Consider the following 57,671-nt stretch of genomic DNA (forward strand, 5'->3'; position numbering starts at 1 on the left):
CGGCCGATGGTGCCTACACCTTCACCCGGTAGCGGACTACAAGACGGCCCACATCCCGGTCGCCGCCTACAGCATGAGCGATGACGGTGGCACCCACTCCGGGTGACACTTCGACGCTGACGATCTCCGGCGCGCCGGTCGATGACGCCTTCGCCGATGACGACGAGATCGTTTCGATCGCCGAAGACACGCAGGCCGCCGGCAACGTGCTGGACGCCAGCCCGAACCCCACCGGCGACGGTGCCGTTGAGGTCACGACCTTCGCGGTGGACGCCAACGGTGATGGTACCGACGAGAGCTTCGATGCCGGCCAGACGGCCACCATTGCAGGCATCGGTGAGCTGACCATCGCGGCCGATGGTGCCTACACCTTCACCCCGGTCGCGGATCCCGACGGCGCGGTGCCGGTCGCGCGCGCCTGCAGCGTGAGTCGATGACGGTGGCACCACTACCGGTGACACTTCGGCGCTGACGATCTCCGTCACGCCGGTCAATGACGCCTTCGCCGATGACGACGAGATCGTTTCGATCGCCGAAGACACGCAGGCCACCGGCAACGTGCTGGACGCCAGCCCGAACCCCACCGGCGACGGTGCCGTTGAGGTCACGACCTTCGCGGTGGACGCCGACGGTGATGGTACCGACGAGAGCTTCAATGCCGGCCAGACGGCCACCAGTCGCAGGCATCGGTGAGCTGACCCGTCGCGGCCGATGGTGCCTACACCTTCACCCCGGTCGCGGATTACAACGGCCCGGTCCGGGTCGCCGCCTACAGCATGAGCGATGACGGTGGCACCACTACCGGTGACACTTCGACGCTGACGAGTCTCCGTCACGCCGGTCAATGACGCCTTCGCCGATGACGACGAGATCGTTTCGATCGCCGAAGACACGCAGGCCGCCGGCAACGTGCTGGACGCCAGCCCAGAACCCCACCGGCGACGGTGCCGTTGAGGTCACGACCTTCGCGGTGGACACCAACGGTGATGGTACCGACGAGAGCTTCAATGCCGGCCAGACGGCCACCATTGCAGGCATCGGTGAGCTGACCATCGCGGCCGATGGTGCCTACACCTTCACCCCGGTCGCGGATTACAACGGCCCAGTCCCGGTAGCCACCTACAGCATGAGCGATGACGGTGGCACCACTACCGGTGACACTTCGACGCTGACGATACTCCGTCACGCCGGTCGATGACGCCTTCGCCGATGACGACGAGATCGTTTCGATCACCGAAGACACGCAGGCCACCGGCAACGTGCTGAACGCCAGCCCGAACCCCACCGGCGACGGTGCCGTTGAGGTCACGACCTTCGCGGTGGACACCAACGGTGATGGTACCGACGAGAGCTTCAATGCCGGCCAGACGGCCACCATTCCAGGCATCGGTGAGCTGACCATCGCGGCCGATGGTGCCTACACCTTCACCCCGGTCGCGGATTACAACGGCCCGGTCCCGGTAGCCACCTACAGCATGAGCGATGACGGTGGCACCACTACCGGTGACACTTCGACGCTGACGATCTCCGTCACGCCGGTCAATGACGCCTTCGCCGATGACGACGAGATCGTTTCGATCGCCGAAGACACGCAGGCCACGGCAACGTGCTGGACGCCAGCCCGAACCCCACGGCGACGGTGCCGTTGAGGTCACGACCTTCGCGGTGGACACCAACGGTGATGGTACCGACGAGAGCTTCAATGCCGGCCAGACGGCCACCATTGCAGGCATCGGTGAGCTGACCATCGCGGCCGATGGTGCCTACACCTTCACCCCGGTCGCGGATTACAACGGCCCGGTCCCGGTAGCCACCTACAGCATGAGCGATGACGGTGGCACCACTACCGGTGACACTTCGACGCTGACGATCTCCGTACACGCCGGTCAATGACGCCTTCGCCGATGACGACGATCGTTTCGATCGCCGAAGACACGCAGGCCACCGGCAACGTGCTGGACGCCAGCCGAACCCACCGGCGACGGTGCCGTTCGAGGTCACGACCTTCGCGGTGGACACCAACGGTGATGGTACCGACGAGAGCTTCAATGCCGGCCAGACGGCCACCATTGCAGGCATCGGTGAGCTGACCATCGCGGCCGATGGTGCCTACACCTTCACCCCGGTCGCGGATTACAACGGCCCGGTCCCGGTAGCCACCTACAGCATGAGCGATGACGGTGGCACCACTACCGGTGACACTTCGACGCTGACGATCTCCGTCACGCCGGTCAATGACGCCTTCGCCGATGACGACGAGATCGTTTCGATCGCCGAAGACACGCAGGCCACCGGCAACGTGCTGGACGCCAGCCCGAACCCCACCGGCGACGGTGCCGTTGAGGTCACGACCTTCGCGGTGGACACCAACGGTGATGGTACCGACGAGCTTCAATGCCGGCCAGACGGCCACCATTGCAGGCATCGGTGAGCTGACCATCGCGGCCGATGGTGCCTACACCTTCACCCCGGTCGCGGATTACAACGGCCCGGTCCCGGTAGCCACCTACAGCATGAGCGATGACGGTGGCACCACTACCGGTGACACTTCGACGCTGACGATCTCCGTCACGCCGGTCAATGACGCCTTCGCCGATGACGACGAGATCGTTTCGATCGCCGAAGACACGCAGGCCACCGGCAACGTGCTGGACGCCAGCCCGAACCCCACCGGCGACGGTGCCGTTGAGGTCACGACCTTCGCGGTGGACACCAACGGTGATGGTACCGACGAGAGCTTCAATGCCCGGCCAGACGGCCACCATTGCAGGCATCGGTGAGCTGACCATCGCGGCCGATGGTGCCTACACCTTCACCCCGGTCGCGCGATTACGACGGCCCGGTCCCGGTAGCCACCTACAGCATGAGCGATGACGGTGGCACCACTACCGGTGACACTTCGACGCTGACGATCTCCGTCACGCCGGTCAATGACGCCTTCGCCGATGACGACGGATCGTTTCGATCGCCGAAGACACGCAGGCCACCGGCAACGTGCTGGACGCCAGCCCGAACCCCACCGGCGACGGTGCCGTTGAGGTCACGACCTTCGCGGTGGACACCAACGGTGATGGACCGACGAGAGCTTCAATGCCGGCCGGACGGCCACCATTGCAGGCATCGGTGAGCTGACCATCGCGGCCGATGGTGCCTACACCTTCACCCCGGTCGCGGATTACAACGGCCCGGTCCCGGTCAGCCGCCGTCACGGCGTGAGCGATGACGGTGGCACCACTACCGGTGACACTTCGACGCTGACGATCTCCGTCACGCCGGTCAATGACGCCTTCGCCGATGACGACGAGATCGTTTCGATCGCCGAAGACACGCAGGCCACCGGCAACGTGCTGGACGCCAGCCCGAACCCCACGGCGACGGTGCCGTTGAGGTCACGACCTTCGCGGTGGACACCAACGGTGATGGTACCGACGAGAGCTTCAATGCCGGCCAGACGGCCACCATTGCAGGCATCGGTGAGCTGACCATCGCGGCCGATGGTGCCTACACCTTCACCCCGGTCGCGGATTACAACGGCCCGGTCCCGGTAGCCACCTACAGCATGAGCGATGACGGTGGCACCACTACCGGTGACACTTCGACGCTGACGATCTCCGTCACGCCGGTCAATGACGCCTTCGCCGATGACGACGAGATCGTTTCGATCGCCGAAGACACGCAGGCCACCGGCAACGTGCTGGACGCCAGCCCGAACCCCACCGGCGACGGTGCCGTTGAGGTCACGACCTTCGCGGTGGACACCAACGGTGATGGTACCGACGAGAGCTTCAATGCCGGCCAGACGGCCACCATTGCAGGCATCGGTGAGCTGACCATCGCGGCCGATGGTGCCTACACCTTCACCCCGGTCGCGGATTACAACGGCCCGGTCCCGGTAGCCACCTACAGCATGAGCGATGACGGTGGCACCACTACCGGTGACACTTCGACGCTGACGATCTCCGTCACGCCGGTCAATGACGCCTTCGCCGATGACGACGAGATCGTTTCGATCGCCGAAGACACGCAGGCCACCGGCAACGTGCTGGACGCCAGCCCGAACCCCACCGGCGACGGTGCCGTTGAGGTCACGACCTTCGCGGTGGACACCAACGGTGATGGTACCGACGAGAGCTTCAATGCCGGCCAGACGGCCACCATTGCAGGCATCGGTGAGCTGACCATCGCGGCCGATGGTGCCTACACCTTCACCCCGGTCGCGGATTACAACGGCCCGGTCCCGGTAGCCACCTACAGCATGAGCGATGACGGTGGCACCACTACCGGTGACACTTCGACGCTGACGATCTCCGTCACGCCGGTCAATGACGCCTTCGCCGATGACGACGAGATCGTTTCGATCGCCGAAGACACGCAGGCCACCGGCAACGTGCTGGACGCCAGCCGAACCCCACCGGCGACGGTGCCGTTGAGGTCACGACCTTCGCGGTGGACACCAACGGTGATGGTACCGACGAGAGCTTCAATGCCGGCCAGACGGCCACCATTGCAGGCATCGGTGAGCTGACCATCGCGGCCGATGGTGCCTACACCTTCACCCCGGTCGCGGATTACCGACGGCCCGGGTCCCGGTAGCCACCTACAGCATGAGCGATGACGGTGGCACCACTACCGGTGACACTTCGACGCTGACGATCTCCGTCACGCCGGTCAATGACGCCTTCGCCGATGACGACGAGATCGTTTCGATCGCCGAAGACACGCAGGCCACCGGCAACGTGCTGGACGCCAGCCCGAACCCCACCGGCGACGGTGCCGTTGAGGTCACGACCTTCGCGGTGGACACCAACGGTGATGGTACCGACGAGAGCTTCAATGCCGGCCAGACGGCCACCATTGCAGGCATCGGTGAGCTGACCATCGCGGCCGATGGTGCCTACACCTTCACCCCGGTCGCGGATTACAACGGCCCGGTCCCGGTAGCCACCTACAGCATGAGCGATGACGGTGGCACCACTACCGGTGACACTTCGACGCTGACGATCTCCGTCACGCCGGTCAATGACGCCTTCGCCGATGACGACGAGATCGTTTCGATCGCCGAAGACACGCAGGCCACCGGCAACGTGCTGGACGCCAGCCCGAACCCCACCGGCGACGGTGCCGTTGAGGTCACGACCTTCGCGGTGGACACCAACGGTGATGGTACCGACGAGAGCTTCAATGCCGGCCAGACGGCCACCATTGCAGGCATCGGTGAGCTGACCATCGCGGCCGATGGTGCCTACACCTTCACCCCGGTCGCGGATTACAACGGCCCGGTCCCGGTAGCCACCTACAGCATGAGCGATGACGGTGGCACCACTACCGGTGACACTTCGACGCTGACGATCTCCGTCACGCCGGTCAATGACGCCTTCGCCGATGACGACGAGATCGTTTCGATCGCCGAAGACACGCAGGCCACCGGCAACGTGCTGGACGCCAGCCCGAACCCCACCGGCGACGGTGCCGTTGAGGTCACGACCTTCGCGGTGGACACCAACGGTGATGGTACCGACGAGAGCTTCAATGCCGGCCAGACGGCCACCATTGCAGGCATCGGTGAGCTGACCATCGCGGCCGATGGTGCCTACACCTTCACCCCGGTCGCGGATTACAACGGCCCGGTCCCGGTAGCCACCTACAGCATGAGCGATGACGGTGGCACCACTACCGGTGACACTTCGACGCTGACGATCTCCGTCACGCCGGTCAATGACGCCTTCGCCGATGACGACGAGATCGTTTCGATCGCCGAAGACACGCAGGCCACCGGCAACGTGCTGGACGCCAGCCCGAACCCCACCGGCGACGGTGCCGTTGAGGTCACGACCTTCGCGGTGGACACCAACGGTGATGGTACCGACGAGAGCTTCAATGCCGGCCAGACGGCCACCATTGCAGGCATCGGTGAGCTGACCATCGCGGCCGATGGTGCCTACACCTTCACCCCGGTCGCGGATTACAACGGCCCGGTCCCGGTAGCCACCTACAGCATGAGCGATGACGGTGGCACCACTACCGGTGACACTTCGACGCTGACGATCTCCGTCACGCCGGTCAATGACGCCTTCGCCGATGACGACGAGATCGTTTCGATCGCCGAAGACACGCAGGCCACCGGCAACGTGCTGGACGCCAGCCCGAACCCCACCGGCGACGGTGCCGTTGAGGTCACGACCTTCGCGGTGGACACCAACGGTGATGGTACCGACGAGAGCTTCAATGCCGGCCAGACGGCCACCATTGCAGGCATCGGTGAGCTGACCATCGCGGCCGATGGTGCCTACACCTTCACCCCGGTCGCGGATTACAACGGCCCGGTCCCGGTCGCCGCCTACAGCATGAGCGATGACGGTGGCACCACTACCGGTGACACTTCGACGCTGACGATCTCCGTCACGCCGGTCAATGACGCCTTCGCCGATGACGACGAGATCGTTTCGATCGCCGAAGACACGCAGGCCACCGGCAACGTGCTGGACGCCAGCCCGAACCCCACCGGCGACGGTGCCGTTGAGGTCACGACCTTCGCGGTGGACACCAACGGTGATGGTACCGACGAGAGCTTCAATGCCGGCCAGACGGCCACCATTGCAGGCATCGGTGAGCTGACCATCGCGGCCGATGGTGCCTACACCTTCACCCCGGTCGCGGATTACAACGGCCCGGTCCCGGTAGCCACCTACAGCATGAGCGATGACGGTGGCACCACTACCGGTGACACTTCGACGCTGACGATCTCCGTCACGCCGGTCAATGACGCCTTCGCCGATGACGACGAGATCGTTTCGATCGCCGAAGACACGCAGGCCACCGGCAACGTGCTGGACGCCAGCCCGAACCCCACCGGCGACGGTGCCGTTGAGGTCACGACCTTCGCGGTGGACACCAACGGTGATGGTACCGACGAGAGCTTCAATGCCGGCCAGACGGCCACCATTGCAGGCATCGGTGAGCTGACCATCGCGGCCGATGGTGCCTACACCTTCACCCCGGTCGCGGATTACAACGGCCCGGTCCCGGTAGCCACCTACAGCATGAGCGATGACGGTGGCACCACTACCGGTGACACTTCGACGCTGACGATCTCCGTCACGCCGGTCAATGACGCCTTCGCCGATGACGACGAGATCGTTTCGATCGCCGAAGACACGCAGGCCACCGGCAACGTGCTGGACGCCAGCCCGAACCCCACCGGCGACGGTGCCGTTGAGGTCACGACCTTCGCGGTGGACACCAACGGTGATGGTACCGACGAGAGCTTCAATGCCGGCCAGACGGCCACCATTGCAGGCATCGGTGAGCTGACCATCGCGGCCGATGGTGCCTACACCTTCACCCCGGTCGCGGATTACAACGGCCCGGTCCCGGTAGCCGCCTACAGCATGAGCGATGACGGTGGCACCACTACCGGTGACACTTCGACGCTGACGATCTCCGTCACGCCGGTCAATGACGCCTTCGCCGATGACGACGAGATCGTTTCGATCGCCGAAGACACGCAGGCCACCGGCAACGTGCTGGACGCCAGCCCGAACCCCACCGGCGACGGTGCCGTTGAGGTCACGACCTTCGCGGTGGACACCAACGGTGATGGTACCGACGAGAGCTTCAATGCCGGCCAGACGGCCACCATTGCAGGCATCGGTGAGCTGACCATCGCGGCCGATGGTGCCTACACCTTCACCCCGGTCGCGGATTACCGACGGCCCGGTCCCGGTAGCCACCTACAGCATGAGCGATGACGGTGGCACCACTACCGGTGACACTTCGACGCTGACGATCTCCGTCACGCCGGTCAATGACGCCTTCGCCGATGACGACGAGATCGTTTCGATCGCCGAAGACACGCAGGCCACCGGCAACGTGCTGGACGCCAGCCCGAACCCCACCGGCGACGGTGCCGTTGAGGTCACGACCTTCGCGGTGGACACCAACGGTGATGGTACCGACGAGAGCTTCAATGCCGGCCAGACGGCCACCATTGCAGGCATCGGTGAGCTGACCATCGCGGCCGATGGTGCCTACACCTTCACCCCGGTCGCGGATTACAACGGCCCGGTCCCGGTAGCCACCTACAGCATGAGCGATGACGGTGGCACCACTACCGGTGACACTTCGACGCTGACGATCTCCGTCACGCCGGTCAATGACGCCTTCGCCGATGACGACGAGATCGTTTCGATCGCCGAAGACACGCAGGCCACCGGCAACGTGCTGGACGCCAGCCCGAACCCCACCGGCGACGGTGCCGTTGAGGTCACGACCTTCGCGGTGGACGCCAACGGTGATGGTACCGACGAGAGCTTCAATGCCGGCCAGACGGCCACCATTGCAGGCATCGGTGAGCTGACCATCGCGGCCGATGGTGCCTACACCTTCACCCCGGTCGCGGATTACAACGGCCCGGTCCCGGTAGCCACCTACAGCATGAGCGATGACGGTGGCACCACTACCGGTGACACTTCGACGCTGACGATCTCCGTCACGCCGGTCAATGACGCCTTCGCCGATGACGACGAGATCGTTTCGATCGCCGAAGACACGCAGGCCACCGGCAACGTGCTGGACGCCAGCCCGAACCCCACCGGCGACGGTGCCGTTGAGGTCACGACCTTCGCGGTGGACACCAACGGTGATGGTACCGACGAGAGCTTCAATGCCGGCCAGACGGCCACCATTGCAGGCATCGGTGAGCTGACCATCGCGGCCGATGGTGCCTACACCTTCACCCCGGTCGCGGATTACCGACGGCCCGGTCCCAGGTAGCCACCTACAGCATGAGCGATGACGGTGGCACCACTACCGGTGACACTTCGACGCTGACGATCTCCGTCACGCCGGTCAATGACGCCTTCGCCGATGACGACGAGATCGTTTCGATCGCCGAAGACACGCAGGCCACCGGCAACGTGCTGGACGCCAGCCCGAACCCCACCGGCGACGGTGCCGTTGAGGTCACGACCTTCGCGGTGGACACCAACGGTGATGGTACCGACGAGAGCTTCAATGCCGGCCAGACGGCCACCATTGCAGGCATCGGTCGAGCTGACCATCGCGGCCGATGGTGCCTACACCTTCACCCCGGTCGCGGATTCCCGACGGCCCGGTCCCAGGTCGCCCGCCTACAGCATGAGCGATGACGGTGGCACCACTACCGGTGACACTTCGACGCTGACGATCTCCATCACGCCGGTCAATGACGCCTTCGCCGATGACGACGAGATCGTTTCGATCGCCGAAGACACGCAGGCCACCGGCAACGTGCTGGACGCCAGCCCGAACCCCACCGGCGACGGTGCCGTTGAGGTCACGACCTTCGCGGTGGACACCAACGGTGATGGTACCGACGAGAGCTTCAATGCCGGCCAGACGGCCACCATTGCAGGCATCGGTGAGCTGACCATCGCGGCCGATGGTGCCTACACCTTCACCCCGGTCGCGGATTACAACGGCCCGGTCCCGGTAGCCACCTACAGCATGAGCGATGACGGTGGCACCACTACCGGTGACACTTCGACGCTGACGATCTCCGTCACGCCGGTCAATGACGCCTTCGCCGATGACGACGAGATCGTTTCGATCGCCGAAGACACGCAGGCCACCGGCAACGTGCTGGACGCCAGCCCGAACCCCACCGGCGACGGTGCCGTTGAGGTCACGACCTTCGCGGTGGACACCAACGGTGATGGTACCGACGAGAGCTTCAATGCCGGCCAGACGGCCACCATTGCAGGCATCGGTGAGCTGACCATCGGCAGCGACGGTGCTTACACCTTTGAACCATCCACACACTACAGTGGGCCAGTGCCACTTGTTACCTACAGTATGAGCGATGACGGTGGCACCACCACCGGTGACATCTCGACGCTAGACATTAAAGTAATACCCGTCGCAGATACTCCTACAGCATCTATTTCGCTAGACAGCGCAACTATTGCGGTGGGCTCAAGAGTTGATGAGCAGATAAGCACAATCATCATCGGTGACGCGACCGGTGATAACAACATCAATGGATCGATAAACACTGACTACAGTGAAGACGAAAACGTCACCGTTGACTTTGGCAGTGATTATGCTGGGCAAACTGTTAGCCTCCAGCTTGATATAGAGATCAATGGCAGCTGGAACTACGACGGAGGTAGTAATAATGCTCAATATTTCGACGATTTCTGGGAGCTTTTGGTCGATGGCGTTGCTAAAGCGCGTTTCTTTTACAATGCTAACCTAAACGAGAACAGTGGCCAGAGTACAGCGAACTCTGACAACCTTCTCTCGGGTGGGGACAATATCCGCTTCGCGAGCCCTTCTACGACGAATAGCAATATTACCGAATTCAAGCATACCTACGATATTGACGTCGTGCTCGACTCCAATGGCAAGGCAGAGCTTGGCTTCGCCGCGCAGACAACCGAGTTTGGGCTCAACGGAGAGACAGCGACGATCACAGGCGTAGCCGTAACGAACCTCGAGACTTACACTTATAAGTTCGATGTGTCCGCGGCACTGGTTGACACTGATACCAGCGAGAGCCTTGCATTGCAGATCTCAGGTGTGCCGCAAGGGTCAGCCTTTGTAAGCCTTGTCAGCACAAACAACTTCACGCTGAGCGATCAAGGTGGCGGGACCTGGTTGCTTACAGGTGTGCAAAATGCCACGAGCCTAACCGATACGCTGACGCTAGTCGTCGCATCTGTGCCGGGGTCCCCGCCGCAGTTCGACCTGAGTGTGCAGTCCATTGCAACAGAGAGTGGCAATCAGGATGAAGCACAGAGCGCTATATCAATGCTGCAGATCAACGGTACTTCTGTAACCAGCGCTCCCATCGCCCTCGACTTGGACGACGACGGTCTAGAATACCTCTCCCTCGACGCAGGTGTGGTGTTCACGGATGAGAACTCTGGTGAGTCTGTGAACACGGCTTGGGTCGGTGCGGACGATGGCCTGCTGGTCATCGATGCCAATAACTCCGGCACCGTAGACGAATCGAAGGAGTACGTCTTCACCGAGTGGTCCGAGACAGCCGAGACAGACATGGAGGCGGTCAGGGAAGTCTTCGATACCAACAGCAACGGTATGCTTGATGCTGGTGATGAGGCCTGGAATCAGTTCGCGGTATGGCAGGATGCCAACTCGGATGGCAAGACCGATGAGGGTGAGTTGTTCTCTCTGGGCGAGCTGGGTGTTGAGAGCATCGCACTTGATTATGATGCGCTAAGTGAAGCGCGGACCGAAGCCGATGGCGATGTGATAGTGCACGGCCAATCCCAGGTGACCTGGTCGGATGGCAGCACGACCACTGCCGAGGACACCAGCTTCGCCATCAGCGCCGCGGAGGTGCTGTCGGATGGTGAGGATGAGCTTTTCCAGGAGGATGGCACTTCCTCACAGGTAACGGCTCAAGCCCCCTATCCTGGGGAGCAGGTCGATGCGCCAGCGAGTGTCGCGCCATCCTTCGAGGAGTTGGACACATCGAATAACTCCATCGAATGATAATGAAACGCTAGGCAGTCTATGCCTCGCCCCGCCCGGTTACCCGGGCGGGGCGTTTTGCTAAGCTGCCTGTATCAGTGTTCGGAGAGACTCATGTACATCAAACGCGACGATGACGGCCGCATCGAACTGGTCAGCCGGGACGAGACGCCGAAGTGCCGAGAGTACCTCTCGGTGGACTCCCCGGAGCTGCTGGCGTTTCTGATAGAGGACGAAAAGGGCAGGGGGCAGGCGCCTTTCCAGGCCTCGGATCTGGCCTTCGTGCGCGTGCTGGAGGACGTGATCGAGCTGCTGATGGACAAGGGCGTGATCAGCTTCACCGACCTGCCGGAGCCGGCCCAGCAGAAGGTGATGGAGCGTCAGTCGCTGCGTAGGCGGCTCAATGGCCTGCAACTGGTGTCCGGCAGTGACGAGGAGGGCGGGGTGATCTAGCCCTGTTGAGATAGACAATGACCATGACGTAACGGGCCGGCATTCAGAAAAATGCCAGACCGTCGCATTGTCAGATCAGCGGCTTGTCGTTCTGGCGTACGCCGGGGCCGGTGACGCCGTCCAGGCCGAGTTCAAAGAGCACCTTGGCTTCATCGAGGTTGTCGACGCCTTCGGCGATAGCCAGTATCCCCAGTGAGTGGCAGAGCGTGGCCATGCCGCGCAGGATGGTCTGCTGCTCGGGGCTCTGGTCGACGCCCTTGACCAGCGAGCTGTCGATCTTGAGGTAGGCCAGGCCGAGGTCCTGCAGGTCGGGGATGCGGGTGAACTCGGCGCCCACGTGCTCCAGGCCGATCCGGCAACCGAGCGGCTGCAGGGTATGGCAGAGGCTGCGGAAACCGGCGAGGTCGTGGATCGCCAGGGACGCCGGGATCTCGAGCCAGAGCTTCCCGGCGACATCGGGGCGTGACGTGAGTCGCGCCCGGAGCTCCATGACGAAGCGCGCATCCTGGATCGAGGCGGCCGAGAGGTTGATGCCCAGTGGCTTGCCGCGCTGGGTGATGTCGCGCACGGCTTCATCGATCACCGCCAGGTCGAGCTGGCTGTCGAGCTCAAGCCGCGAGACCCAGGGCATGAAGACCCCGGCGGGCTGCCACTCGCCTTTCAGGCGCAGCCGCGAGGGGCTCTCGAAGTGCAGAAGCCCGCCCTTGCCATCCAGCACCGGGTAGTGGGCCAGGTAGACGCCTTTCGCCACGGCCTCCTGAAGGGCCTGGCGCCACTGGGCATGGCTGGTGAAGAGGCTGCGGCGCTGCGGGCCCTGGGCGATGACCACGCTCCGGTCGCCGCGGGTCTCGGCGGTCGAGAGGGCGCCATCCAGGCTGGCCAGCAGCACGCTGCGCTGGTCCCCCTGGGCGTAGTCGATCAGTGCCGCGGGCAGGCCAACGGGTATCCCGCCCTGATCCGTGAGGGGGGCGAGATGCTTGCGGAGCTCATGACTCAGCGGTTCCCGGTCGTGGGCATCAGGCAGCAGGAGGGCGAAGTCGCTGCCATTGAGGCGGCCGACGATCCCGTCGCCGCGAACGTTGCCGAGCTGATCGAGGACGGTGGCCAGCCCATGCAGCAGCTTGTCGGTGTCGCGATGACCGAGACGCTCGTTGACCTCGGCCAGATCGGCAACGCGGACCAGGATGAGCGTTCCACTGGCCCGTGCATCCTGGCTCTCCAGGTGGATCTGAAGCTGGGCGATGAAGGCATCGCGCTTGAGCACGCCGGTCACGCTGTCGTGCTGCAGTCGCCGACGCAGGAGATCGAGCCGTTGGCTCTCTTCCCCGAGCATGCTCCCCACGGAGGCGGAGAGCTGGTTCATGGCCAGTACGACCTCGCGCAGCTCCTTCGTGCGAGGGGCAGGAAGGGTGGTGAAGCGACGCTCCCCGATATCCCGCGCCTGCTCGACCACCTGGCGAAGCGGGCGGCGGATGCTATTCACGATCAGCCAGCCCAGCAGAAGGCTAAGAACCCCGGCGAGAGCGAACCAAACTGTCAGGGCGAGGCTGCTCTGCCAGAGCGATCGGTAGGCATAGCCGTGGTGGCTCTCAAGAGTCAGGGTGGCGTATTGGCTCCAGCCGTCCTGGATCACTGCGCGACCGGGTGGAACATCGAGGTCGACCAGACTCACAAACCAGCCTGGCACATCGTCGATGTGGTCGTTGTCATTGCGTTGTAAGATGATTTCTCCCTCTGGGTCGCGCAATTCGATCAAGCGGTAATGGCCGGTGTCGTATTGGGCCGCCATGAGCAGCTCGATGGTTACCGGGTCCTTGTCCAGCTGGCTCATGGAAAGCGCCAGAGCATTGGCGTTGTCGGCGTTCTTGATGCGGACTTCCTGTTCGATGTAGTGGCGACTGGTGGTTACGCCGATGAACAGGCTGCCGATAAAGGCCAGCAACAGTAGCCCCACAATGGTCAGCCATATCTGCTTGATCAGTGACATATCGCTGCTCCCTCGGGGGTTATCCCCTTATTATCAATCATGTTAGATGAAGCCTTGTTGCTGCATACGGTTGATAGCGTTGCGCCAGCGTGAAAGCCGGGCGAGCGGGTCGGCACGCGACTGGGTGGACCCCCCGGCCCAGAGCCCGCTGCTGTTGAAGCTGAATACCGGATCGAGATCAGTGCGTTGCGCGGCCGGGGTGATCGAGGGCACCAGGTTATCGAGCACCAGTGGCTCGGCGGCGGGCGTTTCGTAATAGCCCAATACCATGTGAGCCTGGGTGATGCCGCTGCGGCCGATGCGCGCCTTGACGTAGATCATGCGCAATTTATCCCCCGGCACTCCCAGTTCCTTTAGAGTGATGTACTTGGCAATGGAGTAGTCCTCGCAGTCTCCCTGGCCTCGGCCCAGGGTCTCCAGCGGCGTCGCCCAGTAGTCCTCCTGGCCCCAGATATCGATATCGTCGAGCCAGCGGATGCGCCGATTGAAGAAGTCGTTGACCTCGCGCAGGCGTGTTTCCAGGTCGGCAGCACGCAGTCGCTCCAGCAGCGTAAACCAGGCCTCGAGACTCACCAGACCGCGCTGGCCGTACTGAGCCTGCATGCTTTGGCGCAGGCGCGAGAGGTTGGCCCCGACGGAGGCGGGACCCAGCCCCAGGCCGACGGCCAGCCCCAGGCTGCCAAGCCCCGCCAGGAAACGACGGCGCTCGGGCGAGTCGAGTGTCCGGAAGGGAGGCGGCGACATGGAGCAGGCCTGTATGCGCATTGTTTCAAGTCTAGGGGGCGGGACCCCCTAATGCGAGAGGCTTAGAGTCATGATGTCGAGGGTTTCAGCTCTTTCCGGCTCTTAGCTCGTACGCTCACTCCGGACGTCTCTTACCCCATGCCTCGCTTTTCTATGGGCAGCGACCGGCCTTGTTGAGCACCGGATTGGCATACTGGGTCAGCCACCAGCGGCGAAGGTCATCCGGCACGGTCTGCAGGCGCGCCTGAAAGCGGGCGCGATCGGCGTCGCTGACCTCGCTCAGATCGAGCAGGTCGGGAGCCTCGCCCAGCGCTTCCAGGGCCAGATAGTGGCTGGGAAAGAGGTGATAGCCGGCGAGCACCTGGCGATCGATCTCGGCGGCCGCGGCATCGGGGTCGTCGAACGCCGCCGTAAGCGGGGTGCCGAAGGTGAGCTGTACCCGTCCCTTGTGGCCGGTGATACCGGCGACGATGGAGCTGATGTCCTCGAACTCGCTCTTCTCGTAGTTGCCGCTGGTCTGCATGGCGTGCAGCTCCCTCGCCTTCTGCAGGTCGCAGGGATCGTACTCGTAGCTGATCGAGACGGGCACCAGGCGCAGTTCAGCGATGGCCTCGCCGATGCTCGCCTGGCGTTCGCGGCCGCGGCGGGCCATGGTCAGCATCTTGATGATCGCCGGGTCGGTGCGGTCGATGCCGTCCTTGGCGCGTCCCTCTCGCTGGGCCATCCAGATGGAGTGGTTGTCCGCGAGAATGGAGTGGCGGATGTAGGCGGAGAGATTCTGGTAGGCAGCCAGCATGGCGCGCTTGCCGCGGGCGCTGCGCGGCACGATGAAGCTCTTGTTGAGCCGCATCAGGTCGTTGACGTAGGGCTTCTTGAGCAAGTTGTCGCCGATGGCGATACGCACGGTATCGCGCCCGGCCAGGTAGAGGGCGTAGTTGACGAAGGCCGGGTCCAGCGAGATATCGCGATGGTTGCCGATAAACAGGTAGGCGCTGTCCGGGTCCAGCGAATCGAGACCCTCCACCCGAAAGGTGTCGGTGGAGGTTCGGATCATGCGCTGCATATAGCTGGCGATGCGCATCTGGAAATCATGCACGCCGGTCACGTCACGTACCTCACGGCGGACGGCGACGCTGGCCAGAGCGCGCGACAGGCGTGGCATCAAGCGGCTGAGCCGCGGTAGACGGAAGCGGGTCAGGGCATTGAGCAGCTCGGGATCATGGGCCAGGCGCTCGAGCACCTCGGCCACCTCATCGTCCTGATAAGGGCGGATCTCGGCCCAGGGATCGGCTGCGGGAGTGGGATGCGTCTCGGTCATGGGGTCCAGGCTGTGGTCAGAAGCGATCAGATGCTGCGGGCGTCACCGGCAGAGCCGGCTTCGCCGTCCAGCCACTCGATCAGGCGCTCGATGTTTTCTGCCAGCGCCTGGGTCATCAGGATGAAGTCGGTCTCCAGGCGCACCAGGGGATCATCGCCATCGTCGGTCTGGGAGGCCTCGTCGATCAGGGCATCGTCGAAGCGCAGCGACTTGATCGCCAGATCGTCATGTAACACGAAGCTTAGCCGGCCTTCGATCGAGAGTGCCAGCTTGCTGGCCTGCCGACCGCTCTCCAGCAGCTGCTGGATCTCGTCGCTGTCGAGGTCGACCTGGCGGGCACGCAGCACGCCATCGTCGCCCTTGGCCTTGAGCTCCACCTGGTCGCCGAGTACCAGGTCGGCAGGGCGCGAGCCGGCATCGCCGAGCCAGGTGGTCATGGCCCGCATGGGCAGTGTCTGGCTGGCCAGCGGGGTCACCTTCAGGCTACCCAGGGTCTCGCGCAGCAGATCGAGAAGTTCCTCGGCGCGCTTGCGGGAGCTGGCGTTGACGGCAATCAGCTGGCGGCGGCTGTCCCACCACAGGTCGATCTTCTGGCTGCGCACGAAGGCGCGTGGCAGTAGCTCCTCGTAGACCTCTTCCTTGATCGCCAGCTTCTCCTTGCGGGGCAGCTTGCGCCCCTCGCGGGTCTCGATGGCCTCGCTGCGCTCCTCGACCTCCTCGCGTACCACCGAGGCGGGCAGGATGCGTTCCTGGCGCAGGGCGGTCATCAGACGTTGGCCCTGCAGTTCGTGCAACAGCTGCGTCCCTGCGCGACCGGCCGGGGCGGACCAACCGAGGCGCCTCGCCTCGCTTCCCCCCAGAGGGCGAAAGGCCTGCTCGCCCAGGGCGGTTTCCAGGCTGTCGGCATCCAGCTCCGGAGCGTCGTGCAGGCGGTAGAGATGCAAGTGCTTGAACCACATGGAGCATTTCCCGAGAGAAAAGGGCACATTATGGCCAAAGAGAGGCGCTGGTGCCAGCGTATGAGAAGGTAGCGCAAGACATCGATATTCAAACGATAGTTTGAAAATTGGCTGCCACTCTGACTAGAATCGAGGCTTTGCCCGCACAGGAGCGCACCCGCATGGATTCCCGCATCTCCCATATCACCCTGCGCGTCAGAGGTTATCACCTGGATGGCTATGGGCATGTGAACAATGCCCGCTATCTGGAATTCCTTGAGGAGGGGCGCTGGGCGTACTTCGACGACCGTCCTGGCCTGGCAGCGTTCCTGCAGAAGGGCGACGTGGCCTTCGTTGCGGTCAACCTCAACATCGACTATCGGCGTGCTGCCGTTGCCGGCGACGACCTGGAGGTCCTGACCCGGCTCGCCGAGCTCGGGTCGCGCAGTGCCCGCATGCATCAGGAGGTCCTTCGTGTGCGCGACGGCAAGCCGGTGGCCAGCGCCGATATCACCTTCGTGCTGCTCGACATGACCAGCCACCGGGCCATCGAGATCGGTGGCGAGATCCGCGAGGCCATGGCAGCGCTGGTCTTGCCGTAGCCCCCTTGCACAGCTCCCTTTGCACCCATCGGGATGGTATGATGTCAGGCTGATATTGCGCGCCATGACACGGCCACGTGACGCGCCAACCTGTTGCAGTGCAAAGGATTCGACGACCCATGGGTGACATCGCCAGAGAGATTCTGCCAGTCAACATCGAGGACGAGCTCAAGCAGTCGTACCTCGATTACGCGATGAGCGTGATCATCGGCCGTGCGCTGCCTGACGTGCGCGATGGCTTGAAGCCGGTGCACCGGCGTGTGCTGTTTGCCATGCATGAGCTCGGCAACGACTGGAACAAGCCGTACAAGAAGTCTGCCCGTGTGGTGGGCGATGTCATCGGTAAGTACCACCCCCATGGCGACAGTGCCGTCTACGACACCATCGTGCGCATGGCTCAGGACTTCTCCATGCGTCACGTGCTGGTCGACGGCCAGGGCAACTTCGGCTCCATCGACGGCGACAACGCCGCGGCCATGCGCTACACCGAGATCCGCATGTCGCGGCTCGCCCATGAACTGCTCGCCGATCTCGAGAAGGACACCGTCGACTGGGTCGACAACTACGACGGTACCGAGCGCATTCCCGATGTGCTGCCGACCAAGGTGCCCAACCTGCTGATCAACGGCTCCTCCGGCATCGCCGTGGGCATGGCGACCAATATCCCGCCCCACAACATGGCCGAGATCATCAACGGCTGCCTGGCGCTGATCGACGACTACACCCTCACCGTCGACGATCTCATGGAGCACATCACCGGGCCGGACTTCCCTACCGGTGCCATCATCAACGGCCGTGCCGGCATCCTCGAGGCCTACCGTACCGGTCGCGGGCGCATCTATGTGCGTGCTTGCCACACCATCGAGCACGACGACAAGACCGGTCGCGATCACATCATCGTCAGCGAGTTGCCCTACCAGGTGAACAAGGCGCGGCTGATCGAGAAGATCGCCGAGCTGGTCAAGGAAAAGAAGATCGAGGGCATCGCCGAGCTGCGCGACGAGTCCGACAAGGACGGCTTGCGGGTGGTGATCGAGGTCAAGCGCGGCGAATCCGGAGAGGTGGTGGTCAACAACCTCTTCGCCCAGACCCAGTTGCAGAACGTGTTCGGCATCAACATGGTGGCCATCGAGGATGGCCAGCCCAAGATCCTCAACCTCAAGGAGGTGCTCGAGGCCTTCATTCGCCACCGTCGCGAGGTGGTCACCCGGCGTACGCTCTTCGAACTCAAGAAGGCCCGCGAGCGCGGCCATATCCTCGAAGGCCTGGCCGTCGCCATCTCCAACATCGATGAGGTGATCGAGCTGATCAAGGCCTCGCCGAATGCCTCCGAGGCCAAGGAAAAGCTGCTGGCCCAGTCCTGGCAGCCGGGGCAGGTCACCGCCATGCTCGAACGTGCCGGGGCCACTTCCTGCAAGCCTGAGGACCTGGAGGAGGGTTTCGGCCTCAACCAGACCGGCAGCGAGTACCGCCTGTCGCCGGCTCAGGCTCAGGCCATCCTTGAATTGCGCCTGCACCGACTGACCGGCCTCGAGACCGAGAAGCTGCTCGATGAGTACCTATCGATTCTCGAGAAGATCGCCGAACTCACCGCCATCCTGGCTTCTGCCGAGCGGCTGCTCGAGGTGATCCGCGAAGAGCTGAACGCTGTGCGCGATCAGTTCAGCAACCCGCGCAAGACCGAGATCCAGGCCAGCCACCTGGACCTGCGCCTCGAAGACCTGATCGCCGAAGAAGACATGGTGGTCACCGTGTCGCGTACCGGCTATGCCAAGACCCAGCCGCTTTCCGACTACCATGCCCAGCGCCGTGGTGGGCGCGGCAAGTCGGCCACGGCGATGAAGGACGAGGACGTCATCGAGCACCTGCTGGTGGCCTCGACCCACGACACCGTGTTGCTGTTCTCCAATCGTGGCAAGGTCTACTGGCTCAAGGTCTACGAGATGCCCGTCGCCAGCCGTGGCTCGCGGGGCAAGCCGCTGGTCAACCTGCTGCCGCTGGACGAGGGCGAGGCGATCAACGCCATACTGCCGGTGCGTGATTACCATGCCGAGAACTACATCTTCTTCGCCACTGCCCGCGGCACCGTCAAGCGCACCAGCCTCGAGCAGTTCTCGCGGCCGCGTAGCGTTGGCTTGATCGCCATCGATCTCGATGAGGGTGACCGCCTGGTGGGTGCCGCCATCACCACCGGCAGCGACCACGTCATGCTGCTCTCGTCCAACGGCAAGGCGATTCGCTTCGAGGAGTCCAACGTGCGCGCCATGGGCCGCACCGCCCGTGGCGTGCGTGGCATGCGGTTGCTCGGGAATGCCGAGGTGATCAGCCTGATCATTCCGCAGAGCCAGCAGATCGACGCCGAAGCCGATGTCGAGGTCGAGGCCGAGGAGGGCACCAGCGTCGAGAACGGCAACGGCGGCCAGATCTATATCTTGACGGCCAGTGAGAACGGCTACGGCAAGCGAACCCGCCTCGAGGAGTTCCCGCTGCGCGGGCGCGGCGGCCAGGGCGTGATCGCCATGCAGACCAGCGAGCGCAATGGCGCCCTGGTGGCGGCCATGCAGGTCTACCCTACCGACGAGATGATGCTGATCACTGACCGCGGCACCCTGGTGCGCACTCGGGTCGAGGAGGTCTCGATCACCTCGCGTAACACCCAGGGCGTGATGCTGATTCGCCAGGGCAACGACGAGAAGCTGGTCAAGACCGTGCGAATCGACGAGCCCGAAGATACGGCGACGGCTCCCGAGGAGGCGGGGGAGACCGGCTCTGCGTCACCTGACGATGGGACGCCGACGGCCGGTGCGGAAGATGCCGGTGGTCAGCCAGACCAGGAATAAGGACACGCTACGCTGATGACACGTCACTACAATTTTTGTGCCGGCCCGGCCGCGCTGCCTACGGCCGTGCTGGAGCGAGCCCGGGACGAGCTGCTGGACTACCACGGCCGCGGCCTCTCGGTGATGGAGATGAGCCATCGCGGTGAGGCGTTCGTCGCCATTGCCGAGCGTGCCGAAGCCGACCTGCGCGAGCTGCTGGCCATTCCCGACAACTATCGGGTGCTCTTCACCCAGGGTGGGGCCAGCCTGCAGTTTGCCGCGCTGCCCTACAACCTGCTGGGGGCGGGCGGTCGTGCCAACTTCCTGCATACCGGCATCTGGGGCAAGAAGGCGATCAGCGAGGCCCGCCATCTGTTCGGCGACGTCCACGTGGCCGCCTGCAGCGAGGATAACGGTCACAGCGCCGTCCCCCGTCAGGAAGACATCGTCCTCTCCGAAGACGCCGCCTACCTGCACTACACCGCCAATGAGACCATCGGCGGGCTCGAGTTCGACTATATACCCGAGGCGAGGCGGCCGGATGGCACGCTGGTGCCTCTGGTCTGCGACATGTCCTCGAGCCTCCTCTCCGGCCCCCTCGATGTCTCCAGGTTCGGGGTGATCTATGCCGGTGCCCAGAAGAACATCGGGCCCGCCGGCCTGGTGGTGGTGATCGTGCGCGATGACCTGCTGGATCAGGCGTGCGATTACATGCCCTCGCTCTTCGGCTACAAGACACTCAGCGAGGCGAGCTCGATGGTCAACACCCCGGCGACCTACAGCTGGTATCTGGCGGGACTGGTCTTCGACTGGCTGAAGAACGACGTCGGCGGACTGACGGCCATGGACGCCATCAATACCCGCAAGGCGGCGCGTCTCTATGCGGCCATCGACGGCAGCGGGCTCTATGCCAATCCGATCACGCTGCGCAATCGCTCGCGGATGAACGTGCCCTTCGTGCTCGCCGACCCGCGCCTGGACCGCCCGTTCCTGGAGGAGGCCGAGGCGGCGGGGCTACTCAACCTCAAGGGGCACCGCAGCGTCGGTGGCATGCGGGCCAGCCTCTACAATGCCGTGCCCGAACAGGCCGTGGATGCCCTGGTGGCCTTCATGGCGGATTTCGAGAAGCGGTGGGGGTAATTCTGCTTGGGGTTTCTGCTTGGGGTCAGACCCTTAAATGGATTTAGGGAAGACCCACCCCTAAATCCATTTAAGGGTCTGACCCCGGTGGCTACCCGATGGCTAAACACACGATAATCAGGGGACAAACATGACCGATACCCCCAACGACCTCGAGGCATTGAGGCAGCGCATCGATGCCCTGGACAATGACATCCTGCGCCTGATCAGCGAGCGGGCGGCCTCTGCTCAGCAGGTGGCCGAGATCAAGGCGGACCATGAACCCGGTTCGATCTTCTACCGGCCCGAGCGAGAAGCCCAGGTGCTGCGCCGTATCATGGAGCTCAACAAGGGCCCCCTGGACAGTGAGGAAATGGCGCGACTGTTCCGCGAGATCATGTCGGCCTGCCTGGCCCTCGAGCAGCCGGTTAAGGTCGCCTACCTGGGGCCGGAGGGTACCTTCACCCAGCAGGCCGCCATCAAGCACTTCGGCGAGAGCGCGATCAGTCTGCCGATGGCCGCCATCGATGAGGTGTTCCGCGAGGTAGAGGCCGGCGCCGTCAACTATGGCGTGGTACCTGTCGAGAACTCTACCGAGGGTGTGATCAACCACACCCTGGATTCTTTCATGGACTCCAGCCTGCGCATCTGCGGCGAGGTCGTGCTGCGTATCCACCATCACCTGCTGGTGTCCGAGACGACGCGTCTTGACAAGGTTTCACGGATCTACTCCCATCCGCAGTCCTTCGCCCAGTGTCGCAAGTGGATCGACGCCCACTTTCCCCAGGCCGAGCGGGTACCGGTCTCTTCAAACGCCGAGGCCGCCCGGCTGGTCAAGACCGAGTGGCACAGCGCTGCGATCGCCGGTGACATGGCCGCCAAGCTCTACGGGCTCGCCAGGCTGGCCGAGAAGATCGAAGACCGGCCGGATAACTCCACCCGCTTTCTGATCATCGGTAATCAGGATGTGCCCATTTCCGGCGAGGACAAGACCTCGCTGGTGGTCGCGATGCGCAATCAGCCGGGGGCCCTGCACGACCTGCTCGAGCCCTTCCATCGTCACCAGATCGATATGACGCGTCTCGAGACACGCCCGTCGCGTACCGGCGTGTGGAACTATGTGTTCTTCATCGACTTCAAGGGGCATCGCGAGGAGCCGCGAGTCGCGGCCATGCTCGAGGAGGTCCAGCTGCGCGCCGCCGAGGTGAAGGTGCTCGGCTCCTATCCCGTCGGCGTCCTCTGAGGGATGGCGGATATCGTGAAGCAGCCGCCTGATGAGCGGCGCATCCTGATCGTCGGCCTAGGGCTGATCGGCGGCTCGCTCGCCGCCGCCCTCAGGGCCGCCGGGTTCGGGGCGGTTACAGAGAGCGCCGCCAGGTTCGGGGCGGCTACAGATAGCTCCGCCGGGTTCGGGGCGGCAAATGAAATAGTCGCTTGTGACCCGGATGCCGACGAGATCGCCCGGGGTGTCGACATGGGCCTGATCGATCGCGGCGATACCTGTCTCGAGGCGATGGTCGATGGCGCGACGCTGGTGGTGCTGGCCGTGCCCGTGCTGGCCATGGCCGGCGTGATGAAGGCATTGGCCGCCTGCCTGGATCACGCTGCACCCGATGTCGTCGTCACCGATGTAGGCAGCACCAAGGCGGCGATCCGTGAGGCCGCCCTGGCCGCCTTCGGGCGCATGCCGGCCAACCTGGTGCTCGGCCATCCCATCGCCGGCTCCGAGAAGAATGGGGTGGCCGCCGCCAATCCGCGCCTTTTCGACCGTCACAAGGTAATTCTCACCCCCGAGCCGGATACCGACCCGGCCGCCACGGCCAGGGTGCGCGCGCTCTGGGCAGCCGCCGGGGCCGAGGTGCTGGAGATGGACGTGGCTCGCCACGATCAGGTGCTGGCGAGAACCAGCCACCTGCCGCACCTGCTGGCCTTCTCGCTGGTGGATACCCTGGCCCGCCAGGACGAGCGTCTGGAGATCTTCCGCTATGCCGCCGGCGGGTTTCGCGACTTCACCCGCATCGCCGGCAGCGACCCGGTGATGTGGCGCGATATCTTCGTCGCCAATCGCGATGCCGTCCTCGCCTCGCTTGACGATTTCGAAGTCGGCATTGCCCGGCTGCGTCGCGCGGTGGAGCGCGGCGACGGCGATGCCATGCTGGCCACCTTCGACCGGGCCAGTCACGCTCGACACTATTTCGAATCCCTGCTCAACCAGACCAGCTATCAGGCGGAGTATCAGATGCAACAACACGGCAAGCTGCGCTACCGGGTGAGTCCTGGCGGTGGCGTCAACGGGCGAATTCGCGTGCCCGGCGACAAGTCGATCTCCCACCGCTCCATCATGCTCGGTGCGCTGGCCGAAGGTGTTACCGAGGTGAAGGGTTTTCTCGAGGGCGAGGATAGCCTGGCCACCCTGCAGGCCTTTCGTGAAATGGGCGTGGCCATCGAAGGCCCGCACCAGGGGCGGGTCACCGTGCATGGCGTGGGCATGCATGGCCTCAAGGCGCCTTCCGGGCCGCTCTACGTGGGCAATGCCGGTACCGCCATGCGCCTCTTCGCCGGGTTGCTGGCCGGCCAGGCGTTCGATACCGAGCTGACGGGCGATGCTTCGTTGACCAGGCGACCCATGGGGCGGGTAGCCGATCCCCTGCGCCTCATGGGCGCCGAGATCGATACTGCCGAGGGCGGTCGCCCACCGCTGCAACTCCATGGCGGCAAGTCGCTCCAGGGCATCAGCTATGATATGCCCATGGCCAGCGCCCAGGTGAAGTCCTGCCTGCTGCTGGCCGGCCTCTATGCCCAGGGCGAGACACGGGTGCGCGAGCCGGCGCCGACCCGTGACCATACCGAACGCATGCTCCAGGGCTTCGGCTACGAGGTGCACCGCGACGGCGACACCTGCTGGCTGCATGGCGGGGGCAAACTGACCGCCGCGCCCATCGACGTGCCCAGCGACATCTCGTCCGCCGCCTTCTTCTTGGTGGCGGCGGCGATCACCCCGGAGTCAGACCTGGTGCTCGAGCATGTCGGCATCAACCCGACGCGTATCGGCGTGATCAACATTCTTCAGCTGATGGGCGCCGATCTGCGCCTGGATAATCAGCACGAGGTGGGCGGCGAGCCGGTAGCCGACTTGCATATCCGTTACGCGCCGCTCAAGGGCATCGAGATTCCTGTCGATCAGGTGCCGCTGGCCATCGACGAGTTCCCGGCGCTGTTCATCGCCGCGGCCAATGCAGAGGGGACGACCCGCCTGCAAGGGGCCGAGGAGCTGCGCGTCAAGGAGTCCGACCGTCTGCAGGCGATGGCCGACGGCCTGGCTTCCCTCGGCGTCGAGCATAGCCTGCGCGAAGATGGTATCAACATCGTCGGCGGTGGCAGCACCGAAGGCCCTAACTACGGCGGTGGCTGGATCGATAGCCTGGGCGATCACCGTATCGCCATGGCCTTTACCATCGCCGCCCTGCGGGCAAGCGAGGAGATCGTCATCGACGATTGCGCCAATGTGGCGACGTCCTTCCCCGGCTTCATCGACCTGGCACGCCGGGTCGGGCTGAGCCTTCACGAAGAACAGTCCAGTGAGGAGGGCGCATGAGCACGACTTCCGCATCGAACGCGCCTCCCGTCCTGACCATCGATGGGCCAGGTGGCGCGGGCAAGGGCACCATCAGCCGCCTGGTCGCCGAGCGGCTGGGCTGGCACCTGCTGGACAGCGGGGCACTCTATCGGCTGACCGCGCTGGCTGCCGTTAAACATGAGGTGCCCCTGGACGAGGAAGCCGCGCTGGCCGAGGTGGCACGCGACCTCGATGTGGTCTTCGTCGCCGAAGAAGATGCCACCACCGTGTTGCTGGAAGGGCAGGATGCCACGACCACGATCCGCACCGAGCAGGTGGGCGACGCGGCTTCGCGGGTGGCCGCGCTGCCCGCAGTGCGCCAGGCCCTGCTGCAACGTCAGCGCGACTTTCTCCAGGCGCCCGGTCTGGTCGCCGACGGCCGCGACATGGGCACCGTGGTTTTCACGGATGCACCGCTCAAGATATTCCTCACCGCGAGCGCCGATGAACGGGCCCATCGCCGTCAGCGCCAGTTGCAGGACGCCGGGGTCGATGCTAGTCTATCGAGTCTTTTAAAGGAGATTCAGGCGCGCGATGCACGTGACACGCAGCGCAGTGTGGCCCCGCTCAAGCCGGCCGATGATGCCATCACGCTTGATTCCACGCGCCTGACGATACCGGAAGTGGTGGATCGGCTGACGGAACTGCTGACCGAACGCGGTCTGGCACCCGACACCTGACTCTCCCTTGCGGCGCCTCCGGCAGGATGTAATGACGTGATCCGGCATTTCTTGGTTGTACAAAATTAGCCGTGAGCCGGGTCAGGTCGAACCAGCGCCAACATCCCCGGGGGTTTGGTAAATAAGGCCCGCACTCGCTGGTGGTGCGGAGAAGGCGGTAACGCCGTACTCAACGTTGATCACGTAGGAACATCATGAGCGAAAGCTTTGCTGAGTTGTTTGAACAGTCTCTCAATGACATCAATATGGAGCCGGGTGCCATCGTCCTGGCAACCATCGTCGACATCGACGGCGACTGGGTCACCGTCAATGCCGGCCTGAAGTCAGAAGGTCAGATCCCCGCGGCCCAGTTCCGCGACGACAATGGCGAGCTGACCATCGCCATTGGCGATGAGGTGCATGTCGCCCTGGAAGCCGTCGAGGACGGGTTCGGCGAGACACGCCTGTCCCGCGAGAAGGCCAAGCGCGCCGAAGCGTGGAAGGTGCTGGAAGCCGCCTTCGAGAAGGAAGAGATCGTCAAGGGCGTGATCAACGGCAAGGTCAAGGGCGGCTTCACCGTCGACGTCGACTCCATCCGTGCCTTCCTGCCGGGTTCTCTGGTGGATGTGCGCCCCGTGCGCGACACCACCCACCTGGAGAACAAGGAACTCGATTTCAAGGTCATCAAGCTCGACGCCAAGCGCAACAACGTCGTCGTGTCGCGTCGCGCCGTGCTCGAGGCCGAGAACAGCGCCGAGCGTGAAGCTCTCCTGGCGACCCTGCAGGAAGGCCAGCAGATCATCGGTATCGTCAAGAACCTCACCGACTACGGCGCCTTCGTCGACCTGGGTGGCGTTGATGGCCTGCTGCACATCACCGACATGGCCTGGAAGCGCATCAAGCATCCCAGCGAAATCGTCAATGTCGGCGACGAGATCAACGTCAAGGTGCTCAAGTTCGATCGCGAGCGCAACCGCGTCTCCCTGGGCTTGAAGCAGCTGGGCGAGGATCCCTGGGTCAACATCAAGGATCGTTACCCGGAAGGCACCAAGGTGCATGCCACCGTCACCAATCTCACCGACTACGGCTGCTTCGCCGAGCTGGAAGAGGGTGTCGAGGGTCTGGTCCACGTCTCCGAGATGGACTGGACCAACAAGAACATCCATCCGTCCAAGGTCGTGCAGGTCGGCGACGATGTGGACGTCATGGTGCTGGATATCGACGAAGAGCGTCGCCGCATCTCTCTGGGTATCAAGCAGTGCACCACCAATCCCTGGGAAGACTTCAACGCGCGCTACAACAAGGGCGACCGCGTCACCGGCACCATCAAGTCGATCACCGACTTCGGCATCTTCATCGGCCTGGAAGGCGGTATCGACGGCCTGGTGCACCTGTCCGACATCTCCTGGACCGATACCGGCGAGGAAGCCGTTCGTCAGTTCAAGAAGGGCGACGAGGCGGAAGCCGTCATCCTCTCTATCGATCCGGAGCGTGAGCGCATCTCACTGGGCATCAAGCAGCTCGATACCGATCCGGTGTCCGAGTTCCTGGCCGTCAACGACAAGGGCTCCATCGTCACCGGCCGCGTAATCGAGGTCGACGCCAAGGAAGCCCAGGTCGAGCTGGCCACCGATGTCGTCGCCGTGCTGAAGGCTTCTGAGATCAGCGCCGATCGCGTCGAAGATGCCCGCAACGTGCTGAATGAAGGCGATAGCGTCGAGGCGCGTATCGTTGGTGTCGACCGCAAGAATCGTCAGATTGCCTTGTCCGTCAAGGCCAAGGATCAGGACGACACTCGCCAGAACCTCAAGAAGCTTCGTGAGGAGTCTCCCGAGAGCGGTGGCCCGACCACCATCGGTGATCTCATCAAGCAGCAGATGGGCCAGGACTGATAGCGGCAGGGACCCTGTCCCTTCTGCTTGGCTCTGCTTGGCAAGACAAGGCGCCACCCCTCGGGGTGGCGCCTTTGTGTGTGCCAGGCTTTTCATGGCGCGAAACACATCTCATCGAACGAATTGTCGTTGTTCTTGTTCTATCAGTTCTCCGAGTCGACTTGTTTTCATGGGTTTATGTTGATAAGTATGCCGCTAGATCTCCTGAATGTTGTTAGACGAACTCCGGAAGCCTGTGCATACTGTTGCCAAGGAAGTATTAAAAGGCAATAATGCCGCTGCATCCTGTCATCCCCGCGAAGGAACTATTTATATGTCATCACTGCTCAGCAACTACATGCAGATGGAGCAGCAGCTCAAGCAACTCCAGTCGGAACTGGACAAGCTGCAGAACGACGATCGCCTCAAGGCCGAACTCGAGTTCAAGGAAAAGCTCGAATCATTGATGCGCGAGTACGGCAAGAGCGCCGCCGATGTCATCGCCCTGATCGACCCCAAGCCGGCCTCGGCGACTCGAAGCACTGCCGCCGCCCCGGCCACCGGCGGTACTCGCCGCAAGCGCAAGCTGAAGATCTACAAGAACCCCAATACCGGCGAAGTCGTGGAAACCCGCGGCGGTAATCAGAAGACCCTCAAGGCCTGGAAGGACGAACACGGCTCCGATACCGTCGAGTCATGGCTGGTGCGTGTCGAGGAATGAATTACGATACTTGAAGGCACGACGCCGCTCTTAGGGGCGGCGTCGTTGTTCCCGAGTACTGACGAAGGCCTGTTTCTTCCTCATTCCCGCCAAGGTCTTCGTCTCGACAGCATTGGAAGCCAATGAAATCACCCGATCAGCGACAGCCCATGGACGAGCGAGAGAAGTTGCGCAAGTTTCGCGAACTCGATGATGCCTTCGCAGATGCACTGCGCGAACTCGATCGTCCCGACAGCAAATTCGATATTCCTACCGGCCCGCCGGTCCGTTCATTGGAACGCCTTGAACAGGAGGAGCTTGCCGCGCGTCAGGACGAGCAGGCCCTTCAGCGTGCCTTCGAACAGCGCCTCAAGGCCCTGATGACCGAGTACAGCCTGCCGGCGGAGAGCGTCAGCAGCCTGCTGCGGACCCTCGAGTCCCTCGGCCGGATTGCCTGACGAAACCGTTGCCCATGCCGTCAGTGTCAGCACCGCTCACCCAGTCGGTCATCGGCGGCACCGCTCACCTGTATCGATAGACGCGCAGACTCGGCAGGAAGGCCGTGTCCTCCAGTCGCTCATCGCTGCGTCGGGCCCGGGTGCGAGTGGCAGGCGGGTGAGAAGGAGGCAGGTTGTGGTCGGGCAGCCGGCCGTCGGGGCTCGGCACGAACAGCGGCAGGGCGATGTTCATGGCCCGCCGGCTGCGGCCATCCTGGAGCGGTTCGCGATAGAAGAGGTTGGCACGCATCAGTGGTGCCTGGCTCTGCACCTGGGCCAGCGGTTCACCATCAGGGATGCCGGCCAATTGGCGCAGTTGGATGCGCACGTGAGGGGCTTCACTGTCCAGAGCCAGCAGCTTGTCCTCGGCCTCGCGCACCGTCAGCCGCTTGATCGAGCGCCCGCTGGCATACCAGGCCAGGCGCACGCGGGCCACCGGAGCCTCGGCCATGGGAATCGTCCGCCAACACTGTTTGAGATGAAGCCTGGCGAGTCCCGTGCCTCGCAGGTGGTCGTGCAAGGCCGGATGCCGGAAGGGCAGTACCGCCTTGATCTCCGGGATCAGCGATGGAACTTCGCTGCGTATCTCCGCCAGCAGGGCGGCGAAGGCCTTCTTGGTGGCATTCACCCGAACGACCGCTTCCATCACCTTCTCGTCGGCAGCCACCAGGCCCACATGCCTGCGGGTCGCGCGGCCGTCCTGGCCGTCCTGGTACCAGACATCGAGCAGGACATGGCGTAGCCAGGCGTCATCGGCAGTTTCTTGCGCGAAGGACCAGGCTGAGGCACCCGAGGCCTGCCAGGTCGTTACCAGGTCATCAGTCTCTTCCACCAGGTGATCGAAGCAGGACTCCAGCTTGGCCAGCAGGTGGTACGCCGGGCGCTGCCCGTTTCCGCTCACGACGATTCGCCGTCCCTGTCCGCGCGTGCCAGCAGGGCGTCCAGGTCGCTCTCGTCCATGGCCGGCTCCCCGGCGATGCGATGTGATTCGTCGGCCCAGGCGCCTAGGTCGAGCAGGCGGCAACGCTTGCTGCAGAAGGGGCGGTAGGGGTTGTCCTCGCGCCACAGCACCTTCTTGCGGCACTGCGGGCAGGCGACTTCCAGGGGGCGCGCGGTGTCTTGCATGTTCATACGATGTCGCTTTCGGCAGGATGTCGGGGAAGGATGACGAATCAAGGCTCGGGAGGCAAACCGACGGCTTGCCGGTACTGACGGTCGAGTTCGGCCACCTGCGCGGCCAGGTCCGCCTCGTCGGTGGCATTGTCGATCACGTCATCGGCCCGCGCCAGGCGCTGTGCCCGTGGCATCTGGGCCGCGACGATGGCCCGCGCCTGAGCCTCGTCCACCCCGTCGCGAGCCGCTGTGCGGGTAATCTGGGTGGTCTCGGGGACATCGATGACCAGACAGCGATCGACCATCGTGTCCTGGCCGGACTCGAACAGCAGCGGGGAGATAAGCAGCACGTAGGGGGCACCCTGATCCTGGAGCCGCCCGAGGTGGGCCACCAGCCGTTCGCGGATTCGCGGATGAGTGATCTTCTCCAACTGCTCTCGCGCCTCGGTATCGGCGAAGACGATCTCCCGCAGTGCTCGGCGATTCAGGCTGCCGTCGGGCGCGAGGACATCGTGGCCGAAGTGCTCGGTGATGTCGCCGAGAGCCGGCTCGCCCGGGGCCACGACTTCCCGGGCCACCTCGTCGGCATCCACCCAGGGGATGCCTCGCGCGGCAAATGCCCGCGCCACCGTGGACTTGCCTGAGGCGATGCCGCCCGTCACGCCGATGATCATTCTTGACTCCCTGATCGTTGCCTTGTCCAAACCATGGTGAGCTTAATACAGCAGGCCGGTATAGAGCGCCATCAGCGGTTCGCCACCCAGCAGAGCGATCCATCCGGCCATCACCAGCCAGGGACCGAATGGCAGGGGCGCACCACGCAGGCGCGGGATGGCCAGCTGGATGAGGATGCCTACCACGGCCCCCGTCCCGGCGGAAAGGATCAGTACCAGGGGAAGGTATTGCCAGCCCAGCCAGGCGCCCAGGGCGGCCAGCAGCTTGAAATCGCCGTAGCCCATGCCCTCCTTGCCGGTGACCAGCTTGAACAGCCAGTAGAAGCTCCACAGCACCAGATAGCCGGCCATGGCGCCGACCACCGCCGAAGACAGCAGCAACGGCTGGAACAATAGCTGGTAGAGCAGCCCCGTCCACAGCAGGGGCAGGGTGAGCATGTCCGGCAGCAGTTGGGTGCGCAGGTCGATTACCGCCATGGCCAGCAGGGTCAGACAGGCGCCGAAGATGAACAGGGCTTCCAGCGTCGGCCCGAAGAGTGCCAGCACCGACACGGCCAGCACGCCCCCGGCGAGCTCCACCAGCGGATACTGGGGGCTGATGCGTGCCTGGCAGTTGGCACAGCGTCCGCGCCGCTTGAACCAGCTCAGCAGCGGGATGTTGTCATGCCAGGCGATGGGCGCCTCGCAGCGTGGACACAGCGAGCGGGGCGTCAGCAGGTTGAAAGGGCGTGTGTCTTCTGGCTCGAGTTCCAGGGCCTCACGGGCCTCGGCGCGCCAGCCGAGCATCAGCATCACCGGCAGGCGGGTGATCACCACGTTGAGGAAGCTGCCGAGACACAGGCCCAGCACGACTGCCAGGGGCCAGAGCAGGAAGGGGGGAAGGTCGGCGAGCAAAGGGGTAACTCCTGTCCAGTCGGATCCGGTCCAACATTGTATCGGGGGAAGGCGCCGAATGCCCGGATACTCCGTGACGCAGGCAGGCTGTCCTGTGCCGGGGCTTTGGTCTAGAATCTTTCCCCTTTCATGTTTCAAAGGCACGATCATGACCCAGATGCTCGGACCGGTGATGCTGGATCTGGAGGGCCAAAGCCTGACCCCCGAGGAGCGCGAGCTGCTGGTGTGCCCCGAGGTCGGGGGCGTGATCCTGTTCGCCCGCAATATCGCCACGGCCAGCCAGGTCCGCACACTGTGTGACGAGGTCCGACGCGTGCGCCCCGACCTGCTGCTGGCGGTCGATCAGGAAGGAGGGCGGGTCCGGCGGCTGCGCGAGGGTGTTACCCGTCTGCCGGCCATGGGACGCCTGGGGCGCGACTTCGCCCAGCAGCCCGAAGTGACGCTGCGGCTAACTCAGGATGCCGGCTGGCTGCTGGGCATGGAGCTGGCAGCCTGTGGCCTCGATCTCTCCTTCGCGCCGGTACTGGATGTAGACGGCGGCACCTCCAGCGTGATCGGCGATCGCAGCTTCTCCTCGGACCCTCAGGCGGTGGCCCGCCTCGGCCGCGCCTTCCTCGATGGCCTGCACGAGGCGGGCATGGTGGCCGTAGGCAAGCATTTCCCGGGCCACGGGGGCGTGGCGGCCGACTCGCATCATGAGCTGCCAGTGGATGGGCGTTCCCTGGAAGAGTTGCGCCGGCACGACCTCCTGCCCTTCGCCGCACTGGCGCCCCGGCTCGATGCGGTGATGCCTGCACATGTCGTCTATCCCGATTTCGACTCGCGTCCGGCGGGTTTCTCCCCGGCCTGGCTGGGCATGCTGCGCGAGAGCCTTGGCTTCAAGGGTGTGATCTTCTCCGACGACCTGAGCATGACCGGAGCGGCCTCCGCCGGTACGCCCGCAGAGCGGGCCCGGCTGGCGCTGGCAGCGGGGTGCGACATGCTGCTGGTGTGCAATGACCGCAGCGCAGCCCACGAAGTGCTGGATGCTTGCCGAGGACGCCAGGCGCGTCGCGCCATGCGCCTGCGCTACGGCCGGGCCCGTCCCGACCTCAAGACGCTGGAGGCCCTCTCGCGCTGGCGTCGCATCCATGCGCGGCTCGAGGCGATGGCCGCGGGCTGAAACGCCTTCCCGATTCTCCGACTCCCTTCAAGAGCCGACCGATGATGTCCCGACTCGATGCCGATTCCCTGACGTCCCTGAGCGACATGCGTGATGTCATGGACAATGCCGACTGCCTGATCTCGCAGCCCGAGGTCGAGCGCGCACTGGACCGCATGGCCGACGAGATCACCCGCGATCTGGGTGACCGCCTGCCGGTCTTCTACTGCGTGATGAACGGTGGGTTGATCACCACCGGCCACCTGCTGACTCGTCTGGGCTTTCCGCTGGAGGTCGACTATCTCCACGCTACTCGCTATCGGGGTGGCCTGCGAGGTGGCGAGCTGTTCTGGCGAGTCTCCCCGGAAGTGCCTATGGCCGGGCGCCATGTGGTGATCGTCGATGACATCCTCGACGAGGGCGCTACGCTGGCCGCCATTCTCGATTACTGCCGGCAGGCGGGAGCAGCGAGCATCTCTACCGCGGTGCTGGTTGACAAGCAGCACGAGCGCAAGGCGGTGCCCGGGCTCAGGGCCGACTACTGCAGCCTGGAAGTCGCCGACCGCTATGTCTTCGGTTTCGGCATGGACTATATGGGCTACTGGCGGAATGCCCCGGGCATCTATGCGCCCAAAGGGCTGTGACCGTCCCTTCGGGACTAGCCGTAAGCTGTAAGCCATAAGAAAACCCCGCGGGCTTTTGAGGCTGCGGGGTTTTCTCTTCTAGCTTCAAGCTTATGGCTTACCGCTCCCGGGCGCAGCCCGGGTCACAGCCCCAACTCGTGTGTAGCCTCCTCGCGCATCTTGAACTTCTGGATCTTGCCGGTGACGGTCATCGGGAAGTCGTCGACGAATTTCACGTAGCGCGGAACCTTGTAGTGGGCGATCTGGCCCTTGCAGAAGGCCTTGAGTTCCTCCTCGCTGAGCGACTCACCCTCGCTCAGCTTGACCCAGGCCATCACCTCCTCGCCGTATTTTTCGTCGGGCACGCCGATCACCTGCACGTCCGATATGGCCGGATGGGTGTAGAGGAAGTCCTCGATCTCGCGGGGATAGATGTTCTCGCCGCCGCGGATGATCATGTCCTTGATGCGCCCGACGATCGACACATAGCCCTCGGCATCCATGGTGGCGAGATCGCCGGTGTGCATCCAGCCGGCCTTGTCGATGGCCTTGTCGGTCGCTTCCGGGTTGTTCCAGTAGCCGAGCATCACACTGTAACCGCGGGTGCAGAGCTCGCCGGTCTCGCCTCGGGGCATCACGGCGCCGGTATCCGGGCTGACCAGCTTGACCTCAAGGTGGGGGTGGATGGTGCCCACCGTGGTGACGCGCTTTTCCAGCGGGGCGTCGGTCTGGGTCTGGGTGCTCACCGGGCTGGTTTCGGTCATGCCGTAGCAGATGGTGACGTCCTGCATGTTCATCCGGTCGATGACATTGCGCATCACTTCGATGGGGCAGATGGAGCCAGCCATGATGCCGGTGCGCAGGCTGGAGAGATCGAAGGACTCGAACTCCGGATGCTCCAGCTCGGCGATGAACATGGTCGGCACCCCGTAGAGGGTGGTGGCCTTCTCTTCGGAGACAGCAAGCAACGTCGCTTCCGGCTCGAAGCCGTCGCCGGGATAGATCATGGTGGCGCCGTGGGTCACACAGCCCAGATTACCCATCACCATGCCGAAGCAGTGATAGAGCGGCACCGGGATCACCATACGATCCTTTTCGCTGAGGTTCATGGTGCGGGCCACGAAGAAGCCGTTGTTGAGGATGTTGTGATGGGAGAGGGTGGCCCCCTTGGGCGCGCCTGTGGTTCCCGAGGTGTACTGGATGTTGATCGGGTCGTCGAACTGCAGGCTGGCCTGGACATCGGCCAGATGCTCGGCGGAGACCTCGTCGGCGTGGGCGAGCATCGACTGCCAGCTGAGCATGCCGGTCAGGGCGCGATCGGCGTCGAGACAGATCACGCGCTTGAGGTCGGGCAGCTTGGCGCTGGAAAAGGTGCCGGGCCCACCGTCACGCAGTTCAGGGGCCAGCTCGGCCAGGGTGGCAACATAGTCGGAGGCCTTGAAGGAGCCCTGCAGGATCAGCGTCGAAGCGCCGGACTGCTTGAGAGCGTACTCGAGCTCGTGGGTGCGATAGCTGGGATTGATGTTGACCAGGATGGCGCCGATCTTCGCCGTGGCGAACTGGGTGATGGTCCATTCGGCACAGTTGGGTGACCAGATGCCGACCCGGTCGCCCTTGTCCACTCCCAAGGCCAGGAGTGCGCGGGCCGCCTCGTCGACGGCCTGCTGCAGTGTCTTCCAGCTGTAGCGTAGCTGCTGGTGTCGGCTGATCAGGGCATCGCGCTCGGCGAAGCGCGCCACGGTATCGTCGAAGCAGTCACCGATGGTCTGGCCCTTGAGGGGGGTATTGCTGGTGCCGCTGACATAGCTGATCGTTTGATGTTGGCGTGTCATGATGTTTCTCGTCTTGTTGCCGCCTGTGGCGGTGTGCGTGAAACGGGTGATGACGTCGTGGGTTGCTTTTCGCTCGGGTACTTGGCTCGCTGCTCAGTCTTCTTGGCCGAGGCTGCGCAGTACCTCCCGGGCACGGTGGTCCACGTCGTCGAGCTCCATGCGCATCAGGCGGATGTCCTCCAACTGCCGCTCGAGATTGGCCCGCTTGTCGGCCAGTATCTCCAGCAGTCGCAACAGCTGGCGCGCGTTGCCGTCGGGCATGGCGTCGTACATCATCACCACCTCGCGAATCTCGGCCAGCGAGAATCCCAACCGCTTGCCACGCAGGGTCAGTTTCAGGCGCACCCGGTCCTTCTCGCGGTAGATGCGCTTCTGCCCTTCGCGTCGCGGGGCCAGCAGGCCTTCCTGCTCGTAGAAGCGGATGGTGCGCGGCGTGACCTCGAACATCCTCGCCAGCTCACCGATGGTGTAGTGTCGGTGCTGGCGAGGCAGTTCCTCCTGACTGGCCTCATTGGCCGGAGCGGTTGGCTGTGTCATGACGTCGATCCTGTGGCCGGGTGGTGAACCGGCGGTTTTCCACCTCGTCTGGCAACACTAGACGAGCTTTACGTTAACGTAAAGTGCTTGTTCGACCATGGGGTGATATGGGATAAACCTAGCAAGTGCTAGGTTGGTGTCCAGTCGCAATAGGCGATGATGCCGCCGGGATGTCCACGCGACCTGTCCCGGATCAGAGCGGCCAGGACAACAACCACAAGACGTTACCCACTCATTGCTGAACAAGAGGAATCCCCATGGACTTCTCCCTGACCGATGACCAGAAGGCGCTGGCTGCGGCCGCCGCCGACTTCGCGAGGGCCGAACTGGTCGAGCATGCCGCCGACTGGGACGCCCGCTCCCACTTTCCGGTGGATGTAATCCGCCGGGCGGGCGAGGCGGGGTTCCTCGGCATTTATACCCCGGAAGAACACGGCGGTCTGGGCCTTTCGCGCCTGGAAGCTTCGCTGATCTTCGAGCAACTGGCCCAGGGCTGCGTCTCTACCACCGCCTACCTGACTATCCACAACATGGTGACTTGGATGATCGCCAGCTGGGGCGACGATGCCTTGCGTGAAGCCTGGGTGCCGGCCATGGTAGCCGGTGAGGCGCTTGGCTCCTATTGCCTCACCGAACCCGGTGCAGGTTCCGACGCCGCCAGCCTGCGGACTCGGGCGGTGCGTGACGGTGACGACTATGTCATCAGCGGTTCCAAGATGTTCATCTCCGGCGCGGGGGCCACTGAGGTACTGGTTGTCATGGCCCGTACCGGCGAGCCCGGAAGTGGCGCCAGTGGCGTCTCGGCCATCGTGGTGCCGGCCGATGCCGCGGGTGTCGAGTACGGCAAGAACGAGGAGAAGATGGGCTGGAAGAGCCAGCCAACATGCCTGGTCAGCTTCGACGGCGTGCGTGTGCCGGTCACCAATCGTCTGGGTGCCGAGGGGGAGGGCTTCAAGTTCGCCATGAAGGGGCTGGATGGTGGACGTCTGAACATCGCCAGCTGCTCCCTGGGGGCGGCCCAGCAGGCGCTTACCCTGTCGCGGGACTACCTCGCCGAGCGAAAGCAGTTCGGGCGCGAGCTCTCGAGCTTCCAGGCCCTGCAGTTCAAGCTCGCCGACATGGCCAGCGAATTGACTGCCGCGCGGCTGATGGTGCGTCATGCCGCCTGGCGGCTCGACCAGGGCGACCCCGAAGCCACGGCACACTGCGCCATGGCCAAGCGCTTCGCTACCGACATGGGGTTCACTGTCTGCAACGAGGCCCTTCAACTGCATGGCGGCTATGGTTACATCCGTGAATACCCCCTGGAGCGTCTGGTCCGTGATACCCGAGTGCATCAGATTCTCGAGGGTACCAATGAGATCATGCGCCTGATCGTCGCCCGTCGCCTGCTGGCCGACGGCGTCATCGAATCCTTGCAATAGGAGACCCTAGATGTCGGATCTTGCAGTACTCTTCGACGAGCTGCCCACCCGAGATGGTGGCCGCATTGGCGTGGCCACCCTCAACGCACCGAAATCGCTCAACGCCCTGTCGCTGGAGATGATCCGCCAGCTCGAGGCCAAGCTCGAGGCCTGGGCGGTGGACCGCAGCGTGGTGGCGGTGTGGCTCGAGGGCAGCGGCGACAAGGCCTTCTGTGCCGGCGGTGACGTGGTGGCGCTCTACCGCTCGCTGACCGAGGAGGGCGAGAACCGCGGTGCCGGCCGCGACGGCATCTTCGCCGAGACCTACTTCTCTGCGGAGTATCGCCTCGACTACCGCATCCACACTTACCCCAAGCCGTTGATGGTCTGGGGCGACGGTATCGTCATGGGCGGCGGCCTGGGGTTGATGGCCGGTGGCTTTCAGCGCCTGGTCACCGAGACCACGCGCATCGCCATGCCGGAGATCACCATAGGGCTTTATCCCGACATCGGTGCCAGCTGGTTCCTGGGCCGCATGCCCCCCGGAGTGGGTGCCTACCTGGGCCTGACCGGGGCTCAGCTCAATGCCCGGGATGCCTTGGATCTGGGGATGGCTGACCGCTTCATTCCCCGCGAACGCCGTGATGCGTTGCTCGGTGCTCTGGTCGAGGCCGATTACGGCGACCGCAGCCTGCCCACCCTGCGTGCCGGCGTACAGACGGCACTCGATGACCACGAGGATCGCAGCGCCGCGCCCGCCGGCCAGGTGTGGCCGCACCTCGACCATCTCCAGGCGCTGGTGGGGCGGGTGGATGCCGCCACGGCCGTCAGGCGAATACTGCGTGACACCACCGACGACGGCTGGCTCGCCGCCAACCGCGCGCGTCTCGAAGTCGGCTGTCCGATGAGTGCCCAGCTGGTGTGGCGCATGCTCGAGCGACATGACCACACCAGTCTTGCCGATGCCTTCCGTGATGAACTCGGCCTGTCGGTACAGTGCTGCCGCCAGGGAGACTTTGTCGAGGGAGTGCGCGCGCTGCTGGTCGACAAGGACAAATCGCCACGCTGGCAGCACGAAAGCGTGGCCGGGGTCCCTCATGCCGATATCCAGGCCCTGGTGACCCCACCCTGGTCCAGTGAGTCACATCCCCTGCGCGACCTCGGCGTCGGCCATCGGGTTGGCTGAAGCCACGGAAGGGTTGCAGAAGCGCCCGGTTCAGCCAACGGCGTCGTAGGAGCGCTGCTTGCAGCGCGAAGGTTTGCTGGAGAGAACACCGAGCATCGCTTTGCAAGCAAAGCTCTTACCGGCAGTCCACTGCGTTTTGAACGATTCAAACTATCAACAACAAGGAGTTTAAATATGAATATCGCCTTTATCGGCCTCGGCAACATGGGTGCGCCCATGGCCATCAACCTGGTCAAGGCCGGCTATGACGTTACCGTCTTCGACCTGGTCGAGAGCGCTATCCAGACTCTGGAAGCCGAGGGTGCCAAGCGCGCCGCCAGCGCCGAGGCAGCTGCCAACGGGGCGGATGTGGTCGTCTCCATGCTGCCGGCCGGGGCGCACGTCAAGGGGCTCTACATGGGCCGCGATGGCGCCCCGGGGCTGCTCGATACCCTGGAAGGCAAGCCGCTAATTGTCGATTCCTCGACCATCGCACCTGACGATGCTCGCCAGGTGGGCTCTGCCGCCGCCGAACGCGGCTTCACCTACCTGGACGCGCCGGTCTCAGGCGGGGTGGGCGGTGCCAAGGCCGGCACCCTGACCTTCATCGTCGGCGGCGAGGCGGCCGGTTTCGAACAGGCCAAGCCTTTGCTTGAGGCCATGGGCAAGAACATCTTCCACGCCGGCGACGTGGGGTCGGGGCAGGTGGCCAAGATCTGCAACAACATGCTGCTTGGCATCCTGATGTCGGGTACCGCCGAGGCCCTGGCGCTGGGCGTGAAGAACGGCATGGATCCGGCCGTGCTCTCCGAGATCATGAAGCAGAGTAGCGGTGGTAACTGGGCGCTCAACGTCTACAACCCCTGGCCGGGGGTGATGGAAGGCGCCGCCGCTTCCCGGGACTACCAGGGCGGGTTCCTTACCGATCTGATGGCCAAGGATCTGGGCTTGGCCTGGGATCTGGCACTGGGTTCGAAGTCCACCGTGCCCATGGGCTCACAGGCGCGCAATCTCTTCGCACTGCACAGTGCCCAGGGCAGCGGGCAGCTCGATTTCTCCAGTATCCAGACCCTCTACCGCCAGGGCGAGGATTCTTAAGCGCCGGGCAGCCAAGCAGCCAAAGCCAAGCAGCCAAAGCCAAGCAGCCAAGAAAAACCTCCAGCAGGCGAGTCTGCTGGAGGTTTTCCTGTGTTGCCATAATGGTGCGCGATCACCATCCTGCTCGGCGCTTGGTTCACTTTGCTCTCGATCCGGGGAAGCGGCACAATCCAGTGCCCGTTTCCGTCGAGAGCCTCCATGAGCGCATCCGCTTCACCCTCCCCACCCCCCGCATCCCGCTCCCGTCCCGCCCGCCGCGAGCTGCTCGAAGGGCCCATTGGCCTGACGCTGTTGCGCAAGAGCCTGCCGGTGGTCGGCGGCATGATCGCCATGATGAGCTTCAACCTGGTGGATACCTGGTTCATCTCGCGCCTCGGCACCGAGGAACTGGCGGCGGTGGCCTTCACCTTTCCGGTGGTATTCACGGTGATCAGCCTGGCCATCGGCCTGGGGATCGGGACCTCGGCGGTGGTGGCTCGCCGGCTGGGGCAGGGCGAGCTCGGCACGGTGCGACGCCGAGCCACCGATGCGGCCCTGCTGGCAGTGGTGGTGGGGCTGTGCATGACCCTGCTGGGATTGGCCACCCTGGAACCGTTGTTCCGTCTGATGGGCGCCGATGACCTGCTGATGCCGCATATCCGCGATTATATGGGCATCTGGTATCTGGGGGCGGCGGCGGTGATCGTGCCGAGGGTGCTCAACAGCATCCTGCGCGCCCACGGCAATACCGCTACCCAGGGGCTGACGATGGCGCTGGCGGCCGGCATCAACGTGCTGCTGGACTGGTGGCTGATCTTCGGCGTCGGGCCTTTTCCGGCCATGGGTGTCTCCGGCGCGGCGCTTGCCACGGTGTTGAGCTGGGGGTTCATGGCCGGTGTGCTGGTCTTCCAGCGTGAGCTTCGCGAGCTCTTCGATCTAGCCGGCTTGACAGGGCGAGGTCTTCTAGCGTCCTGGCGGGAGCTGGGTCGTATCGCAGGTCCGGCTGCCGTCACCAGCGTCTTCACGCCCATCGCCCTGGGGCTGATAACCCGCATCGTGGCCGGTCATGGTCATGATGCGGTAGCAGGTTTCGGTGTCGGGTCGCGCATCGAGGCCATCTCCCTGATCGCCGTGCTGGCGCTCTCCATGACCCTGTCGCCGCTGGTCAGCCAGAATGCCGGCGCTGGCCAGCATGACCGGGTCCGCCGGGCGATCCTGGGCTGCTTCGTCTTCGTGCTGGCCTGGCAGCTGCTGGTCTGGGGAGTGCTGCAGCTATTGGCGCCCTGGCTGGTGGCCGGCTATGCCCAGCGCGAGACGGTAGGGGAGGTGCTTCGCAGCTTCTTGTGGCTGGTGCCACTTGGCCTCGGCGCCCAGGGTGTGGTGATCCTCGCGGTCTCCTCCTTCAACGCCCTGCACCGTCCCGCTCGGGCCATGCGACTCTCGGTGGTCAGGCTCTTCGCCCTGACCGTGCCGTTGGCCTGGTTGGGCGGCCGGTTGGCCGGTAGCACCGGGGTCTTCGCCGGGATGCTTGCCGCCAACCTGCTGGTCGCATTGCTTGCCTGGTGGCAGATTCGTCGCGTCTTGGCCCGTTATCCGTAAGTCGGTAGCGGTGTCTCGACCAGGATGGTCGGGGGAATTTTTTCGTCGGCGGGGCTTGGCAGATACGCCCTCTTGGTCTACATTTAATGAAAATGTAGAAATTATTAGCGCGCCAACCGAGGATATCCCATGAGCCAGATCACTCCCGTCACCTGGGACGACCCCTTCCGTCTCGTCGATCAGCTTTCCGAAGACGAGCGCATGGTCCTCCAGACCGCCCACGACTATTGCCAGGAGAAGTTGCTGCCGCGGGTGCTGGAGGCCAATCGTTACGAGCGTTTTGACCGCGAGATCATGAACGAGATGGGCGAGCTGGGCCTGCTTGGCGCGACCATCGATGGCTACGGCTGCGCCGGGCTGAACTATGTCAGCTACGGCCTGATTGCCCGTGAGGTGGAGCGTGTCGACTCCGGTTACCGCAGTGCCATGAGCGTGCAGTCGAGCCTGGTGATGTATCCGATCCACGCCTTCGGCAGCGAGGCCCAGCGAGAGAAATATCTGCCCAAGCTGGCCAGCGGCGAGTGGGTGGGGGCCTTCGGTCTCACCGAGCCGGACCACGGCTCTGATCCCGGTGGCATGAGCACCCGTGCCACTCGCACCGACGGCGGCTGGCGGCTCAACGGCACCAAGACCTGGATCACCAACTCGCCCATCGCCGATGTCTTCGTGGTCTGGGCCCGGGATGACGAGGGCGTGGTCAACGGCTTCATCCTCGAGAAGGGCATGAAGGGGCTTACGGCCCCCAAGATCGAGGGCAAGTTCAGCTTGCGAGCCTCCATCACCGGCCAGATCGCGATGCAGGACGTGGAGGTCTCCGACGACCAGCGCCTGCCCAACGTTACCGGGCTTAAGGGGCCGTTCTCCTGTCTCAACCGCGCCCGCTTCGGTATCGCCTGGGGCACCATGGGCGCCGCCGAGGCATGCTGGCATGCGGCCCGCGATTATACCCTGGAGCGCAAGCAGTTCGGCCGCCCCCTGGCCGCCAATCAGCTGATCCAGAAGAAGCTCGCTGACATGCAGACCGAAATTACCCTGGGCCTTCAGGCGGCACTGCGTGTCGGCCGCATGATCGACGACGGCCAGCTGGTCCCCGAGGCCATCTCGCTGATCAAGCGCAACAACTGCGGCAAGGCGCTGGATATCGCACGCCAAGCCCGCGACATGCACGGCGGCAACGGGATCAGCGACGAGTACCATGTGATCCGTCACGTGATGAATCTCGAGGCGGTGAACACCTACGAGGGCACCCATGACGTCCATGCCCTGATCCTCGGACGCGCCCAGACCGGCATCCAGGCCTTTACCGGGTAAGAGGAGTTCGAGATGAGCGGACCGCTTGACGGCATCACGGTGCTGGATCTGTCGCGGGTATTGGCGGGTCCCTGGGCCGGCCAGCTGCTCGCCGATCTCGGCGCACGGGTGATCAAGATCGAGCACCCGAAGCGGGGCGACGACACCCGCGGCTGGGGGCCGCCCTGGCTGGCAGAAGACCTTGAGAATAAGCAGGACGATGCCGAACGGGTGGCGGCCTACTTCCTGTGCGCCAACCGCGGCAAGCAGTCGCTGGCCGTGGATATCGCCACCGAGGACGGACAGGGCCTGGTCAGGGCACTGGCGAAGGGTGCCGATATCCTGCTCGAGAACTTCAAGGTCGGTGGCCTTGCCAAGTACGGGCTCGACTATCCCAGTCTGCGAACGATCAATCCGCGCCTGATCGGCTGCTCGGTTACCGGCTTCGGGCAGGACGGCCCTTATGCCCATCGGGCCGGCTACGACTTCATGATCCAGGCCATGGGCGGATTGATGAGCCTCTCCGGCGAGCCCGATGGCATGCCCATGAAGACCGGCGTGGCGATCACCGATGTGATGACCGGTCTCTATGCCACGGTGGGCGTGCTCGCGGCCCTGCAGGAGCGCGAGCGTACCGGCCGGGGGCAGCACATCGACCTGGCGCTGCTCGATGTCCAGGTGGCCACCCTGGCCAACCAGGCACTCAACGCACTGGTCGAAGGCCAGTCACCCCAGCGCCACGGCAACGCCCACCCCAACATCGTGCCCTATCAGGCCTTCGCCTGCGCCGATGGCCATCTAGTGTTAACGGTGGGCAACGATGCCCAGTTCGCCCGCTTTGCCGACATGCTCGGCCATCCCGAGTGGGCCGAGGACCCCGCCTACGCCACCAATGGAGCCCGTGTCGGCAATCGGGAGGTGCTGGTCTCGCTGATCCAGCAGATCCTGCTCGAGCGCGACCGCGATGACTGGCTTAGCGAAATGGAGGCACGCGGTATCCCCGCCGGCCCCATCAATAACCTGACCGAGGTCTTCGACGATCCTCAGGTGCGTCATCGTGGCCTGAGCCGTACTTTGCAGCGTGGCGAACTCAAGGTCCCCCAGGTCGCCAACCCACTGCGTTTCGACGGTGAGCCCGCCACCAGCGAGGTGGCGCCCCCTCGGCTCGGGCAGGATAGTGATGAAATACTCGCCGAGATGGGCCTCTCCAAGGACGATATCGCCAAGCTCAGAAGGGCAGGGGTGGTCCGGTAGCTACAAGGCTCAAGGAGCAAGCTACAAGGCAAACCTCTGGCCTTCGGCCAGCGACAAGTTTCAAGAAGAAAGTGACAAGGAAAATTCTCGCGACCTGCATTGCCGGGCACATACTGCCTTGCGCCTTATCTTGGCGAAAAGCGCCGTGTCAGGCCGGTTTCGGCGATCATTCGGGTGGAGATTTCTTCCACTGAGAAACGGGTGGTGTCGATGAAGGGAACATGCAACTGGCGATAGAGCCCCTCGGCCTGCTCGACCTCCTGAACGCATTGGTCGATGGAGCTGTAGCGGCTGTTTGGCCGGCGTTCATGGCGAATGGCTGCCAGCCGTCGCGGGTCGATGGTCAGCCCGAACAGCTTGTGGCGATGGGGTGACAGAGCCTTCGGCAGCTTCAGGGTGCCGTTCTCGTCCTGGTCGTCCTCGGTTAAAGGGTAGTTGGCCGCGCGGATGCCGAACTGCAGGGCCAGGTAGAGCGAGGTGGGCGTCTTGCCGCAGCGCGAGACGCCGACAAGGATGAGGTCGGCCTTATCGTACTGGTGGGTGCGGGCCCCGTCGTCGTTGTCCAGGGCGAAGTGCACCGATTGGATGCGGTCCATGTAGACGTCGTCGCGACCGATGGAGTGGGTACGACCGACGCTATAGGAGGAGTGGGCTTCCAGTTCCTCCTCTAGTGGCTTGAGGAAGGTCGAGAAGATGTCGACCTTGAAGCCCGGGGCCTGGCGAATCACCTCGCGGATCTGCTCGTCGACGATGGTGTCGATGATGATCGGTTGCTCGCCGTCGCGCACCGCCGTGGCCTCGATGATGGCCACCAGGGTTCGCGCCTTGTCGAGGGAGTCGATATAGGGCTTGGTGAGCATACGGATCTCGACGTTTTCGAACTGGGCGAGCAGGCTGCGTCCCAGGCTCTCGGCGGTGATGCCGGTGCCGTCGGAGATGAAGAAGGCGGTGCGCGTCATGGCGAGTCGCTGTTTTCCGTGGGATTCCGGGCATTGTCGGCGTTGGCCGGGGTCGGGACAAGAGGGAGGACGCCTGGCCATTCGGTCGGGTGTTGTAAAAATCCTTCAGTGACTTCGATTTTAGACTAATGGCGAATACCGAGGGACGCTGTTAATGTCGTCTGCACTTTTTCATGCCCGAGTCTTGCGTTGCCTGCCGGCATGTTGCATCCGTCATCGATATTCGGGGAGCTCTCATGGACGATTACATTCAGTGGTTCGATCAATTGGGCATGGATGATGTCGAGCGAGTGGGCGGCAAGAATGCCTCTCTCGGCGAGATGATTTCCAACCTGTCCGGCGCGGGTGTCACCGTACCCGGCGGATTCGCCACCACGGCCCACGCTTACCGCGAATTCCTCTCTCACGAAGGGCTCAACGAGCGCATCAACAGCCGCCTCGCCACGCTGGACGTCGATGACGTGGCGGAACTGGCGCGGGCCGGTGCCGAGATCCGTCAGTGGGTCATCGACACGCCGCTGCCGCCCACCTTCGAACGCTACCTCCGCGAGAGCTACGAGACGCTCTCGGCGATGCATCCCAATCTCAAGGTGGCTGTGCGCAGTTCGGCGACTGCCGAGGACCTGCCGGATGCCTCCTTTGCCGGTCAGCAGGAGACCTTCCTCAACATCGAGGGCTTCGACAACATCAAGCGTGCCGTGCATGAGGTCTTTGCTTCGCTGTTCAATGACCGCGCCATCTCCTACCGGGTGCACCGCGGCTATGCCCACGAGAACGTGGCGCTCTCCGCGGGCATCCAGAAGATGGTGCGCTCCGAGACCGGCGCTGCGGGGGTCATGTTTACCCTGGATACCGAGTCCGGCTATCGCGATGCCGTCTTCGTCACCGCCTCCTGGGGCCTCGGCGAGACGGTGGTGCAGGGCGCGGTGAACCCCGACGAGTTCTATGTCCACAAGCCGACCCTGGCGGCGGGGCGTCCGGCGGTGCTGCGACGCAACCTCGGCTCCAAGCTGATCAAGATGATCTACACCGACGACACCAGCGCCGGCAAGTCGGTGGAAACCGTGGACGTTCCGCTGGCCGACCGCGCACGCTTCTGCATCAACGACGAGCAGATCATGGCGCTGGCCCGCCAGGCGATGACCATCGAAGAGCACTACGGTCGGCCCATGGACATCGAATGGGCGCTGGACGGCGACGATAACGAGCTCTATATCGTCCAAGCCCGGCCCGAGACCGTGGTCTCCCAGCAGGAGGGCGGCAAGCTCGAGCGCTTTCAGCTCAAGGAGAAGGGGCGCACCCTGGTGGTCGGTCGGGCGATTGGCCAACGCATCGGCAGCGGTGCGGTCAAGGTGGTGTTTTCCCCGGATGACATGGAGAAGGTTTTCCCCGGCGATGTTCTGGTCACCGACATGACCGACCCGGACTGGGAACCGATCATGAAGCGCGCCTCGGCCATCGTCACCAATCGCGGTGGCCGTACCTGCCACGCGGCGATCATCGCCCGCGAGCTGGGCATTCCCGCCGTGGTCGGCTGCGGCGATGCCACTGAAATTCTCTCCGACGGTCGCGACGTGACCGTCTCCTGTGCCGAAGGGGACACCGGTCACGTCTACGAGGGGCTGCTGGCGTTTGATCGCCGCGTGACCAGCGTCGATGCCATGCCCGAGATTCCCTTCAAGATCATGATGAACGTCGGCAACCCGGATCGTGCCTTCAGCTTCGCCAGCCTGCCCAACGCAGGTGTTGGCCTGGCGCGTCTCGAGTTCATCATCAACCGCATGATCGGTGTGCATCCCAAGGCGCTACTCGAATATGACCTCCTGCCCGCCGACCTGCAGCAGACCATCGACCTGCGGACTGCCGGCTATAGCGACCCGGTGGAGTTCTATGTCGACAAGCTGGTCGAGGGCATCGCCACCCTGGCGGCCTCCTTCTACCCGCAGCGGGTCATCGTGCGCCTGTCGGACTTCAAGTCCAACGAGTACGAGAACCTGATCGGCGGCAAGCTCTACGAGCCGGGCGAGGAGAACCCCATGCTCGGCTTCCGAGGGGCCTCGCGCTATATCTCGGACTCGTTCCGGCCCTGCTTCGAGCTGGAATGCCGGGCACTCAAGCGGGTGCGCGAGGTGATGGGACTCGACAACGTCGAGATCATGGTGCCCTTCGTGCGCACCACCGAGGAGGCCCGGGAGGTAGTCGACCTGCTGGCCGCCAACGGTCTGGCGCGGGGCGAGAAGGGCCTCAAGGTGATCATGATGTGCGAGTTGCCGGCCAACGCCCTGCTGGCGGAGGAGTTCCTCGAGTACTTCGACGGCTTCTCTATCGGCTCCAACGATCTTACCCAGCTGACGCTGGGCCTCGATCGCGACTCCGGCATCGTCGCCCACCTCTTCGACGAGCGGAACCCGGCGGTGAAGAAGCTGCTGGCCATGGCCATTCAGGCCTGTCACGCCCAGGGCAAGTACATCGGCATCTGCGGCCAGGGTCCCTCGGACCATCCGGATCTGGCCAAGTGGCTGATGGAGCAGGGCATTGACTCCGTGTCGCTCAATCCCGATGCGGTTCTCGAGACCTGGTTCATGCTGGCCGGTGAGACCCTCGGTTGATCGTGTATCCGCCGACAGTGATCAAAGACACCCGGGCTTGCCCGGGTGTCTTGTTTAGTGCACTGCTCTTGCATGATGTCGGACTAGACTAATCGGACATGCCCCGACGAGGAGGTCTGCATGAAGACCCCGATCGCTTTTTATTCCCTGTTGATGGCTGGCGCCCTCGGCCTGACCCTTGTGGCGTCCCCGCTGCTGGCACAACCCGGCAACAGCCAGGGCAAGGGCCAAAGCGGTGGTTCCTGGAAGGAACAGGGCCAGCAGCATCCTGGCCAGAAGGGCCAGGGCCAGAGTAACCGGGAATCGCGGGGCCAAGGCCTAGGTCAGCGCCAGGCGCGAGACAGCGACCGCGGTCGCTACGAGGACCGTGATCGGATGCACGACGGCTCCAGGGAGCGGAGTCGGTATTACGATGAGGCAAGCCGTCCGATGATCGATGAGCGAGAGGTTCGCCAGATCTTCCGTAGTCGGCACGAGGTTATCCGCCATGACGACCGCGACAGCCTGCCGCCAGGCATCCGTATGAACCTGGAGCGCGGCAAGCCCCTGCCTCCCGGTATTGCCAAGAAATTCGACGACCACGTGCGGCGTGATCTGCCCGACTACGAAGGCTATGAATGGCGTCGCGTGGGCACCGACGCCGTGCTGGTCGACCTCACCAACGACATCATCTACGAGGTGATTCACAACATCCTGCGTTGATCTCCTCCGGCAGGCACGACCGTGCTTGCCGGTCTTCCTGCGCCCGCTCTCCTTGATCTCCATCACGCAGGACCCTGCTCCTTGTCGCATACTGTCCATGTCTGCAAAGGAGAACTGCCATGGTGGAACCCCTTGGGGTGGCGCAGGTATACCGGACCTGTCCGACCGATGCCTTCGGTTTCGAGATTACCAGTGAGCTGGAGTCGCTCGATCTTCTCGTCGGCCATGAGCGTGCCCGGGATGCGTTGAGCTTCGGCACCGCGATCCGCAGCGACGGCTTCAATCTCTTCGTCCTGGGCCAGCCGGGGCACGACCGACACAGCCTGGTGGGTAGCTTCCTCTCCGAGAAAGCCCGGTCTGCCTCGCCTCCCAGTGATTGGTGCTACCGTTACAACTTCGACGATCCCGCCGTTCCCCTGGCCCTATCGCTGCCCCCCGGGCTGGGCCGTCAGCTGCACACTGACCTGGAGGCGCTGGTTGAGGAACTGCGCAGTGCCATTCCGGCCGTGTTCGAGAGCGAGGAGTACCAGAACCGTCTCCACGAGCTCAAGGAGGTCATGGGCGAGCGCCAGCGCGATGCCGTCGAGTCCGTGAGACGCGAGGCCCGCGAGCACGACATCCTGCTGCTCTCAACCCCCAACGGGTTCACCTTCGCGCCGGCCGATGGGGAAAAGATGATGCCGCCCGAGACCTTCGAGAAACTTGCGAAGGACGAGCGTGAGCGCATCGAGGCCAACGTCGAGATCCTGCAGCGCAAGCTGACCCAGGCGATTCGCCAGATGCCACATCTGGCCAAGGCGTTGCGCGAACAGGCCAATGCCCTCAATGCGGAGATGCTCGAGTCAGCCATCGGCGCTCCGCTGGATGAGCTCAAGCAGCGCTATGCCGAGCACGAGGGCATCCTGACCCATCTCGACGCCATCCGCGAGGCGATCCTGTTCAATGTCGACTCCTTCATTGCCGCCGAGCCCGACATCCCGGCGGAGGCGGTGTTCAGCCGCTTCCAGGTCAATCTTCTGGTGGACAACGCCGAGGCCGGCGGGGCACCGGTAATCTATCTGGACCTGCCCACTCATCAGCACCTGGTGGGGCGCATCGAGCACCATGTGCACAACGGTACCCTGCTGACCGACTTCTCGCTGATCCGGGCCGGCGCCCTGCATCGCGCCAACGGTGGTTACCTGGTGCTGGACGTGCGTGGCGTGCTCACCCAGCCGGGGGCCTGGGAAACGCTCAAGCGTGTACTCAGGGCCGGTGAGATCCGTACCGAATCGCTGGAGCAGGCCTATGGGCTGATCAGCACCGTGACCCTCGAGCCGGAGCCGATCCCGCTGGACGTCAAGGTCGTGCTGCTGGGCGAGCGACTGCTCTACTACCTGCTTTGCGAGCACGACCCCGAGTTCCTGGAGCTGTTCAAGGTCCAGGCCGACTTGGAGGATGAACTCGACCGTGACCCTGAGCACGTGGCCTTCTATGCTCGCATGGTGGCGACCCTGGCCCGCGAGGCGGCCCTACGGCCACTGGACCGCAGCGGCGTTGCCGCCGTGATCGAGCGGGCCAGCCGGCTGGCCGATGACCAGCGCAAGCTGACCGCGCGTCATCGCGACCTGCGGGACCTCTTGCTGGAGGCCGACCACTGGGCCGGCGAACAGGCGGCTGAGGTGATCGCCCGACGGCATGTCGAAAAGGCGGTCAGTCAGCAGCTCTGGCGTGCGGGGCGGATCCGCGAGCGCAGCCACGAGATGATCACGCGCGGCACCATGATGGTGGCCACCGAGGGGCGCGCGGTCGGTCAGGTCAACGGCCTTTCCGTGCTGCAGCTGGGCGAATATGCCTTCGGCCAGCCGTCGCGCATCACCGCCACGGCGCGTCCGGGCAACGGCCAGGTGGTGGACATCGAGCGCGAGGCGCGCATGGGCGGGCGCATCCACTCCAAGGCGGTGATGATCCTGTCGCGCTACCTGGCCAGTCGCTACGCGGGGGAGGAGCCGCTCTCGCTCTCCGCGAGCCTGGCCTTCGAACAGTCCTATGGCGGGATCGAGGGTGACAGTGCCTCGGTGGCCGAGGTGTGTGCCCTGGTCTCGGCCATCGCCCGGGTGCCGCTCGACCAGGCCTTCTCCGTCACCGGCTCCATCGACCAGCACGGTCGAGTCCAGGCGGTGGGTGGCGTCAACGAGAAGATCGAGGGGTTCTTCGATGTCTGCGGCGCCCGGGGCGACCTCGAGGGTCAGGCGGTGATCCTGCCGGCGACCAATGTCGAGCATCTGATGCTCAAGGACGAGGTCCGCGAGGCGATCGAGCAGGGGCGTTTCCGGGCCTTCGCCGTGTCACGGGTGGACGAAGCGCTGGAGCTGCTCACCGGCCTGCCCACCGGTGAGCCCGACGCTCGAGGGCACTACCCCGAGGGCAGCCTCGATGCCCGCGTGGCCGAGCGGTTGGCCCATTTCCGCGAAGTGGTGAAGCATGCTCGCCAGGCGGAGCGGGGCGGCGATGGCGACGAGCATGAGGAGCAGGACGATGAACGTTGACGCGTACCGGCCAAGCCCGGAAGGGCAGGCGGGGGATGACGAGATCCCGGTGATGCGGGTGCTGGCGCTGCTCGATGCGTCCCGTCACAGCCTGGCGGCACTGGCCGCCGCGGTGGACCTCGCGGCACTGCGTCACGCGGAGCTGGTGGCGTTGTTCGTCGAGGATCAGGACCTGCTGGGCAGTGCCGGTTTCCCCTTTGCTCGGGAGATCGGTGCCGTCTCGGGGCGGGTTCGCCGATTGTCGAGGTCCGATCTCGAGGCAGGCATGGCCCGGCAGGCCCGCCGCGTGGCCGAGGCCCTGGAGTCCGCGGTGGCCGGCCGGGCGCTGCGACACCAGTTGCAGGTCAGTCGGGGTCGGGTGGTCAGCGAGGCGTTGTCGCTGGCCGGCCCCGGTGACCTGCTGGTGCTCGGCAAGGCCGGACTCTCGGGCCACTGGGGCGTGCGCCTGGGGTCTACCAGCCGTGCTCTGATTCTTGAGGCACCCTGCACGGTGGTCATCTGGGATGAGCGCCAGTCGCTCGTCCGCGGCCCCCTGCGAACCCTGGATGACACAGAGGCGAGCGGCGACGAATTTCTTTCCGTTGCCGAGGCGTTGACCCGCCTGTTCGACGGCAGGGAGACCCTGCAGGCGCGCGATGCTCGGCAACTGGAGCAGCAGCTGGCTCGTCTGGACAACGGGGCCCTGCTGCTCCATCGCCCTCAGCTCGCCCGCCTGGCCGAGCAGGACGCCGACCTGCTGGCCCGCCTGCCGATGCCGGTCATCGTAGTCCCGTGACGAGAGCAAACGGTTCTGGCCGACGGGGCGGCGAGAATTTGGCAAGATAGCGCCTCCAACGAGCCGAAGGGGATCTGTCGGGATGGCATACTTGCTGGTGATGGGAGGGCTGGCATTGTCCGTCTTCTTTACGCTGGGCTGGGGTCTGGTACGTGCCACGCGCTGGCTGGCGGGTCGCCTGCCGGGCGCGAGCCGAAAACCGCCGCGGCGCTCGACTCGCCGTGCGCCGGCCAGGCCCAAGCCCGCCCCGCGGTCCAGGACTCGCAAGGCCACGCCCGCCAAGGCGCCATCGGAACCCTGGCGCCTGACCTGCTGGCTCGCCCAGTGGCGCTCTCCGCTGCCGTTGGGCCTGCTGGCGCTGCTGCTTTACGGCGGTGGCCGCCTAGTCGATTACGGCATGACCTATCGCCCTCAGGCCATTCCCGGCGAATTCCAGGGCCTGGTTAGCTCCCTGGGTTGGGCCGCCGGCGCATTGCTGATCCTTGCCTGCCTGAATCTGCTGGCTCTCTGGCGCTGCCGTCGCCAGTGAGAGTGGCGTCGACCCACGCCGCGAAGGCGTGGTGAAGGGGACTGAATCTCGACACTAGTTCCTCAGCCAGTTGCGCAGTTTGACCAGCAGCAGGGCGCCGTCGCCCAAGCGACGGCGCTCGGCGATCAGTTCGGCGAGCATGGCCGGCCGGTCGGTGATGATGGCATCCACCCCCAGGTCGATCAGCTGGGACATCCGGGTGCGATCATTGATGGTCCAGGCGTGCAGCTCGTAGCCGTAGTACCCGGCGAGGCGTACCTCCTCTTCGTCGATGCGGTTGTGACGCAGGGCCAGGGCATCGAAGCCCTGGCGTTCAAGGGTGCCCGACATCACCAGCTGGGCCAGCAGGCTGGTGCGCAGGCTGGGCTCGCGACGCTTGGCCTCGCGCAACAGCCAGGGCGACATGGCGGCGACAAACATGTCCCTCATGATGTCTGGATCGCCGCAGGCCAGTGCGGTCACCCGATCCTCGGCGCGGTACCGACAGGTGCGACGCACTTCTCGCTCCCTTTTCAGGTCGTCGAGGACCGCATCGACCAGTTCCAGCTCCCGGCCGGGGTCGGGCTTGAGCTCGATCATCAGGCTGGCGCGTCCGCGTACCGCCGCCAGGACCTCGTCCAGCCCCGGAATCGGCTCGCCGATGAAGGGATCACCGAACCAGCTACCCACATCGACCTCGGCAAGTTCCGCTTTCGTCAGGGCGCCGACCCGGCGGTTGTCGCCGGCCAGTCGTCTGAGGCTCTCGTCATGGTAGAGGACCACCTCCCCGTCGGCGGTGAGGCGCACGTCGATCTCGATGCCATCGGATCGGTCCCGGATCGCCTGTTCCACCGCGGCCATGGTGTTCTCCGGCGCCTTCAGCGAGCTGCCGCGATGGGCGATGATGGTGACCTCGTCGCGGATCTCGAAGCGGTTGACGATCAGCCACGCTTGGCCGATGGCGAACAGCACGACGGCGAGCTCGACGGCCCAGGCCAGACGCCCTGGGTGGGTGCCGGGCGGCGGTGGCTCGGGCCTTGGCTCACGATGGGCCAGGTGCAGGTAGAGGCAGGTAGCCTGGAGGGCATTGGCGGCAATGCCGCCGAAGGTGATAGCCAAGGCGATCAGCAGGTAGGCGGTGAGGTAGGCGAGCATGGCTGGGACCAGCACGGCGTTGCGTTCGGGTAGCCACCACAGCAGCGGCGTGACGATCCAGTCGAATAGTGCCGTGGCCAGGAGGGGCAGCATGATGATACCCAGCAGCAACAAAACCACCGCAGCGGCTATATGGTGCCCGCGGCCTCGAGTCAATTGTACGCTGCGCGCGAGTGCCGCCGGCGGCGATAGCCCCTCCAGGGTCAGCGCCGGCAGGGCCAGGTGCCAGCGGACATAGAGGGTCCCGGCCAGCAGGAACCAGGCCAGTACCGGTACCAGGCTGCTGCCGAGAAAGGCCCAGAAGGCGGGGGGGCGCATGTTTTGCACGAAGTAGGCATCCAGCCCCCCCAGGAAGAGGTCATGAAGCCAGGCGAGGCTCAGCGCCAGCGGGATCAGCAGCAGCAGCTGGGTCCCCACCTGGAGTACCACCAGGCCGCTGATGGCCGGCAGACGGCGCAGCGTGGCCCAGAGGGCCTCGAAGGCCAGACGGACATGGTGGTCCCGGGGGCGTACCGCCACCAGGATCATACCGGATTGCTGCAGGTAGAGCACCAGAAAGGTCAGTCCCACCGCGACCAGCAGCCAGAGCAGTCCACTCGGGCTCATCAGCAGGGCGATCAGTTCGTTGTTGGTGATCACCGGACGGCCGAACTGGGAAAGCAGGCCCGAGAGTGTCCAGCCGACGGCCGGCAGCAGCAGGCTCGAGGCCAGCAGCGTGAAGAAGAGGTGATAGGCGATCAGCGGACGCAGATGCTCGCGCAGGGTGCGCAGCACATCGCCGCTCAGTCGTGGCAGGGGTAGCATGGACAGGTGCAGGAAGAGAACATGACATCAGAGTGACAGCACTTGCCTGCCACGGGCAAGTGCCTGTTACCGCGGGCTTCGGCGCAGTTTAGCGCTCCAGGTCCAGCTGCTCCTCGGCGACCAGAATGCCGTTGTTGTCGGCATACAGCCACTGGCCTGGGGTCAGGGTGACGCCGGCGAAACTCACCGGGATGTCACGCTGTCCCTCGCCGCGTTTCTCGCTCTTGCGTGGATGGGCGCCCAGGGCCTGGATGCCGAGCTCGGTCTCGGCCAGTATGTCGACGTCACGCACGCAGCCGTACATCACCACCCCGGCCCAGCCATGACCGGCGGCCTGTTCGGCCAGCATATCGCCCAGCATTGCGCAGCGGGTCGAGCCGCCGGCATCGACGACCAGCACGGCGCCGTCGCCGGGCTCGGCCACCGCTTGCTTGACCAGGGAGTTGTCCTCGAAGCATTTGACGGTGCGGATCGGCCCGGCGAAAGCCTCGAGGCCACCGACGTTGACGAAGATCGGATCGAGCACCTGCACTTCGGGGTAGGCGTCGCAGATGTCCGGTGTGATGATATGGCTCACGGTGAGGCTCCTCGTGTCGTGGGCGATCCGGTGATGATGCCATGGTCCAGGCAGAACGGAAGTCCCCTTTGGTGGGAAAAGCGCTTTGGCAGGTCAGTCAATCTGGACGGAGCAGAATAAAAAAAGCGCCCCGAATGGGGCGCTTCGTTCATCGGCTCCGGCCGCCGCGGACGGCGGCCTTCGATGTTGCGAGCATCGGAGTCGAACCTGAGGATATCAGAATACTGCTGATCAGGCTTCCTGTGCGATCGGAATCACGTTGGAAGCGGCGTTCTGATACTCCTCGATCTCGTGGAAGTTCATGTAGCGGTAGATCTCGCTGGCCATGGCGTCGAATTCACTCATGTAGCGGCGATACTCGTCGACGCTGGGCAGACGGCCTTCCACGGCCGCTACGGCCGCCAGCTCCGCGGAGGCGAGGTAGACGTTGGCCCCGTCACCCAGGCGGTTGGGGAAGTTTCGGGTCGAGGTGGAGACCACGGTGCTCTTGGCGGCGACCCGGGCCTGGTTGCCCATGCACAGTGAGCAGCCCGGCATCTCCATGCGTGCTCCGGCGCGGCCGTAGATGCCGTAGTAGCCCTCTTCGGTCAGCTGATGCTGGTCCATCTTGGTCGGCGGTGCCAGCCACAGGCGGGTCTTCAGGCTGCCGGCCGGCTGCTTCTCGAGCAGCTTGCCCGCGGCACGGAAGTGACCGATGTTGGTCATGCACGAGCCGATAAAGACCTCGTCGATCTTCTCGCCGGCCACGTCGGAGAGCAGGCGGGCATCGTCCGGATCGTTCGGCGCGCAGAGTACCGGCTCCTTGAGCTCCTCGAGGTCGATCTCGATGACCTCGGCATAGTCGGCGTCCTGGTCGGCGCGCATCAGGCTCGGGTTGGCGAGCCACTCCTCCATGCCCTGAATGCGGCGCTCGATGGTGCGACGGTCGCCGTAGCCGTTGGCGATCATCCACTTGAGCAGGGTGATGTTGGACTTGAGGTACTCGGCCACGCTGTCTTCGGACAGGGTGATGGTGCAACCCGCGGCAGAGCGCTCGGCGGAGGCGTCGGAGAGCTCGAAGGCCTGCTCGACGGTGAGCTCCTCGAGGCCCTCGATCTCCAGCACGCGGCCGGAGAAGGCGTTCTTCTTGCCGGACTTCTCGACGGTCAGCAGGCCGTTCTTGATGCCGTAGTAGGGGATGGCGTGGACCAGGTCACGCAGCGTGACGCCTGGCTGACGCTTGCCCTTGAAGCGCACCAGCACGGACTCCGGCATGTCCAGCGGCATCACGCCGGTGGCGGCGGCGAAGGCCACCAGGCCCGAGCCTGCCGGGAAGGAGATGCCCAGCGGGAAGCGGGTATGGGAGTCGCCGCCGGTGCCCACGGTGTCGGGCAGCAGCATGCGGTTCAGCCAGCTGTGGATGATGCCGTCGCCCGGACGCAGCGAGACGCCGCCGCGGTTCATGATGAAGTCGGGCAGGGTGTGGTGGGTGTCCACGTCCACCGGCTTCGGGTAGGCGGCGGTGTGGCAGAAGGACTGCATCACCAGGTCGGCCTGGAAGCCGAGGCAGGCCAGGTCCTTGAGCTCGTCGCGGGTCATCGGACCGGTGGTGTCCTGGGAGCCCACGGTGCTCATCTTCGGCTCGCAGTACATGCCCGGGCGCACGCCCTCAAGGCCGCAGGCCTTGCCGACCATCTTCTGGGCCAGGGTGAAGCCCTTGCCGGTGTCCTTGGGCTGCTCGGGCAGGCGGAAGACGTCAGAGGGCGCCAGGCCCAGCGACTCACGCGCCTTGGTGGTCAGGCCGCGGCCGATGATCAGCGGGATGCGGCCGCCGGCGCGGACCTCGTCGAGGATCAGCTGGGTCTTGAGCTCGAAGGTGGTCAGCACCTCGTCGGTGCCGTGCTTGCATACCTTGCCCTCGTAGGGATAGACGTCGATGACGTCGCCCATATCGAGGGCGGAGACGTCCATTTCCACCGGCAGGGCGCCGGAATCTTCCATGGTATTAAAGAAGATCGGCGCGATCTTGCCGCCGAAGCAGAAGCCGCCGGCGCGCTTGTTGGGCACGTTGGGAATGTCGTCGCCGAAGAACCACAGCACCGAGTTGGTGGCGGACTTGCGCGAGGAGCCGGTGCCGACCACGTCACCTACGTAGGCGACCGGGAAGCCCTTGGCCTTCACTTCCTCGATCTGCTTGAGCGGGCCCTTGACGCCGGGCTCCTCCGGCTCGATGCCGTCTCGCTCGTTCTTGAGCATGGCGTTGGCGTGCACCGGGATATCGGGGCGCGACCAGGCATCCGGGGCGGGTGAGAGGTCGTCGGTGTTGGTCTCGCCGGGCACCTTGAACACGGTCAGGGTGATCTTCTCGTCAAGGGCGGGCTTTGAGAGGAACCACTCCGCCTCGGCCCAGGATTGGATGACATCCTTGGCCACAGCGTTGCCCGCCTTGGCGCGCTCTTCCACGTCGTGGAAGGCATCGAACATCAGCAGGGTGTGCTTGAGCTGCTCGCCCACCTCCTTGGCGAGTTCATCGTCGTCGAGCAACTCGACCAGGGAGACGATGTTGTAGCCGCCCTGCATGGTCCCCAGCAGCTTGACCGCGTGTACCTTGTCGATCAACGGCGACTCGGCCTCGCCCTTGGCGATGGCGGTGAGGAAGCCGGCCTTGACGTAGGCCGCCTCGTCGACGCCGGGTGGAACGCGATTGGTGAGCAGGTCGAGAACGAACTCTTCCTCGCCGGCGGGCGGGTTCTTCAGCAGCTCGACCAGTGCGGCGACTTGCTCGGCGTTCAGCGGCTTCGGCGGCACGCCCTCGGCGGCGCGCTCCTCGACATGTTGGCGATAGGCTTCAAGCACGGTGGGGCCCTCATCGGTGGTGGTGGCCGAAGCCGGCAGAGCTTGTCACGCTTCGGCGCGGAAAAGGATTGGCAGACTCTTCTTATTGCTAGGGTGTCAGCGGTGCCGAGATCATAGTGGAAACTGTCGACAATGTTAAGTTTGGACCGTGATAACGGCCTTGAACTTTGGTCGCCGGCAACTTCGGGATGCCACCCCGGCCTTCCCCGCGTTACCATGACGCTCTGTCAACGCACGTTAACGTCAACGGGAGGGGACATGGGCGAGCGCATCATCTCACCGTGCGTCGGTCTCTGCTCGACCACCCTGGGTGACCCGGTTTGCCGAGGTTGTCAGCGTGTCGACAGTGAGATCCGCGACTGGCCAGCTCTGTCGTGCGAGCAGCGACAGCGGCGCATGCTTGAGCTGGATCGGCTGCGGTCCGAGGTTGCCGGGCGCTTCCTGGAGGTCGTGGATCCCGCCAGCCTGGAGGCGCAGTTGCGCCGTCATCGTATCCGCTTTCGGGACGCACAACCGCTGCTCTCCCGAGCCGTGGAGCTGCTGCGGGTCGGTCGTGGCCGCATTCGTGACCTGTCGTGCTACGGGCTGGCCGGTCACGAGGGCGAGGATGCTGTCACGCTCCATGAACGCATCACCGCCGACCTGCTTGACGCCGCCGAGCGGCGACGAGCGCTGATCTCCGACCCTCTTGACCTGACAACACGGGAACCCTGATGCTGCCGACCTTCGAGACGACCGATTGCCCGGACCTGCTGCCTGCCGAGCTACTCGCGTTCCTGCCCTGTGCCACGCCCGATGCCTGGGTGGATTGGGCGCTGG

General features: G+C 64.3%; 52 protein-coding genes and 1 pseudogene (1 of these 53 running past the window's edge). 39 read left to right on the forward strand and 14 right to left on the reverse strand.

Going from position 1 to position 57,671, the window contains the following annotated elements; translation table 11 throughout:
* Positions 1–86: 86 nt before the first annotated feature.
* The 15 genes and pseudogenes from U5L98_RS08550 (at position 87) to U5L98_RS08615 (ending at position 11,928) form a co-directional block, all read left to right on the forward strand.
* On the forward strand, positions 87–437 hold the full coding sequence (locus U5L98_RS08550; protein ID WP_322557903.1) for a hypothetical protein: 351 nt from the start codon (positions 87–89) through the stop codon (positions 435–437).
* A gap of 121 nt (positions 438–558) precedes the next feature.
* The gene (locus U5L98_RS08555; protein ID WP_322557904.1) at positions 559–693 is read left to right on the forward strand and encodes a hypothetical protein; all 135 of its coding nucleotides are present in this window, start codon (positions 559–561) and stop codon (positions 691–693) included.
* A 26-nt stretch (positions 694–719) separates the two neighbouring features.
* A pseudogene (locus tag U5L98_RS18970) lies at positions 720–848 on the forward strand (hypothetical protein); the annotation flags it as partial.
* Between the two features lie 11 nt (positions 849–859).
* Positions 860–1,198, forward strand: a complete 339-nt coding sequence (locus U5L98_RS08560) for a cadherin-like domain-containing protein (protein WP_322557905.1) — start codon at positions 860–862, stop codon at positions 1,196–1,198.
* 61 nt (positions 1,199–1,259) lie between these two features.
* Entirely contained in the window at positions 1,260–1,649 is a 390-nt protein-coding gene (locus tag U5L98_RS08565; RefSeq protein ID WP_322557906.1) for a cadherin-like domain-containing protein, read from the forward strand.
* Positions 1,650–1,665: 16 nt separating this feature from the next.
* A complete protein-coding gene (locus U5L98_RS08570; RefSeq protein ID WP_416208227.1) occupies positions 1,666–1,893 on the forward strand; it encodes a cadherin-like domain-containing protein in 228 nt (75 codons plus the stop codon).
* 91 nt (positions 1,894–1,984) lie between these two features.
* A complete protein-coding gene (locus U5L98_RS08575; RefSeq protein ID WP_416208228.1) occupies positions 1,985–2,431 on the forward strand; it encodes a cadherin-like domain-containing protein in 447 nt (148 codons plus the stop codon).
* On the forward strand, positions 2,376–2,780 hold the full coding sequence (locus U5L98_RS08580) for a cadherin-like domain-containing protein (protein ID WP_322558928.1): 405 nt from the start codon (positions 2,376–2,378) through the stop codon (positions 2,778–2,780). Before U5L98_RS08575 ends, U5L98_RS08580 begins: the two co-directional genes overlap by 56 nt.
* A 339-nt stretch (positions 2,781–3,119) precedes the next feature.
* Positions 3,120–3,482, forward strand: a complete 363-nt coding sequence (locus tag U5L98_RS08585) for a cadherin-like domain-containing protein (RefSeq protein WP_416208251.1) — start codon at positions 3,120–3,122, stop codon at positions 3,480–3,482.
* Positions 3,404–4,525 (forward strand): tandem-95 repeat protein, encoded by a 1,122-nt coding sequence (locus U5L98_RS08590; RefSeq protein ID WP_322557908.1) that lies wholly within the window; start codon positions 3,404–3,406, stop codon positions 4,523–4,525. The genes U5L98_RS08585 and U5L98_RS08590 overlap by 79 nt, the downstream gene beginning before the upstream one ends.
* A 79-nt stretch (positions 4,526–4,604) precedes the next feature.
* A complete protein-coding gene (locus U5L98_RS08595) occupies positions 4,605–7,748 on the forward strand; it encodes a tandem-95 repeat protein (protein WP_322557909.1) in 3,144 nt (1,047 codons plus the stop codon).
* Entirely contained in the window at positions 7,738–8,772 is a 1,035-nt protein-coding gene (locus tag U5L98_RS08600) for a cadherin-like domain-containing protein (RefSeq protein ID WP_322557910.1), read from the forward strand. The genes U5L98_RS08595 and U5L98_RS08600 overlap by 11 nt, the downstream gene beginning before the upstream one ends.
* 11 nt (positions 8,773–8,783) lie before the next feature.
* Positions 8,784–9,146 (forward strand): hypothetical protein, encoded by a 363-nt coding sequence (locus tag U5L98_RS08605; protein WP_322557911.1) that lies wholly within the window; start codon positions 8,784–8,786, stop codon positions 9,144–9,146.
* A complete protein-coding gene (locus tag U5L98_RS08610) occupies positions 9,136–11,496 on the forward strand; it encodes a cadherin-like domain-containing protein (RefSeq protein ID WP_322557912.1) in 2,361 nt (786 codons plus the stop codon). The genes U5L98_RS08605 and U5L98_RS08610 overlap by 11 nt, the downstream gene beginning before the upstream one ends.
* Positions 11,497–11,589: 93 nt before the next feature.
* Positions 11,590–11,928, forward strand: coding sequence for a tryptophan synthase subunit beta like protein (locus U5L98_RS08615; protein WP_322557913.1), 339 nt, complete (start codon positions 11,590–11,592; stop codon positions 11,926–11,928).
* A 70-nt stretch (positions 11,929–11,998) separates the two neighbouring features.
* On the opposite strand, the gene U5L98_RS08620 is transcribed toward U5L98_RS08615, so the two are convergent.
* The 4 genes from U5L98_RS08620 to U5L98_RS08635 form a co-directional block, all read right to left on the reverse strand.
* Positions 11,999–13,915, reverse strand: a complete 1,917-nt coding sequence (locus U5L98_RS08620) for an EAL domain-containing protein (protein ID WP_322557914.1) — start codon at positions 13,913–13,915, stop codon at positions 11,999–12,001.
* A 42-nt stretch (positions 13,916–13,957) separates the two neighbouring features.
* On the reverse strand, positions 13,958–14,659 hold the full coding sequence (locus tag U5L98_RS08625; RefSeq protein ID WP_322557915.1) for a transglutaminase-like cysteine peptidase: 702 nt from the start codon (positions 14,657–14,659) through the stop codon (positions 13,958–13,960).
* Positions 14,660–14,810: 151 nt separating this feature from the next.
* Positions 14,811–15,977 carry a 1-acyl-sn-glycerol-3-phosphate acyltransferase gene (locus U5L98_RS08630; protein WP_322557916.1) on the reverse strand — a complete coding sequence of 389 codons (1,167 nt, stop codon included), beginning with the start codon at positions 15,975–15,977 and terminating at the stop codon, positions 14,811–14,813.
* Between the two features lie 26 nt (positions 15,978–16,003).
* Positions 16,004–16,936: a recombination-associated protein RdgC gene (locus U5L98_RS08635; RefSeq protein ID WP_322557917.1), complete on the reverse strand. Its 933-nt coding sequence runs from the start codon at positions 16,934–16,936 to the stop codon at positions 16,004–16,006.
* A gap of 161 nt (positions 16,937–17,097) precedes the next feature.
* Here U5L98_RS08635 and U5L98_RS08640 point away from each other — a divergent pair, with 161 nt between their 5' ends.
* The 9 genes from U5L98_RS08640 (at position 17,098) to U5L98_RS08680 (ending at position 28,759) form a co-directional block, all read left to right on the forward strand.
* A complete protein-coding gene (locus tag U5L98_RS08640; protein WP_416208229.1) occupies positions 17,098–17,517 on the forward strand; it encodes an acyl-CoA thioesterase in 420 nt (139 codons plus the stop codon).
* A 119-nt stretch (positions 17,518–17,636) separates the two neighbouring features.
* Positions 17,637–20,357: a DNA gyrase subunit A gene (gyrA, locus tag U5L98_RS08645; protein ID WP_322557919.1), complete on the forward strand. Its 2,721-nt coding sequence runs from the start codon at positions 17,637–17,639 to the stop codon at positions 20,355–20,357.
* Positions 20,358–20,372: 15 nt separating this feature from the next.
* A complete protein-coding gene (gene serC / locus U5L98_RS08650) occupies positions 20,373–21,476 on the forward strand; it encodes a 3-phosphoserine/phosphohydroxythreonine transaminase (RefSeq protein ID WP_322557920.1) in 1,104 nt (367 codons plus the stop codon).
* 130 nt (positions 21,477–21,606) lie between these two features.
* A complete protein-coding gene (pheA, locus tag U5L98_RS08655) occupies positions 21,607–22,698 on the forward strand; it encodes a prephenate dehydratase (RefSeq protein ID WP_322557921.1) in 1,092 nt (363 codons plus the stop codon).
* 15 nt (positions 22,699–22,713) lie between these two features.
* On the forward strand, positions 22,714–25,050 hold the full coding sequence (locus U5L98_RS08660) for a bifunctional prephenate dehydrogenase/3-phosphoshikimate 1-carboxyvinyltransferase (protein ID WP_322557922.1): 2,337 nt from the start codon (positions 22,714–22,716) through the stop codon (positions 25,048–25,050).
* Complete coding sequence (gene cmk / locus U5L98_RS08665) at positions 25,047–25,751, forward strand: (d)CMP kinase (RefSeq protein WP_322557923.1); 705 nt, start codon at positions 25,047–25,049, stop codon at positions 25,749–25,751. Before U5L98_RS08660 ends, cmk begins: the two co-directional genes overlap by 4 nt.
* 194 nt (positions 25,752–25,945) lie before the next feature.
* Positions 25,946–27,622 carry a 30S ribosomal protein S1 gene (gene rpsA / locus U5L98_RS08670; protein WP_322557924.1) on the forward strand — a complete coding sequence of 559 codons (1,677 nt, stop codon included), beginning with the start codon at positions 25,946–25,948 and terminating at the stop codon, positions 27,620–27,622.
* A gap of 313 nt (positions 27,623–27,935) precedes the next feature.
* Entirely contained in the window at positions 27,936–28,322 is a 387-nt protein-coding gene (locus tag U5L98_RS08675; RefSeq protein WP_322557925.1) for a histone-like nucleoid-structuring protein, MvaT/MvaU family, read from the forward strand.
* Between the two features lie 122 nt (positions 28,323–28,444).
* Entirely contained in the window at positions 28,445–28,759 is a 315-nt protein-coding gene (locus tag U5L98_RS08680) for a hypothetical protein (RefSeq protein WP_322557926.1), read from the forward strand.
* Positions 28,760–28,823: 64 nt separating this feature from the next.
* Here U5L98_RS08680 and U5L98_RS08685 read toward each other — a convergent pair whose 3' ends face one another.
* The 4 genes from U5L98_RS08685 to U5L98_RS08700 are packed head-to-tail and all read right to left on the reverse strand — an operon-like array spanning position 28,824 to position 31,479.
* Positions 28,824–29,699 (reverse strand): DNA replication terminus site-binding protein, encoded by an 876-nt coding sequence (locus U5L98_RS08685; RefSeq protein ID WP_322557927.1) that lies wholly within the window; start codon positions 29,697–29,699, stop codon positions 28,824–28,826.
* On the reverse strand, positions 29,696–29,923 hold the full coding sequence (gene yacG, locus U5L98_RS08690) for a DNA gyrase inhibitor YacG (protein WP_416208252.1): 228 nt from the start codon (positions 29,921–29,923) through the stop codon (positions 29,696–29,698). The genes U5L98_RS08685 and yacG overlap by 4 nt, the downstream gene beginning before the upstream one ends.
* Positions 29,924–29,970: 47 nt before the next feature.
* On the reverse strand, positions 29,971–30,585 hold the full coding sequence (gene coaE, locus U5L98_RS08695) for a dephospho-CoA kinase (RefSeq protein ID WP_322557929.1): 615 nt from the start codon (positions 30,583–30,585) through the stop codon (positions 29,971–29,973).
* Positions 30,586–30,627: 42 nt separating this feature from the next.
* Positions 30,628–31,479: an A24 family peptidase gene (locus U5L98_RS08700; RefSeq protein WP_322557930.1), complete on the reverse strand. Its 852-nt coding sequence runs from the start codon at positions 31,477–31,479 to the stop codon at positions 30,628–30,630.
* Between the two features lie 148 nt (positions 31,480–31,627).
* Between U5L98_RS08700 and nagZ the strand changes: the two genes are divergently transcribed.
* Together nagZ and U5L98_RS08710 are read left to right on the forward strand one after the other, a co-directional pair.
* Positions 31,628–32,641, forward strand: coding sequence for a beta-N-acetylhexosaminidase (nagZ, locus tag U5L98_RS08705; protein WP_322557931.1), 1,014 nt, complete (start codon positions 31,628–31,630; stop codon positions 32,639–32,641).
* A gap of 44 nt (positions 32,642–32,685) precedes the next feature.
* Complete coding sequence (locus tag U5L98_RS08710; RefSeq protein ID WP_322558929.1) at positions 32,686–33,264, forward strand: hypoxanthine-guanine phosphoribosyltransferase; 579 nt, start codon at positions 32,686–32,688, stop codon at positions 33,262–33,264.
* Between the two features lie 122 nt (positions 33,265–33,386).
* Here the strand turns inward: U5L98_RS08710 and U5L98_RS08715 are convergent, their stop codons facing one another.
* Positions 33,387–35,075 carry an AMP-binding protein gene (locus U5L98_RS08715; RefSeq protein ID WP_322557932.1) on the reverse strand — a complete coding sequence of 563 codons (1,689 nt, stop codon included), beginning with the start codon at positions 35,073–35,075 and terminating at the stop codon, positions 33,387–33,389.
* A gap of 93 nt (positions 35,076–35,168) precedes the next feature.
* Complete coding sequence (locus U5L98_RS08720) at positions 35,169–35,612, reverse strand: MerR family DNA-binding transcriptional regulator (protein ID WP_322557933.1); 444 nt, start codon at positions 35,610–35,612, stop codon at positions 35,169–35,171.
* A gap of 257 nt (positions 35,613–35,869) precedes the next feature.
* On the opposite strand from U5L98_RS08720, the gene U5L98_RS08725 reads away from it, so the two are divergent.
* The 6 genes from U5L98_RS08725 to U5L98_RS08750 all read left to right on the forward strand — a co-directional run bounded on the left by U5L98_RS08725 (position 35,870) and on the right by U5L98_RS08750 (position 43,400).
* Positions 35,870–37,036, forward strand: coding sequence for an acyl-CoA dehydrogenase family protein (locus U5L98_RS08725; protein ID WP_322557934.1), 1,167 nt, complete (start codon positions 35,870–35,872; stop codon positions 37,034–37,036).
* A 10-nt stretch (positions 37,037–37,046) separates the two neighbouring features.
* On the forward strand, positions 37,047–38,201 hold the full coding sequence (locus tag U5L98_RS08730; RefSeq protein WP_322557935.1) for an enoyl-CoA hydratase/isomerase family protein: 1,155 nt from the start codon (positions 37,047–37,049) through the stop codon (positions 38,199–38,201).
* A 174-nt stretch (positions 38,202–38,375) separates the two neighbouring features.
* Positions 38,376–39,278, forward strand: coding sequence for a 3-hydroxyisobutyrate dehydrogenase (gene mmsB / locus U5L98_RS08735; protein ID WP_322557936.1), 903 nt, complete (start codon positions 38,376–38,378; stop codon positions 39,276–39,278).
* A 198-nt stretch (positions 39,279–39,476) separates the two neighbouring features.
* A complete protein-coding gene (locus tag U5L98_RS08740; RefSeq protein WP_322557937.1) occupies positions 39,477–40,856 on the forward strand; it encodes an MATE family efflux transporter in 1,380 nt (459 codons plus the stop codon).
* 129 nt (positions 40,857–40,985) lie between these two features.
* Positions 40,986–42,167 carry an acyl-CoA dehydrogenase gene (locus U5L98_RS08745; protein WP_322557938.1) on the forward strand — a complete coding sequence of 394 codons (1,182 nt, stop codon included), beginning with the start codon at positions 40,986–40,988 and terminating at the stop codon, positions 42,165–42,167.
* A gap of 12 nt (positions 42,168–42,179) precedes the next feature.
* The gene (locus tag U5L98_RS08750) at positions 42,180–43,400 is read left to right on the forward strand and encodes a CaiB/BaiF CoA-transferase family protein (RefSeq protein ID WP_322557939.1); all 1,221 of its coding nucleotides are present in this window, start codon (positions 42,180–42,182) and stop codon (positions 43,398–43,400) included.
* 125 nt (positions 43,401–43,525) lie between these two features.
* On the opposite strand, the gene U5L98_RS08755 is transcribed toward U5L98_RS08750, so the two are convergent.
* Positions 43,526–44,359 (reverse strand): pyruvate, water dikinase regulatory protein, encoded by an 834-nt coding sequence (locus U5L98_RS08755; RefSeq protein WP_322557940.1) that lies wholly within the window; start codon positions 44,357–44,359, stop codon positions 43,526–43,528.
* 236 nt (positions 44,360–44,595) lie between these two features.
* Between U5L98_RS08755 and ppsA the strand changes: the two genes are divergently transcribed.
* The 5 genes from ppsA (at position 44,596) to U5L98_RS08780 (ending at position 51,502) form a co-directional block, all read left to right on the forward strand.
* Positions 44,596–46,968, forward strand: a complete 2,373-nt coding sequence (ppsA, locus tag U5L98_RS08760; protein ID WP_322557941.1) for a phosphoenolpyruvate synthase — start codon at positions 44,596–44,598, stop codon at positions 46,966–46,968.
* Positions 46,969–47,088: 120 nt separating this feature from the next.
* A complete protein-coding gene (locus U5L98_RS08765) occupies positions 47,089–47,670 on the forward strand; it encodes an anti-virulence regulator CigR family protein (protein WP_322557942.1) in 582 nt (193 codons plus the stop codon).
* A gap of 119 nt (positions 47,671–47,789) precedes the next feature.
* Entirely contained in the window at positions 47,790–50,198 is a 2,409-nt protein-coding gene (locus tag U5L98_RS08770; protein ID WP_322557943.1) for an ATP-binding protein, read from the forward strand.
* Positions 50,188–50,973, forward strand: a complete 786-nt coding sequence (locus U5L98_RS08775) for a universal stress protein (RefSeq protein ID WP_322557944.1) — start codon at positions 50,188–50,190, stop codon at positions 50,971–50,973. Before U5L98_RS08770 ends, U5L98_RS08775 begins: the two co-directional genes overlap by 11 nt.
* A gap of 82 nt (positions 50,974–51,055) precedes the next feature.
* Positions 51,056–51,502, forward strand: a complete 447-nt coding sequence (locus U5L98_RS08780) for a hypothetical protein (RefSeq protein WP_322557945.1) — start codon at positions 51,056–51,058, stop codon at positions 51,500–51,502.
* Positions 51,503–51,556: 54 nt separating this feature from the next.
* Here the strand turns inward: U5L98_RS08780 and U5L98_RS08785 are convergent, their stop codons facing one another.
* The 3 genes from U5L98_RS08785 to acnB all read right to left on the reverse strand — a co-directional run bounded on the left by U5L98_RS08785 (position 51,557) and on the right by acnB (position 56,852).
* On the reverse strand, positions 51,557–53,440 hold the full coding sequence (locus U5L98_RS08785) for a glycerophosphodiester phosphodiesterase family protein (protein WP_322557946.1): 1,884 nt from the start codon (positions 53,438–53,440) through the stop codon (positions 51,557–51,559).
* An 88-nt stretch (positions 53,441–53,528) separates the two neighbouring features.
* Positions 53,529–54,017: a ribonuclease E activity regulator RraA gene (gene rraA, locus U5L98_RS08790; RefSeq protein WP_322557947.1), complete on the reverse strand. Its 489-nt coding sequence runs from the start codon at positions 54,015–54,017 to the stop codon at positions 53,529–53,531.
* Positions 54,018–54,248: 231 nt separating this feature from the next.
* Positions 54,249–56,852, reverse strand: coding sequence for a bifunctional aconitate hydratase 2/2-methylisocitrate dehydratase (gene acnB, locus U5L98_RS08795; RefSeq protein WP_322557948.1), 2,604 nt, complete (start codon positions 56,850–56,852; stop codon positions 54,249–54,251).
* A gap of 258 nt (positions 56,853–57,110) precedes the next feature.
* Here acnB and U5L98_RS08800 point away from each other — a divergent pair, with 258 nt between their 5' ends.
* Positions 57,111–57,566, forward strand: coding sequence for a DUF1289 domain-containing protein (locus tag U5L98_RS08800; RefSeq protein ID WP_322557949.1), 456 nt, complete (start codon positions 57,111–57,113; stop codon positions 57,564–57,566).
* On the forward strand, positions 57,566–57,671 hold the 5' portion of the coding sequence (locus tag U5L98_RS08805) for a tRNA-(ms[2]io[6]A)-hydroxylase (protein WP_322557950.1). Its footprint extends 530 nt past the window's final position; only the first 106 of its 636 coding nucleotides appear in the window; it begins with the start codon at positions 57,566–57,568; its stop codon lies off the right edge, out of view. The genes U5L98_RS08800 and U5L98_RS08805 overlap by 1 nt, the downstream gene beginning before the upstream one ends.

Origin of the sequence: Halomonas sp. (assembly GCF_034520545.1) — a bacterium.
In the GTDB taxonomy this organism is placed as follows: Bacteria; Pseudomonadota; Gammaproteobacteria; order Pseudomonadales; family Halomonadaceae; genus Halomonas.

Coding starts and splice junctions, on each gene's coding strand:
- U5L98_RS08560 (WP_322557905.1), top strand. CDS start 860: ATGACGACGAGATCGTTTCGATCGCCGAAGACACGCAGGCCGCCGGCA.
- U5L98_RS08580 (WP_322558928.1), top strand. CDS start 2,376: ATGGTACCGACGAGCTTCAATGCCGGCCAGACGGCCACCATTGCAGGC.
- U5L98_RS08595 (WP_322557909.1), top strand. CDS start 4,605: ATGAGCGATGACGGTGGCACCACTACCGGTGACACTTCGACGCTGACG.
- U5L98_RS08600 (WP_322557910.1), top strand. CDS start 7,738: ATGAGCGATGACGGTGGCACCACTACCGGTGACACTTCGACGCTGACG.
- U5L98_RS08605 (WP_322557911.1), top strand. CDS start 8,784: ATGAGCGATGACGGTGGCACCACTACCGGTGACACTTCGACGCTGACG.
- U5L98_RS08610 (WP_322557912.1), top strand. CDS start 9,136: ATGAGCGATGACGGTGGCACCACTACCGGTGACACTTCGACGCTGACG.
- U5L98_RS08615 (WP_322557913.1), top strand. CDS start 11,590: ATGTACATCAAACGCGACGATGACGGCCGCATCGAACTGGTCAGCCGG.
- U5L98_RS08620 (WP_322557914.1), bottom strand. CDS start 13,915: ATGTCACTGATCAAGCAGATATGGCTGACCATTGTGGGGCTACTGTTG.
- U5L98_RS08625 (WP_322557915.1), bottom strand. CDS start 14,659: ATGTCGCCGCCTCCCTTCCGGACACTCGACTCGCCCGAGCGCCGTCGT.
- U5L98_RS08630 (WP_322557916.1), bottom strand. CDS start 15,977: ATGACCGAGACGCATCCCACTCCCGCAGCCGATCCCTGGGCCGAGATC.
- U5L98_RS08635 (WP_322557917.1), bottom strand. CDS start 16,936: ATGTGGTTCAAGCACTTGCATCTCTACCGCCTGCACGACGCTCCGGAG.
- U5L98_RS08640 (WP_416208229.1), top strand. CDS start 17,098: ATGGATTCCCGCATCTCCCATATCACCCTGCGCGTCAGAGGTTATCAC.
- gyrA (WP_322557919.1), top strand. CDS start 17,637: ATGGGTGACATCGCCAGAGAGATTCTGCCAGTCAACATCGAGGACGAG.
- serC (WP_322557920.1), top strand. CDS start 20,373: ATGACACGTCACTACAATTTTTGTGCCGGCCCGGCCGCGCTGCCTACG.
- pheA (WP_322557921.1), top strand. CDS start 21,607: ATGACCGATACCCCCAACGACCTCGAGGCATTGAGGCAGCGCATCGAT.
- cmk (WP_322557923.1), top strand. CDS start 25,047: ATGAGCACGACTTCCGCATCGAACGCGCCTCCCGTCCTGACCATCGAT.
- rpsA (WP_322557924.1), top strand. CDS start 25,946: ATGAGCGAAAGCTTTGCTGAGTTGTTTGAACAGTCTCTCAATGACATC.
- U5L98_RS08675 (WP_322557925.1), top strand. CDS start 27,936: ATGTCATCACTGCTCAGCAACTACATGCAGATGGAGCAGCAGCTCAAG.
- U5L98_RS08680 (WP_322557926.1), top strand. CDS start 28,445: ATGAAATCACCCGATCAGCGACAGCCCATGGACGAGCGAGAGAAGTTG.
- yacG (WP_416208252.1), bottom strand. CDS start 29,923: ATGCAAGACACCGCGCGCCCCCTGGAAGTCGCCTGCCCGCAGTGCCGC.
- coaE (WP_322557929.1), bottom strand. CDS start 30,585: ATGATCATCGGCGTGACGGGCGGCATCGCCTCAGGCAAGTCCACGGTG.
- nagZ (WP_322557931.1), top strand. CDS start 31,628: ATGACCCAGATGCTCGGACCGGTGATGCTGGATCTGGAGGGCCAAAGC.
- U5L98_RS08710 (WP_322558929.1), top strand. CDS start 32,686: ATGTCCCGACTCGATGCCGATTCCCTGACGTCCCTGAGCGACATGCGT.
- U5L98_RS08715 (WP_322557932.1), bottom strand. CDS start 35,075: ATGACACGCCAACATCAAACGATCAGCTATGTCAGCGGCACCAGCAAT.
- U5L98_RS08720 (WP_322557933.1), bottom strand. CDS start 35,612: ATGACACAGCCAACCGCTCCGGCCAATGAGGCCAGTCAGGAGGAACTG.
- U5L98_RS08725 (WP_322557934.1), top strand. CDS start 35,870: ATGGACTTCTCCCTGACCGATGACCAGAAGGCGCTGGCTGCGGCCGCC.
- U5L98_RS08730 (WP_322557935.1), top strand. CDS start 37,047: ATGTCGGATCTTGCAGTACTCTTCGACGAGCTGCCCACCCGAGATGGT.
- mmsB (WP_322557936.1), top strand. CDS start 38,376: ATGAATATCGCCTTTATCGGCCTCGGCAACATGGGTGCGCCCATGGCC.
- U5L98_RS08740 (WP_322557937.1), top strand. CDS start 39,477: ATGAGCGCATCCGCTTCACCCTCCCCACCCCCCGCATCCCGCTCCCGT.
- U5L98_RS08745 (WP_322557938.1), top strand. CDS start 40,986: ATGAGCCAGATCACTCCCGTCACCTGGGACGACCCCTTCCGTCTCGTC.
- U5L98_RS08750 (WP_322557939.1), top strand. CDS start 42,180: ATGAGCGGACCGCTTGACGGCATCACGGTGCTGGATCTGTCGCGGGTA.
- U5L98_RS08755 (WP_322557940.1), bottom strand. CDS start 44,359: ATGACGCGCACCGCCTTCTTCATCTCCGACGGCACCGGCATCACCGCC.
- ppsA (WP_322557941.1), top strand. CDS start 44,596: ATGGACGATTACATTCAGTGGTTCGATCAATTGGGCATGGATGATGTC.
- U5L98_RS08765 (WP_322557942.1), top strand. CDS start 47,089: ATGAAGACCCCGATCGCTTTTTATTCCCTGTTGATGGCTGGCGCCCTC.
- U5L98_RS08770 (WP_322557943.1), top strand. CDS start 47,790: ATGGTGGAACCCCTTGGGGTGGCGCAGGTATACCGGACCTGTCCGACC.
- U5L98_RS08775 (WP_322557944.1), top strand. CDS start 50,188: ATGAACGTTGACGCGTACCGGCCAAGCCCGGAAGGGCAGGCGGGGGAT.
- U5L98_RS08780 (WP_322557945.1), top strand. CDS start 51,056: ATGGCATACTTGCTGGTGATGGGAGGGCTGGCATTGTCCGTCTTCTTT.
- U5L98_RS08785 (WP_322557946.1), bottom strand. CDS start 53,440: ATGCTACCCCTGCCACGACTGAGCGGCGATGTGCTGCGCACCCTGCGC.
- U5L98_RS08800 (WP_322557949.1), top strand. CDS start 57,111: ATGGGCGAGCGCATCATCTCACCGTGCGTCGGTCTCTGCTCGACCACC.